Source organism: Sphingopyxis sp. QXT-31, assembly GCF_001984035.1.
Classification (GTDB): Bacteria; Pseudomonadota; Alphaproteobacteria; order Sphingomonadales; family Sphingomonadaceae; genus Sphingopyxis.
Window position 1 is genome coordinate 612723 of record NZ_CP019449.1, and the last position, 55712, is coordinate 668434.

Annotated in this window: 53 protein-coding genes and 3 tRNA genes (1 of these 56 only partly in view); 32 read left to right on the forward strand and 24 right to left on the reverse strand. The window is 63.1% G+C overall.

Annotated features, from left to right (window positions below; translation table 11 throughout):
* Positions 1-62: 62 nt before the first annotated feature.
* Both BWQ93_RS03085 and BWQ93_RS03090 read right to left on the reverse strand, forming a co-directional pair.
* Positions 63-485, reverse strand: a complete 423-nt coding sequence (locus BWQ93_RS03085) for a DUF4112 domain-containing protein (RefSeq protein WP_077029232.1) — start codon at positions 483-485, stop codon at positions 63-65.
* A gap of 44 nt (positions 486-529) precedes the next feature.
* Positions 530-2035: an ABC transporter substrate-binding protein gene (locus BWQ93_RS03090; RefSeq protein WP_077029233.1), complete on the reverse strand. Its 1506-nt coding sequence runs from the start codon at positions 2033-2035 to the stop codon at positions 530-532.
* Positions 2036-2123: 88 nt separating this feature from the next.
* On the opposite strand from BWQ93_RS03090, the gene BWQ93_RS03095 reads away from it, so the two are divergent.
* Positions 2124-3056: a GNAT family N-acetyltransferase gene (locus BWQ93_RS03095; RefSeq protein ID WP_077029234.1), complete on the forward strand. Its 933-nt coding sequence runs from the start codon at positions 2124-2126 to the stop codon at positions 3054-3056.
* An 18-nt stretch (positions 3057-3074) separates the two neighbouring features.
* Here the strand turns inward: BWQ93_RS03095 and BWQ93_RS03100 are convergent.
* Positions 3075-3160, reverse strand: a tRNA-Leu gene (locus BWQ93_RS03100).
* 89 nt (positions 3161-3249) lie between these two features.
* On the opposite strand from BWQ93_RS03100, the gene BWQ93_RS03105 reads away from it, so the two are divergent.
* Both BWQ93_RS03105 and BWQ93_RS03110 read left to right on the forward strand, forming a co-directional pair.
* On the forward strand, positions 3250-4197 hold the full coding sequence (locus BWQ93_RS03105; protein ID WP_077029235.1) for an ABC transporter ATP-binding protein: 948 nt from the start codon (positions 3250-3252) through the stop codon (positions 4195-4197).
* Positions 4194-4961 carry an ABC transporter permease gene (locus BWQ93_RS03110; RefSeq protein ID WP_077029236.1) on the forward strand — a complete coding sequence of 256 codons (768 nt, stop codon included), beginning with the start codon at positions 4194-4196 and terminating at the stop codon, positions 4959-4961. Before BWQ93_RS03105 ends, BWQ93_RS03110 begins: the two co-directional genes overlap by 4 nt.
* Before the next feature lie 22 nt (positions 4962-4983).
* Here the strand turns inward: BWQ93_RS03110 and BWQ93_RS03115 are convergent, their stop codons facing one another.
* Positions 4984-5265 carry an integration host factor subunit beta gene (locus tag BWQ93_RS03115; RefSeq protein WP_058806850.1) on the reverse strand — a complete coding sequence of 94 codons (282 nt, stop codon included), beginning with the start codon at positions 5263-5265 and terminating at the stop codon, positions 4984-4986.
* A 196-nt stretch (positions 5266-5461) separates the two neighbouring features.
* Positions 5462-7177, reverse strand: a complete 1716-nt coding sequence (gene rpsA, locus BWQ93_RS03120; RefSeq protein WP_077029237.1) for a 30S ribosomal protein S1 — start codon at positions 7175-7177, stop codon at positions 5462-5464.
* Between the two features lie 387 nt (positions 7178-7564).
* Between rpsA and BWQ93_RS03125 the strand changes: the two genes are divergently transcribed.
* Complete coding sequence (locus tag BWQ93_RS03125) at positions 7565-8854, forward strand: adenylate/guanylate cyclase domain-containing protein (protein WP_077029238.1); 1290 nt, start codon at positions 7565-7567, stop codon at positions 8852-8854.
* On the opposite strand, the gene BWQ93_RS03130 is transcribed toward BWQ93_RS03125, so the two are convergent.
* A complete protein-coding gene (locus tag BWQ93_RS03130) occupies positions 8838-9467 on the reverse strand; it encodes a (d)CMP kinase (protein WP_077029239.1) in 630 nt (209 codons plus the stop codon). The two genes, BWQ93_RS03125 and BWQ93_RS03130, sit on opposite strands and share 17 nt — an antisense overlap.
* Positions 9464-10792 carry a 3-phosphoshikimate 1-carboxyvinyltransferase gene (gene aroA / locus BWQ93_RS03135; RefSeq protein ID WP_077029240.1) on the reverse strand — a complete coding sequence of 443 codons (1329 nt, stop codon included), beginning with the start codon at positions 10790-10792 and terminating at the stop codon, positions 9464-9466. Before aroA ends, BWQ93_RS03130 begins: the two co-directional genes overlap by 4 nt.
* A 124-nt stretch (positions 10793-10916) precedes the next feature.
* On the opposite strand from aroA, the gene BWQ93_RS03140 reads away from it, so the two are divergent.
* Both BWQ93_RS03140 and BWQ93_RS03145 read left to right on the forward strand, forming a co-directional pair.
* Positions 10917-11243 (forward strand): TIGR02300 family protein, encoded by a 327-nt coding sequence (locus BWQ93_RS03140; protein WP_077029241.1) that lies wholly within the window; start codon positions 10917-10919, stop codon positions 11241-11243.
* A gap of 119 nt (positions 11244-11362) precedes the next feature.
* A tRNA-Ala gene (locus tag BWQ93_RS03145) sits at positions 11363-11438 on the forward strand.
* A gap of 54 nt (positions 11439-11492) precedes the next feature.
* Here the strand turns inward: BWQ93_RS03145 and BWQ93_RS03150 are convergent.
* Positions 11493-11936, reverse strand: coding sequence for an RrF2 family transcriptional regulator (locus BWQ93_RS03150; RefSeq protein ID WP_077029242.1), 444 nt, complete (start codon positions 11934-11936; stop codon positions 11493-11495).
* 150 nt (positions 11937-12086) lie between these two features.
* Between BWQ93_RS03150 and BWQ93_RS03155 the strand changes: the two genes are divergently transcribed.
* The 3 genes from BWQ93_RS03155 (at position 12087) to BWQ93_RS03165 (ending at position 14017) form a co-directional block, all read left to right on the forward strand.
* Entirely contained in the window at positions 12087-12650 is a 564-nt protein-coding gene (locus tag BWQ93_RS03155; protein WP_077032176.1) for a hypothetical protein, read from the forward strand.
* Between the two features lie 115 nt (positions 12651-12765).
* Positions 12766-13344 (forward strand): hypothetical protein, encoded by a 579-nt coding sequence (locus BWQ93_RS03160; RefSeq protein WP_232314722.1) that lies wholly within the window; start codon positions 12766-12768, stop codon positions 13342-13344.
* A gap of 70 nt (positions 13345-13414) precedes the next feature.
* Positions 13415-14017, forward strand: coding sequence for an HD domain-containing protein (locus tag BWQ93_RS03165; protein ID WP_077029244.1), 603 nt, complete (start codon positions 13415-13417; stop codon positions 14015-14017).
* Positions 14018-14436: 419 nt separating this feature from the next.
* On the opposite strand, the gene BWQ93_RS03175 is transcribed toward BWQ93_RS03165, so the two are convergent.
* Together BWQ93_RS03175 and BWQ93_RS03180 are read right to left on the reverse strand one after the other, a co-directional pair.
* The gene (locus tag BWQ93_RS03175; protein WP_077029246.1) at positions 14437-15237 is read right to left on the reverse strand and encodes an enoyl-CoA hydratase-related protein; all 801 of its coding nucleotides are present in this window, start codon (positions 15235-15237) and stop codon (positions 14437-14439) included.
* Positions 15238-15744: 507 nt separating this feature from the next.
* Positions 15745-16404 (reverse strand): hypothetical protein, encoded by a 660-nt coding sequence (locus BWQ93_RS03180; protein WP_077029247.1) that lies wholly within the window; start codon positions 16402-16404, stop codon positions 15745-15747.
* A 151-nt stretch (positions 16405-16555) separates the two neighbouring features.
* Here BWQ93_RS03180 and BWQ93_RS03185 point away from each other — a divergent pair, with 151 nt between their 5' ends.
* Positions 16556-17983: a transglutaminase-like domain-containing protein gene (locus BWQ93_RS03185; RefSeq protein WP_198040459.1), complete on the forward strand. Its 1428-nt coding sequence runs from the start codon at positions 16556-16558 to the stop codon at positions 17981-17983.
* Here BWQ93_RS03185 and BWQ93_RS03190 read toward each other — a convergent pair.
* Positions 17958-18461: a hypothetical protein gene (locus tag BWQ93_RS03190; protein ID WP_156878116.1), complete on the reverse strand. Its 504-nt coding sequence runs from the start codon at positions 18459-18461 to the stop codon at positions 17958-17960. The genes BWQ93_RS03185 and BWQ93_RS03190 overlap by 26 nt on opposite strands.
* Before the next feature lie 107 nt (positions 18462-18568).
* Here BWQ93_RS03190 and BWQ93_RS03195 point away from each other — a divergent pair, with 107 nt between their 5' ends.
* Together BWQ93_RS03195 and BWQ93_RS20650 are read left to right on the forward strand one after the other, a co-directional pair.
* Positions 18569-20167, forward strand: a complete 1599-nt coding sequence (locus tag BWQ93_RS03195) for a peptide chain release factor 3 (RefSeq protein WP_077029250.1) — start codon at positions 18569-18571, stop codon at positions 20165-20167.
* Between the two features lie 36 nt (positions 20168-20203).
* The gene (locus tag BWQ93_RS20650; protein ID WP_156878117.1) at positions 20204-20788 is read left to right on the forward strand and encodes a hypothetical protein; all 585 of its coding nucleotides are present in this window, start codon (positions 20204-20206) and stop codon (positions 20786-20788) included.
* Positions 20789-20801: 13 nt separating this feature from the next.
* Here BWQ93_RS20650 and dinB read toward each other — a convergent pair whose 3' ends face one another.
* Positions 20802-21941, reverse strand: coding sequence for a DNA polymerase IV (gene dinB / locus BWQ93_RS03205; protein WP_077029252.1), 1140 nt, complete (start codon positions 21939-21941; stop codon positions 20802-20804).
* 98 nt (positions 21942-22039) lie between these two features.
* Here dinB and BWQ93_RS03210 point away from each other — a divergent pair.
* The 15 genes from BWQ93_RS03210 to BWQ93_RS03280 all read left to right on the forward strand — a co-directional run bounded on the left by BWQ93_RS03210 (position 22040) and on the right by BWQ93_RS03280 (position 38642).
* Positions 22040-22113: transfer RNA gene (locus tag BWQ93_RS03210), tRNA-Gly, on the forward strand.
* 209 nt (positions 22114-22322) lie between these two features.
* A complete protein-coding gene (locus BWQ93_RS03215; RefSeq protein ID WP_077029253.1) occupies positions 22323-23549 on the forward strand; it encodes a tyrosine-type recombinase/integrase in 1227 nt (408 codons plus the stop codon).
* Positions 23546-24313, forward strand: coding sequence for a hypothetical protein (locus BWQ93_RS03220; protein WP_077029254.1), 768 nt, complete (start codon positions 23546-23548; stop codon positions 24311-24313). Before BWQ93_RS03215 ends, BWQ93_RS03220 begins: the two co-directional genes overlap by 4 nt.
* A 113-nt stretch (positions 24314-24426) precedes the next feature.
* Entirely contained in the window at positions 24427-24618 is a 192-nt protein-coding gene (locus BWQ93_RS03225; protein WP_077029255.1) for a helix-turn-helix transcriptional regulator, read from the forward strand.
* A gap of 44 nt (positions 24619-24662) precedes the next feature.
* Positions 24663-25280, forward strand: a complete 618-nt coding sequence (locus BWQ93_RS03230) for a hypothetical protein (RefSeq protein WP_077029256.1) — start codon at positions 24663-24665, stop codon at positions 25278-25280.
* A gap of 298 nt (positions 25281-25578) precedes the next feature.
* Entirely contained in the window at positions 25579-25926 is a 348-nt protein-coding gene (locus BWQ93_RS03235; protein ID WP_077029257.1) for a DUF2958 domain-containing protein, read from the forward strand.
* 68 nt (positions 25927-25994) lie between these two features.
* Positions 25995-26270, forward strand: coding sequence for a hypothetical protein (locus BWQ93_RS03240; protein WP_077029258.1), 276 nt, complete (start codon positions 25995-25997; stop codon positions 26268-26270).
* A 294-nt stretch (positions 26271-26564) separates the two neighbouring features.
* Positions 26565-29150 (forward strand): MBL fold metallo-hydrolase, encoded by a 2586-nt coding sequence (locus BWQ93_RS03245; RefSeq protein ID WP_077029259.1) that lies wholly within the window; start codon positions 26565-26567, stop codon positions 29148-29150.
* A 31-nt stretch (positions 29151-29181) separates the two neighbouring features.
* Positions 29182-29607, forward strand: coding sequence for a hypothetical protein (locus tag BWQ93_RS20655; RefSeq protein ID WP_156878118.1), 426 nt, complete (start codon positions 29182-29184; stop codon positions 29605-29607).
* Positions 29608-29896: 289 nt separating this feature from the next.
* On the forward strand, positions 29897-32770 hold the full coding sequence (locus BWQ93_RS03255; RefSeq protein WP_156878119.1) for a hypothetical protein: 2874 nt from the start codon (positions 29897-29899) through the stop codon (positions 32768-32770).
* A 93-nt stretch (positions 32771-32863) separates the two neighbouring features.
* Entirely contained in the window at positions 32864-33061 is a 198-nt protein-coding gene (locus BWQ93_RS03260; RefSeq protein ID WP_077029262.1) for a hypothetical protein, read from the forward strand.
* A complete protein-coding gene (locus tag BWQ93_RS03265; RefSeq protein ID WP_077029263.1) occupies positions 33058-35106 on the forward strand; it encodes an AAA family ATPase in 2049 nt (682 codons plus the stop codon). The genes BWQ93_RS03260 and BWQ93_RS03265 overlap by 4 nt, the downstream gene beginning before the upstream one ends.
* A complete protein-coding gene (locus BWQ93_RS03270; protein ID WP_077029264.1) occupies positions 35099-36631 on the forward strand; it encodes an FtsK/SpoIIIE domain-containing protein in 1533 nt (510 codons plus the stop codon). Before BWQ93_RS03265 ends, BWQ93_RS03270 begins: the two co-directional genes overlap by 8 nt.
* Positions 36628-37770 carry an AAA family ATPase gene (locus BWQ93_RS03275; protein WP_077029265.1) on the forward strand — a complete coding sequence of 381 codons (1143 nt, stop codon included), beginning with the start codon at positions 36628-36630 and terminating at the stop codon, positions 37768-37770. The genes BWQ93_RS03270 and BWQ93_RS03275 overlap by 4 nt, the downstream gene beginning before the upstream one ends.
* Positions 37767-38642 (forward strand): hypothetical protein, encoded by an 876-nt coding sequence (locus tag BWQ93_RS03280; RefSeq protein WP_077029266.1) that lies wholly within the window; start codon positions 37767-37769, stop codon positions 38640-38642. The genes BWQ93_RS03275 and BWQ93_RS03280 overlap by 4 nt, the downstream gene beginning before the upstream one ends.
* Here the strand turns inward: BWQ93_RS03280 and BWQ93_RS20660 are convergent.
* The 9 genes from BWQ93_RS20660 to BWQ93_RS03325 form a co-directional block, all read right to left on the reverse strand.
* Positions 38632-39657 (reverse strand): GIY-YIG nuclease family protein, encoded by a 1026-nt coding sequence (locus BWQ93_RS20660; protein ID WP_156878120.1) that lies wholly within the window; start codon positions 39655-39657, stop codon positions 38632-38634. The two genes, BWQ93_RS03280 and BWQ93_RS20660, sit on opposite strands and share 11 nt — an antisense overlap.
* 106 nt (positions 39658-39763) lie before the next feature.
* Positions 39764-41011: a DGQHR domain-containing protein gene (locus BWQ93_RS03290; RefSeq protein ID WP_077029268.1), complete on the reverse strand. Its 1248-nt coding sequence runs from the start codon at positions 41009-41011 to the stop codon at positions 39764-39766.
* The gene (locus BWQ93_RS20665) at positions 41008-41508 is read right to left on the reverse strand and encodes a hypothetical protein (protein WP_156878121.1); all 501 of its coding nucleotides are present in this window, start codon (positions 41506-41508) and stop codon (positions 41008-41010) included. Before BWQ93_RS20665 ends, BWQ93_RS03290 begins: the two co-directional genes overlap by 4 nt.
* Before the next feature lie 24 nt (positions 41509-41532).
* Entirely contained in the window at positions 41533-41982 is a 450-nt protein-coding gene (locus BWQ93_RS03300; RefSeq protein WP_077029270.1) for a hypothetical protein, read from the reverse strand.
* Positions 41979-43982, reverse strand: a complete 2004-nt coding sequence (locus BWQ93_RS03305; protein WP_077029271.1) for an AAA family ATPase — start codon at positions 43980-43982, stop codon at positions 41979-41981. Before BWQ93_RS03305 ends, BWQ93_RS03300 begins: the two co-directional genes overlap by 4 nt.
* Positions 43979-44188 (reverse strand): DNA modification system-associated small protein, encoded by a 210-nt coding sequence (locus tag BWQ93_RS03310; RefSeq protein ID WP_156878122.1) that lies wholly within the window; start codon positions 44186-44188, stop codon positions 43979-43981. The genes BWQ93_RS03305 and BWQ93_RS03310 overlap by 4 nt, the downstream gene beginning before the upstream one ends.
* Complete coding sequence (dndC, locus tag BWQ93_RS03315; protein ID WP_077029273.1) at positions 44185-45315, reverse strand: DNA phosphorothioation system sulfurtransferase DndC; 1131 nt, start codon at positions 45313-45315, stop codon at positions 44185-44187. Before dndC ends, BWQ93_RS03310 begins: the two co-directional genes overlap by 4 nt.
* Complete coding sequence (locus tag BWQ93_RS03320; protein ID WP_077029274.1) at positions 45296-46501, reverse strand: cysteine desulfurase family protein; 1206 nt, start codon at positions 46499-46501, stop codon at positions 45296-45298. The genes dndC and BWQ93_RS03320 overlap by 20 nt, the downstream gene beginning before the upstream one ends.
* A 115-nt stretch (positions 46502-46616) precedes the next feature.
* Positions 46617-48905, reverse strand: coding sequence for a hypothetical protein (locus tag BWQ93_RS03325; RefSeq protein WP_156878123.1), 2289 nt, complete (start codon positions 48903-48905; stop codon positions 46617-46619).
* Positions 48906-49011: 106 nt separating this feature from the next.
* Here BWQ93_RS03325 and BWQ93_RS03330 point away from each other — a divergent pair, with 106 nt between their 5' ends.
* Positions 49012-49329, forward strand: a complete 318-nt coding sequence (locus tag BWQ93_RS03330) for a hypothetical protein (RefSeq protein WP_156878124.1) — start codon at positions 49012-49014, stop codon at positions 49327-49329.
* A gap of 458 nt (positions 49330-49787) precedes the next feature.
* Here BWQ93_RS03330 and BWQ93_RS03335 read toward each other — a convergent pair whose 3' ends face one another.
* Entirely contained in the window at positions 49788-50159 is a 372-nt protein-coding gene (locus BWQ93_RS03335; RefSeq protein ID WP_077029277.1) for a winged helix-turn-helix transcriptional regulator, read from the reverse strand.
* A 156-nt stretch (positions 50160-50315) separates the two neighbouring features.
* On the opposite strand from BWQ93_RS03335, the gene BWQ93_RS03340 reads away from it, so the two are divergent.
* The 4 genes from BWQ93_RS03340 (at position 50316) to BWQ93_RS03355 (ending at position 53209) form a co-directional block, all read left to right on the forward strand.
* Positions 50316-50714 carry a DoxX family protein gene (locus BWQ93_RS03340; protein ID WP_077032178.1) on the forward strand — a complete coding sequence of 133 codons (399 nt, stop codon included), beginning with the start codon at positions 50316-50318 and terminating at the stop codon, positions 50712-50714.
* A gap of 23 nt (positions 50715-50737) precedes the next feature.
* Positions 50738-51475, forward strand: coding sequence for an SDR family NAD(P)-dependent oxidoreductase (locus BWQ93_RS03345; RefSeq protein WP_077032177.1), 738 nt, complete (start codon positions 50738-50740; stop codon positions 51473-51475).
* A 127-nt stretch (positions 51476-51602) separates the two neighbouring features.
* Positions 51603-51989 (forward strand): MAPEG family protein, encoded by a 387-nt coding sequence (locus tag BWQ93_RS03350; protein ID WP_077029278.1) that lies wholly within the window; start codon positions 51603-51605, stop codon positions 51987-51989.
* A 509-nt stretch (positions 51990-52498) separates the two neighbouring features.
* Positions 52499-53209 (forward strand): GntR family transcriptional regulator, encoded by a 711-nt coding sequence (locus BWQ93_RS03355; RefSeq protein ID WP_077029279.1) that lies wholly within the window; start codon positions 52499-52501, stop codon positions 53207-53209.
* Here BWQ93_RS03355 and BWQ93_RS03360 read toward each other — a convergent pair whose 3' ends face one another.
* Together BWQ93_RS03360 and BWQ93_RS03365 are read right to left on the reverse strand one after the other, a co-directional pair.
* On the reverse strand, positions 53210-55165 hold the full coding sequence (locus BWQ93_RS03360) for a glycoside hydrolase family 5 protein (RefSeq protein WP_077029280.1): 1956 nt from the start codon (positions 55163-55165) through the stop codon (positions 53210-53212).
* Positions 55162-55712: the 3' portion of a phytanoyl-CoA dioxygenase family protein gene (locus BWQ93_RS03365; RefSeq protein ID WP_077029281.1), read on the reverse strand. 322 nt of this gene lie beyond the right edge of the window; only the last 551 of its 873 coding nucleotides appear in the window; the start codon falls outside the window, past its right edge — the gene reads right to left on this strand; the stop codon is at positions 55162-55164. The genes BWQ93_RS03360 and BWQ93_RS03365 overlap by 4 nt, the downstream gene beginning before the upstream one ends.

The following is a 55712-nucleotide window of genomic DNA, read 5'->3' on the forward strand; positions in this document are numbered from 1 at the left end:
TTCTCCGAAAATCGTCCGATGCTGCTGTGTTAGCACCACCGGACGGCCGGAGGGAAGCGCCGCTATTGGTCGATGATCATCGTGCCCGGATGATGTTTGTCGAGGTGCTTCTTGATGATCTTGAGGTTGCGCGTGTTCGAACGGAAGAACAGGTCGAAGGCGTCGCCGACGAGCGGGATCGCGCCCAGCGTCGTATCGACGCCGAGGTTGCCGATCATCCGCCAGATCTTCCACTTCGGCATGCCGAGGTTGCGGGCCTCCCAGATCAGATACGCGCCCATCGCCGCGGCGATGACGTCGCCGACGACGGGCACGAGGCCGACGATCGCGTCGAGACCGACGGGGCGGTTGATGCCGGGGATCACGAAGCTGCGCTCGAGGATGATCTCGAGCGTCTCGACGCGCTTGCGCAGGGCGGCGGGATCGCGGCGATTCTGGATCAACGCGTCGAAGATCGCGTCGGTATCGGGGGTCGAAGGGGCCATCCTTGGGTCCTTTCAATCAGCGCCCGATCTTGAGCGCCACTGTATTAGTTGGGTAGGGCAATCATGTGATTCAAGGGGTGCTGCGCCCGGCCGTTGGCGCGCAGCCCGGTCAGCCGCTGCGACGCGACCGACCAGCGCAGCGGGGTGGCGATCGGGATGAAGGGCGAATAGCCCGCGAGCAGCTCCTCGGCCTCGCCGATCAGCCGCGCGCGTTCGGCGGCGCTGATCGCCGCTACTGCCTCGTCGATTTTCTCCTGCGCGTCGCGGTGGCACATGGTGTCGGCGCGGCACGACAGGCGGCGCAGACCCCAAAGGGCATCGTCATTGGGCATCAGCTCGTCGATCAGCCGCAAGTCCGCGGTTGCGGTCATGCCGACGCGGCGGCTGGGCATGCCGATGCGGGCGAAGTCGGCGGCGACATAGGCATAGAGGATGCGGCCGCCGGGCGAGTCGGGCACCGCAATGCGCAGCGGTTCGACGATGTGACCCCCCTCGCGCCAGGCATCGACGGCGCGCTTCGCCTGCGCAAGGCGCGATTGGTCGTCATAGTCGGCCCAGGCGGGGAGCAGGGGCGCCGGGCCGACGTCGCGTGTGTAGAGGTCGGGGCGCAGGGTCAGCTGCGGCTGCCATTCCTGAAGACCGAAGGCAGCGATCAGCCGGTCGCGGCGGATCGCGCGCGACAGCGCCTCGCGATTGGCCTGGATGCCGATAAAGCCGTCGGTGTTGACGAAGCTCAGCCCGAAGAGCCCGGGGACCGGATCGACCACAAGCCGCGAGCGCCCGATGTTCGACGCGGCGAAATAGGGCAGGGTGGAGAAGCGGCCGCCGATGACGCCGTCGGCATAGCCGTTCTTGAAGCGCGCGAGCGCTTTTGGGGCCGAGGTGCCGACGAGTTCGATCGATGCCGCGGGATCGGCCGCGGCCGCCTCGGCGGCTTCGGGATCCTCGGCCAGCGGGTCGGCGACCGGCGTGAGCAGCATCGCCTTGCCGACGCGTTTGGCGCGCATCGGTCCCCAGCCGTTGCCGCGGTTGACGATCGCCATCGACGGCTGCGCGAGCAATTCGAGCATGCCCGGCTGCGCGACCGATAGGCGGATTTCGATGACCGTGTCGGTCATCGCGCGGATCGCCTCGATCTCCGGAAAATCGCCGCGCAGCGGGTGGCGGCTGCCGGGGCCGAGATAAGAACGCAGGATCGCGGCGACGTCGCCCGCGGTGACCTTGCGCCCGTTCGCCCATTTGGCCTCGCGGATGCGGAAGATATAGCTGCGCCCATCGCCGGTCACCGTCCAGCGCTCGGCGAGCCCGACGTCGATCTGCGCCTCGCCGTCGTAGCTGACGAGGCCCTGCGAGCTGGCGTCGAGCAGCGCGGCATTGGCGGCGTTGAGCTCGCCGCCCACGGGGCTGACGCTGCCGTTGAGGGTGCCGATCGCGGCGATCGTCACCGGGCCGCGCGCACCGAACAGCCCGCAGCCCGACAGCGGCAACGCCAGGCTCGCCACCGCCGCGGTTGCCGCCGCGATGCGTCCATATCTGCCTGCTGCCGTCATTCCGCGCCTTTTTCGCTGCACCCACTAAGCCAATCATAACCAAGTGCTGCGAAACGGGAATAGGGCTCCGGGGGTATTTGGCGAGGATATGCACGGCGAGGGCGAGGAAAAGGACGGCGAGGTCGTCGCGCTGCGTATCGACATCGGCGGCCGGACGCTCGGCCATGTCCGGCGGCGGCTGCGCGTCGTGGCGCACGACCTCGACGCCGTGCTCGCCGGGGCGCCGGCCGCGATGCCGCCCGCGGGGCATGACGGCTGGCTGCTCCGCTCGCTCCCCGCCGCGCGGCTGCCCGAAGTGGCGGCGGAGCTGGACGGCTGGCTGGTGGCGGTGCGCCAGCACTATCCGCGCCACTATATCGCGATGGACGGGCGGAGCTTCGACGACTGGTGGCAGGGCTTTTCGTCGAAGACGCGCTCGACGCTGTCGCGCAAGGGGCGGAAGCTGGCCGCGCAGATCGAGGGCGGCTTTACGGTGCGCGGCTATCGCAGCCCCGCTGAAATCCGTACCTTCATGGCGCTGGCGGCCCCGCTGTCGGAACGCACCTATCAGGCGCGGCGGATGCAGGCGGGGCTGCCGAACGGCGAGGCCGATATCGCCGCGGCGGCCGCGGCAGCGGACGCGGGCGATGTTCGTGCCTTCCTGCTGTTCGTCGGCGACCGGGCGATCGCCTATCTCTACCTGCCGGTCGCGCGCGACATCCTGGTCTATGCGCATCTCGGCTACGATCCCGATTTCGCCGAGCTGTCGCCGGGCACGGTGCTCCATGTCGAAGCGATGCGCGCGCTCTTTGCCGAAGGGCGTTTCCGCGCCTTCGACTTCACGGAGGGCGATGGCGCCCACAAGGCGCAGGCCGGCCGCGAATCGATCGCCTGCGCCGATGTGCTGGTGCTGCGCCGGACGCTCCGCAATCGCGCGGCGCTGGCGGTGATGCGGGGCGTCGATGCGGCGGCAGCGCAGGGCAAGGCGTGGCTCGACCAGCTGGGGCTGCGCGCGCGGGTGAAGGCCTTGCTCCGGCGCTGAGGCGCATGGCATTGTTGCTGGTGCGGACGGCGGGACTTGAACCCGCATGACACGAGGCCGGCAGATTTTAAGTCTGCTGCGTCTACCGATTTCGCCACGTCCGCCCAGCCTCGCCGGTCAAGCCGAGGCGCGCGGAGAGGTCAAGCGATCTTTGCCGCTTCACCGCCTCGGGCGGACCGGCTAGAGGGGCCGGATGGAAGCTGTCCTCACCATCGCCGGACTCGGCAAGACGTACAAGGGCGGCCATACCGCGCTGTCGTCCGTCGACCTCACCATCAACAAGGGCGAGATTTTTGCGCTGCTCGGCCCCAATGGCGCGGGCAAGACGACATTGATCAGCATCGTCTGCGGCATCGTGACGCCCAGCATGGGAACCGTGACGGTCGCGGGGCACGATCACCAGCGCGACTATCGCGCGGCGCGCGCGATGATCGGGCTGGTACCGCAGGAATTGCACACCGACGCGTTCGAGACCGTGCTGACCACGGTCAGCTTCTCGCGCGGGCTGTTCGGCAAGCCGCGCGACCCCGCCTTCATCGAACAATTGCTGCGCGACCTGACGCTATGGGACAAGCGCGACGCCAAGATCATGGAGCTGTCGGGCGGGATGAAGCGCCGCGTGATGATCGCCAAGGCATTGAGCCACGAACCCGAGATCCTCTTCCTCGACGAGCCGACCGCCGGGGTCGACGTCGAGCTGCGCCGCGACATGTGGAACATGGTGCGCGGGCTTCGCGAGCGCGGGGTGACCATCATCCTCACCACCCACTATATCGAGGAGGCCGAGGAAATGGCCGACCGTGTCGGGGTGATCACCGGCGGCCGGCTGATCCTCGTCGAGCAGAAGGACGAGCTGATCAAGAAGCTGGGGCGCAAGACCCTGACGCTCAACCTCGCCGAGCCGCTGGCGGCGATCCCCGAGGAACTGGCGCAGTGGAAGCTCCAGCTGGCGGGCGACGGCAACGAGCTGGTCTATGAATTCGACAGCCGCGCCGAGGCGACGGGCGTTCCCTCGCTGCTGCGCCGGATGACCGACATCGGGGTCGCGTTCAAGGACCTGCACACGCGGCAGAGCTCGCTCGAGGATATTTTCGTGGGGCTCGTCCACGACAGCAACAACGCAAAGGGAGAAGCCGCATGACCGCGAACTGGCGCGGCGTGCGCGCGATCTACATGTTTGAACTGGCGCGCTTCGGGCGCACCTTCTGGACCAGCCTGGCGCTGCCGGTGATCACCACGGCGCTCTATTTCGTCGTCTTCGGATCGGCGATCGGCAGCCGCATGACCGAGGTCGGCAACGTCCCCTATGGCGCGTTCATCGTGCCGGGGCTGATGATGCTGACGATGTTCACCGAGAGTATCAGCAACGCCAGTTTCGGCATCTACATGCCCAAATGGACGGGCACGATCTACGAGATGCTGTCGGCGCCGCTGTCGCCGCTCGAGACCGTGATCGCCTATGTCGGCGCCGCGGCGACCAAGTCGGTGATCATCGGCGCGATCATCTTTGCGACCGCGCATCTGTTCGTCGACGTCCAGGTCGCGCACCCCCTGTGGATGGTCGCCTTCATGATCCTGATGGCGGTGACCTTCTGCCTGTTCGGCTTCATCATCGGCATCTGGGCGCAGAGCTTCGAGCAGTTGCAGGTGATCCCGCTGCTCGTCGTCTATCCGCTGACCTTCCTCGGCGGCGCCTTCTATTCGCTCGACATGCTGCCCGCGGCGTGGCGGACGGTGACGCTGTTCAACCCCGTCGTCTATTTGATCAGCGGGTTCCGCTGGACCTTCTTCGGGCGGGGCGATGTCGGCATCGAGGTCAGCATGGGCGCGGTCGCGTTGTTCCTGACGCTGTGCCTCGGCGTGATCTTCTGGATGTTCCGGACGGGCTACCGGCTCAAGAACTGAGCCGGGCCTCATACGGCCGGCGTCAGCTGCCGTTGAGCCGCTCGCGCATTTCCTTGCCGGGCTTGAAATAGGGCACGCTCTTCGCCTGCACGTCGACCGCTGCGCCGGTGCGCGGGTTGCGGCCGGTGCGCGAGTCGCGGCTGCGGGTCGAAAAGGCGCCGAAGCCGCGCAGTTCGACGCGGCCGCCCGACGCGAGCTGGTCCACGATGGAATCGAAGAAAACATCGACGATCTTTTCCACCTCTTCGAGGCGTAAATCGCTGTTTTCGCTAGCGATCTTTTGAACCAGTTCCGACCGGATCATCAGCTTCCCCTATCGTTGACGCGCATCTTTACGATGCAGGCTACCGGTCGTTGCCGGCCCCTTGCGTGAGACCCCTCCCAACGCAACGCGGAGACTAACATGAATCAGCAGGGGCGCAAAATATATCGCGGAATCAAAAGGCCCGCCGGACGCATCCGGCGGGCCTTCTGTCTCATTTCGGGTATGAGGGGCTGGATCAGCCCTTCTTGCCGGCCTTCAGCGCTTCGCCGAGGATGTCGCCGAGCGAGGCACCCGAATCCGACGAGCCGTACTGCGCGACGGCCTGCTTCTCTTCGGCGATCTGCATCGCCTTGACCGAGAAGCTGGGCTTCTTCGAACGGTCGAAGCCGGTAACCATCGCGTCGAACTTCTGACCGACCTGATAGCGCTCGGGGCGCTGCTCGTCGCGGTCGCGGCCGAGGTCGGCGCGCTTGATGAAGCCGGTGGCGCCATCGTCGCCGGCCTGGACTTCGAGGCCATTGTCGCGGACTTCGAGGACGGTGACCGTGACGACGTCGTTCTTCTTCACCGAGCCGGCGGCAGCGGTGCCGGTGCCGCCAACGGCGGGTGCACCCTTTTCAAGCTGCTTGATGCCGAGGCTGATGCGTTCCTTCTCGACGTCGACGTCGAGAACGACGACCTGCACGGCCTCGCCCTTGCGGTGGAGGTGCAGCGCTTCCTCGCCCGAGATGCCCCAGGCGATGTCCGACATGTGGACCATGCCGTCGACGTCGCCCGGCAGGCCGACGAACAGGCCGAATTCGGTAGCATTCTTGACTTCGCCTTCGACGACCGAGCCCACCGGGTGGGTTTCGGCGAACGCGCCCCAGGGGTTCGACTGGGCCTGCTTGAGGCCGAGCGAGATGCGGCGCTTGTCGCTGTCGACTTCGAGGACGATGACGTCGACTTCCTGGCTGGTCGAGACGATCTTGCCGGGGTGGACGTTCTTCTTGACCCACGACATTTCGCTGACGTGGACCAGGCCTTCGATGCCGGCTTCCAGTTCGACGAACGCACCATAGTCGGTGATGTTCGTGACGACGCCCGACAGCTTCGCACCAACGGGATATTTGGCGGCGACGCCTTCCCACGGATCGCTTTCGAGCTGCTTCATGCCCAGGCTGATGCGCTGCGTGTCGCGGTTGATGCGGATGATCTGGACGCGGACGGTGTCACCGATGTTGATGACTTCGCTCGGGTGGTTGACGCGCTTGTAGCTCATGTCGGTGACATGGAGCAGGCCGTCGATGCCGCCGAGGTCGACGAACGCACCATAGTCGGTGATGTTCTTGACGGCGCCTTCGATGATCTGACCTTCTTCCAGGTTCTGGATCAGGCCCGAGCGCTGTTCGGCGCGCGTTTCTTCCAGGATGGCGCGGCGCGACACGACAATGTTGCCGCGGCGGCGATCCATCTTGAGGATCTGGAAGGGCTGCGGCAGGTCCATGAGCGGGCCGACGTCGCGCACGGGGCGGATGTCGACCTGGCTGCCGGGCAGGAACGCCACGGCGCCGCCGAGATCGACGGTGAAGCCGCCCTTGACGCGGCCGAAGATGACGCCTTCGACGCGCGCTTCCTTGTTGAACTCTTCTTCCAGGCGGTCCCAGGCGGCTTCGCGGCGGGCGCGGTCGCGGGACAGCATGGTTTCGCCATTGGCGTTTTCGACGCGGTCGACATAGACTTCGACTTCGTCACCGACGTTGATGTCGGCCTTCTGGCCCGGCATGGCGAATTCGCGGAGCGGCACGCGGCCTTCGCTCTTCAAACCAATGTCGATCACTGCCAGGTCGTTTTCGATCGCGGTCACGGTGCCCTTGACGACGCGGCCTTCAAAGCCGCCGTCGGCACCACCCAGCGATTCGTCGAGCAGCGCGGCGAAATCGTCGCGCGTCGGAAAAGCCGTAGAGGCCATAGATGTTCTTCCTTACTTCATTTGTTCCGGCCAAGCGGTTGGTTCCGCTGGTCTTGTGGCCGATCCGCCACGCCCGCCGGATGCGGAGCGCAGCATCCTTCGCACATGCCATCGGCGAGCCATGGGCAAAGCAAAAAGGGCGCGACGAGTGCGCCCCGTCACGCCCGACGCTTGTTATAAGCGGCGGTCTGTCCATGCCTCGACCGGCTGGAAAGCCCGTCGGACGAGCGGGCCTATAGGCGCGAAGCGGCGGATTAGCAAGCTGGAAGCGTCCTTTCATCATCACCCCGGACTTGATCCGGGGCGGCCAGAAGGAGTGAACGGAAGCGGGTAAACCCCATCGTAAGACCTCACCCCTATGCTCGCGCCCTATCGAGAGGGGTCTCAATGCCACAGGCGGTGCATGGTCCGTTCGCCGATCCGGCGGTCGAAGCGCGTTTCCAGGAAACCGCGCGCACACTGCGCTTGCCCTTCGTGCGCATCTATGGCGTGCTCTTCATGCTCGTCGCGCTCGCCTATACGATCGCCAATCCGCTGTTCGTCAGCCCAGAGGATACGGCGACGCTCGCGGTCTATTTCGGTGCGATGCTGATCCTTGCGGGCGCCTATATCGGCGCGACCTTCTGGGACGGCTATGTCACGCGGCCGGGGATCGATTTCGCCGCGCTGCTCGGCATCGTCTTCCTGCTTGGCCATATCAACCTGATCCTGTTCGACGAGTTGATCGACATGCAGGAGGAAATGCACGCCGTCGGGGTGATGAACCGCCTGTCGGTCAGCGCCTTCGCTGCGGTCGCGCTGGCCAGCCGGCCGCGGCTGTTCCTGCTGTGGCTCGCGCTCGACGTCATCGTCTTCCTCTCGACCGTGCTCGCGGTGCAGAGCCACGGCGCCGGCCTGTGGTACGCGCTGCTCAGTTACATGAGCGGCGCGATGATCATGATCGCGATCAACTTTGCGATCGACCGGTCGAGCCGCGGCGCCTTCGCACTCGCCGAGGCGCTCGAGCTCGAGCGCAAGCGCAACGAGGAGCTCGTCTACAACATGCTCCCCGTCGCCGCGGTCGAACGCATCCGCGACGGGCGGCTGGTCGCCGACGCCTATGCCGACACCAGCGTGATCTTCATCGACATGGCGGGCTTTACCAAGCTCGCGCAGCGCGTTTCGCCGGGGCATCTGGTGGAGCTGCTCAACACCTTCTTCAACCATGCCGACCGCTGCGCGGCCGAGCATGGCGTCGAAAAGGTCAAGACGATCGGTGACGCCTATCTCGCGATCGCGGGCGCCAATGTCACGACGCGCAACAGCGCTGACACCGCGATCGCCTTTGCGCGCTCGGTGCTCGAGGTCGTCGGCGAGCTCCAGCAACTCGCCGGGGTCGAGGTCGGGTTGCGCGTCGGCATCCACAGCGGACCGGTGGTCGGCGGCGTCATCGGCGCGACGCGCATGGCCTATGATTATTGGGGCGAGACCGTGAACATGGCTGCCCGGCTCGAAGGCACGGCGCCGGTCAACGGCATCGCGATCTCCGAAAGCACCTGGCTGCGCGCCAAGGACCGCGCCGAATTCGGCCCGCCGCATGTCGAGATGCTGAAGGGCGTGGGCGAAACCGCGGTCTATCATGCCGCGCCGGCGAAACCGGCACCCAACGCGCTGCCCGATATCAGCTGGGTCGCCTGACCTTTTCCTCGACGAAGGCGATGGCGGCGGCGATGCCCTCGGCCACGCTCAGCCCGCTGTTGTCGAGCAGCATCGCATCGGGCGCGCGCCGTAGCGGCGCCTCGCTCCGTCCGGTGTCGCGCGCGTCGCGGGCGTGGATGTCGGCAAGCACCGCTTCGTAGCCGATCTCGACGCCGCGCGCGAGCATTTCGGCATGGCGGCGGCGCGCACGCGCCTCGGCGCCGGCGGTCACGAACAGTTTCGCGTCGGCGTGCGGCGCGATCACGGTGCCGATATCGCGCCCGTCGAGCACCGCGCCGCCGGGCTGGTTCGCAAAATCGACCTGCCGCTGGAACAGCGCCGCGCGCACGGCGGGATGGATCGACGCGCGGCTCGCGAGGCTGCCGGTACTTTCATAACGCAGTGCCGGATCATCGAGCAGGCTGTCCGGAAAATCGCACGCCGCGAGCGCGTCGGCGGAATTGTCGGGATCGCCATGATTGAGCTGCGTCTGATAGCCGACCGCGCGATAGAGCAGCCCGGTGTCGAGCACGGGAAGCCCGAAATGCTCGGCGATCGCGCGCGCGATCGTGCCCTTGCCCGACGCGGTGGGGCCATCGACGGCGACGATCATGGCTGCAGGCCCGCCAGCAACGCCTCGAAATTGGGAAAGCTCGTCGCGACGGGCGCGATGTCGTCGATCGTCACCGGCGCCTTGCTCACCAGCCCCGCGACGGCGAAGCTCATGCAGATGCGGTGGTCGAGATGGCCGGCGATGGTCGCGCCACCGGGCAGGGGCTCGCCGCCGGTGCCATCGATGACGAGGCCGTCCTCGCTCTCCTCGACGCGCGCGCCGATGGCTTGCAGGCCGGCGGCCATCACCGCGAGGCGGTCGCTTTCCTTCACGCGCAGTTCGTCGAGGCCGGTCGTCGTCGTGCGTCCTTCGGCGAGCGCCGCGGCGACGAAGAGGATCGGAAATTCGTCGACCATGCTCGGCACGACCGCGGGATCGACATCGATGCCCTTCAATGCGCTGTGACGGACGCGGAGGTCCGCGACGGGCTCGCCGCCCACTTCGCGCGCATCGAGCAGTTCGATATCGCCGCCCATTGCCTGTAGTACCGCGACCAGCCCGGCGCGGGTCGGGTTGAGCCCGACATTGGCGATCGTCACGTCGGAGCCTGGCACGACCAGCGCCGCGACGATGAAGAAGGCGGCCGACGAGGGATCGCCGGGGACGACGATGGTCTGCGGCTTGAGCTCGGCCTCGCCCATGATCGAAATCCAGCGCGTACCGTCTGGCTCGACTTCCACTTCCAGCGTGGCACCGAAGCCCTTCAGCATGCGCTCGCTATGGTCGCGCGTCGGCACGGGTTCGATCACCGTGGTGATGCCCAGCGCGTTCAGTCCGGCGAGCAGGATCGCCGACTTGACCTGCGCCGAGGCCATTGGAAGCCGGTACTCCATCGGTACGGCGGGGGCGAGCCCGCGCACCATCAGCGGCAAGCGGCCACCGGGCGATGCCGAAATATCGGCGCCCATCTGCGACAGCGGGTCGATGACGCGCCCCATCGGGCGCCCCGACAGGCTGGCGTCGCCCACGAAAGTCGCGGTGATCGGATGGCTCGCGACGAGCCCCATCAGTAGGCGCGTCGACGTACCGCTGTTGCCCATGTCGAGCGCTCGCTGCGGCTGGAGCAGCCCGCCGACGCCGACGCCGTGGATGCGCCACTCGCCGTCGTCCTGCCGCTCGATATCTGCGCCCATCGCGCGCATTGCGGCCGCGGTGGCAAGCACGTCATGCCCCTCGAGCAGCCCAGTGACACGGCTTTCTCCGACCGCGAGCGCCGACAGCATCAACGATCGGTGCGATATGCTCTTGTCACCCGGAATCGCGATCCTACCTTGGAGCGGAGCGGAAGCGGAAAAGCTGCGGGGCGTGGCGCTCTGATCGGTCATGACGTGCGGCTTTTGACAGCGGCCCTGCAATCTGGCAAGGCGCACGCCGATTTGACGGATAGCTATTCAGCTTCCTTCTCTTTTCCGATATTTTATCCTGTTTCCAGAAGGTTATGAGGCGTTTATGGTCAAGGCTGAGTGGGGCACGAAGCGTAGCTGCCCGAAATGCGCAACGCGATTCTATGATCTGACCAAGGACGATCCGGTCGCGTGCATCAATTGCGGCTATGCGTGGATTCCGGAATCGGTGCTGAAATCGAAGCAGCCGATGCCGTTCGAAGAAGCCGAAAAGCCGGGCAAGGTCGCCAAGGAACCCGAAGTGGTCGATGACGATCTGGACCTGGACGTCGACGTCGACGAGGACAGCGATTCGCCCGACAACGACGTCGATCTCGGCGGTGACGACGACCTGGGCGTGGCGACCGCGGACGATGACGACGTTGAAACCTGATCTTTTCGGCAGGCGGTCAAAAAAGCGTCACGCGATGCATTTGGCCCCTTGCATATGGGACGCGCGCTGGTAAAGGCGGCGTCCCGGTCGCACCGCTAGGTACGATCCTTGAATGGCACGGGGCCTTAGCTCAGCTGGGAGAGCGCCTGCATGGCATGCAGGAGGTCAGCGGTTCGATCCCGCTAGGCTCCACCATTCACCAAAAAGGGCCCGCGAAAGCGGGCCTTTTTGTCATGCGTTGCGGGAAGCCTATTCGGCCGCTTCGGTCTCGAACAGCGGCTGCATCTCGATCGGATCGGCCAGCGTGATGCGGTCGAGGATCGCCGCGGTGTCGTCGCGCACCTTCAACATCAAACTGCGCATCCGGCATTCGCTTTCGGGCAGGCAATTCTTGCAATGCTCGTGCGCGTTGCGCGCGGCGCAGGGCACCAGCGCGAGCGAGCCGCGCGTCAGCCGCACCAGGTCGCCATAGCTGATGTCGACCGGCGGCAGCGCCAGCTGATACCCCCCGTCGCGCCCGCGCTGTGAAATGAGGAGGCCCTCGCGCGCCATTTCGGACAGGATCACGGTCAGGAATTTGGGCGGGATATTCTGTGCGTCGGCGATGTCCGCCAACTGGACCTGCCCCTTGCCCCAATGGTCGGCAAGGTGCTGGAAGGCGCGGATCGTATAACGGGTCTTTTGCGACAGCATGACGATCTAGTGATGCATATTCACCCTTAATTCAACCTGTCTGGCTGACATACCGCGAAGAGTTGATGAAAATCACAGCGGGTGGCATGAACCCCCGCTACAGGGGTCGCCGAAAAGCCCATGGGGGCGGACATGGCTGGAGCGATGATTATGCGGAAATTGATGGCAGCGCCCGCGGTACTGGCCGCCTGCCTGCTCGCGGTGGCGCCCGCGCAGGCGCAGTTCGGCGGATTGCTCCGCAAGGTGACGTCGCCGACCCCGACGCCTAGCCCGAGCGAGAAGGACAATGGCGGCTGTCCCAAGGGGAAGAAGGGCGACGGCACCGGCCGCAAGATATTGGGCGGTATATTGAGCGACACGATCAGCAGCGCGGCGGGTCGCACGGGCTTCGGCAGCTATATTCCCAGCGCCGAGGTCGCGGGTACGCTGACCGACGCGATCGCCTGCCGTCTCGATCCCGGCGAACAATTGCAGGCGGCCGCCGCGACCGAGGAAGTGACGCGCGGCGAAGAAGTCGGCGCGACCGCAAGCTGGACCAGCGCGACGCGCGAGAATGTCAGCGGGACGTCGACCGTGGCGTCGATCAATACCGAACAGGGTGGCCGCAAGTGCATGAACGTCAACGACTTCATCATCGTCGACGGTGAAGAAACGCAGGTCACCAAGCGCATGTGCAAGGGCCCGGGCGATACGCGTTATGTCCTTGCGGCGTAAACTGCCCCGCCTTGCGTTGGCGGCTGTCGCGCTGGTCGGCCTGACCGGCGCGCAGAGCATGGACCCTGCCAACCCGACCTGTCCGGCTAGTCCGAACTGGTCGACCAATCCGACGATGACGCTGAAGGTCGAAAAGCGCGGCGACATGAAAGTGATGCTGGCCGAAGGCCGCATCGATCCAGGTCTTCCCGATCGCCTCGCCGCCGCCTTGAAGGCTAATCCGGAGGTCTCTGAAATCTGGCTGCGCTCGCCGGGAGGCGATGCACGCGCGGGCAACGCTGCCGGGCGTATCATTCGATCCAATTTTGGGCTCGGTACGCGGGTCCCCAGCGGTTGGGCCTGCTTCAGCGCCTGCAATTTCGTCTTCATGGGCGGGCAGCCGCGGATGATCGATCCCGGCGGCGTGTTCATGGTCCATATGTTCACCCGTACGGGTGACCGTTCGGCGATCGACATGAGTGTCGCGATGGGTACCGATGCGACCAAGGAGCTCATCGGCAGCATCGAACAAGACTCGGCGTTGCTTGCCAGCGAGGATAATGATTTCCTGATCCGCATGGGCGTGTCGCGCAAATTGCTGACCGACATCATGTACCGGCAACAGGCAGTCGCCACCGAAGAGGATAAATCGACCCGGCGCTGCCTGACGCAGGCCGAGGCGTTGAAATATGGTGTAACCTACGCCGTCGAGTGACGCGGGCCTACACCAGGTTGCATTCAGCAACGAATGACATAAGCTGCCCTCAACCATAGGAGAGGCTGCCATGACCGATATGACGCACGATCACGCGTCCTTCCGTTCGATGATCGACGGGACGCAACAGGATTGGGACATCATCGCGCGCGAGCAAAAGGCGTTCGCACCGCAGAACGGCAAACGCATTCTCGACCATCTGAAATTGCTCGGCGGCGACTATGGCGGCTTTCCGGTCGACCGGCTCGAACATTGCCTGCAGACCGCGACGCGCGCGCACCGCGACGGGCGCGACGAGGAGTATGTCGTGATGTCGCTGCTCCACGACATCGGCGACACGCTCGGCGCGTTCAACCATCCCGACGTCGCGGCGGCGATCCTGAAGCCCTTCCTATCGGAAGAGAATCTGTGGATCGTCCAGCACCACGGCATCTTCCAGGGCCATTATTTCTTCCACTACATCGGCCTCGACCGCGACATGCGCGACCAGTTCAAGGATAGCCCGTACTATGCGGCGTGCGCCGAATTCTGCGAAAAATATGACGCGCCGGCGTTCGACCCCGATTATGCGAGCGAGCCGCTGGAATTCTTCGAGCCGATGGTGATGCGGATTTGTTCGTATCCGAAGAAGAGCATCTACAAGAGGGTGATGGTCGAGGAAGCGGCGGAGTAATCAACAGGGCTCTCTACCGTAACAACGGACATCAAACGCCGCTCCAAAAACTCGAACAGGTCGCTGGCGAGCTAGAAGCGGACGAGGATCAGGACCATTGGAATGATGGGCAGAAAGTCGCGCTCTTGAAGCTCAAGCCGGATAAATCCGAGTGAGCGAGGGTGTTTGGCAAGCGGTCGTCACGCTTGCTTTCACGATCCTTTTCGGCTGGCTTCTGGTAGCCGGTTTTAAGAACGGCACAATGGAGTTCCCCCAACCAGCGTTCACTATGTCAGGGCGTCGACATGATCAGCCCGTGCGCTTCTGGCTTACCGCGAGCTTCATTGCTCTCTTAACCGCCGTATGCGCTGTAATGACCATAAGGCTGGCCTTCTTCCCGCGCGGCTTTTGAGTTTGCCAAGTATATAATCGCTTTAAGTTTACTTCCCCTTGAACGCGGTCTTCCGCTTCTCGACGAACGCCAGCACGCCCTCGACCGCATCCTCGCTGTTGCCCGCGACGAATTGCCCCATCGCTTCGGCGTCGAGCGTTTCGGCGAAGCTCTGCGACAGGCCGTTCCGCAGGATCTTGCGCATCGTGCCCAGCGACACCGTCGGGCCGCTCGCGAGGCGCACCGCCAGCGCGCGCGCCTCGGTCAGCAGCTCGGCATCGTCGACGCATTTATAGACGAGGCCCCATTCGGCCGCCTGCTCGCCGCCGATCTTCTCGCCAAGCATCATCATCTGCGCCGCGCGCGGCAGGCCGATCAGCCGCGGCAGCAGCCACGACGAGCCGCCGTCGGGGACGAGGCCGATGTTGACGAAGGCCTGGAGGAAATAGGCCGACTTGCCGACGAAGGTGAAATCGCCCGACAGGCCGAAGCTGCAGCCGACGCCCGCCGCGGGGCCGTTGACCGCGGTGACCACCGGGATGTCGAGGTTGGCGAGCGCGAGCAGCATCGGATTATAATGGTTGCGCAGCGCCTTGCGGCTGTTCGCGCCGCCGCCGACCGCCGAGGCCGCGCGGTCGCCGCCGAGATCGGCCCCCGAACAGAAGCCGCGCCCCTCGCCGGTGATGAGCAGTGCGCGCGCGCCGAGCACGGGCAGGTGATCGAGCGCATCGCGGATCTCGTCGGCCATCGCGGGCGGCATCGAGTTCAGCCGTTCGGGGCGGTTGAGCGTGATCGTCGCGACATTGTCGGCGATCTCGAGCTTGATCGTTTCGTAGCTGGGGGTGGTCATGGGGAAGAACTCCTCTCGCGGGACGGTTCAGGCTTTACCTTTACGTTCACGTAAAGTTGTGGCCGATTTGGCAGGAGAGCGCAAGAGGGAAGGAGAGCGACGGGTTTCGGGCGTTTGCTGCCGTTCGCAGGGTTATGCTCTCTCCCCTTGAGGGGAGAGATACGCAGGCTTGGCAGCTTGCTGCCTAGCCGGAGTTGAGAGGGGTTTCCGACCGCCAGAGGCGTCCAAGCACCCCTCTCCAAGCTTCGCTAGCTCCTGACGGAGCAAGCTGCGCTATCCTCTCCCCTCAAGGGGAGAGGGCTAAACTGCCGCTTACCACCCCAAAACCGCCGTCGTAAAAAAAGCCTTTCCTACATTATCGGGCTGTGCGAGCATCGATCTCGTCTCGTTCACCCCGTCGACAAAAGCAGCCGCTGACGTCCTGAGGGAAGGCGCACAGGGCTGAACTTTCCTGAACTTTGGAACCGGACGAATGCAGTTCGCCACCCCAAAGCCCACATCCCTCGATTATTCGGCGTCGTCGATCGCCTCATAGCGCACGAATCGCAACTCGCCTTCCTTGCGGCGCATCACCACGCCGTTCCCGCGCGCCTCGATGCAGGCGCCGGTGAGGTCGATCAGGCCGAGGTCGTTGGGAATCAGCCGCAGGTGCAGCCGGCCTTGGTCGACGTCGGCGAACTCATACCGCGGCGCGCGGATGTCGTAGATCGGCTCGACCACCTCGATCCAGCGCGGGACGCGTGTCTCGTCCTCGGGCAGCGTCCAGCCGTTATATTGCGTATAATCCTCGACCGGCTCGCCGCTGTTGAAGCCGATCTTGAAGGTCACCCCCGACACCGCCTCGCCGTTCGGCCAAGTGACGAGGATCGTCGGGACACTGCCTTCGACCGCGAGTGGCTCGGCCTTCTCGAAAACCGGCGGGACCGGCTTGGGATCGGTAACCAGGCAGATCGCCTCGCCCTGCTGTTCCCAGCGGCCGCGCGACAATTCGTCGAGCGCCCCCGCGGCGAGGCCATATTCATAGGTGCCGTCGGCCGCGATCAGCAGACCGCCGCCGACGTCGGGCCCCTCGGCGAGTGAATATTCGCCGATGAGGTCGGGCGCCTGCGCCGAAGCGGGCAGGGCGAGCGCGGCGGCGAGCAGCGCGGCGAGAAAGGGCGATCGCATGGGGGCAATTTGCGCGCCTTCGCGGTGCGAATCCAGCCCTTCATTTTCTTTGACAGCATGCGCGGCTGGCGCGACGGTGAGGCGTGGCTTGGGAGAGGGAAAACAGCGCGCGATGGCGATAGCAACGGCGTTCCGAAGCCGCCCAGGGCGCGTGGCCGCGCTCATTGCACTAATGCTCTGCACCACCGCTTCGGCGGCGGCGCAGGCCACGGCAACCGACGTCCGCTTCACGCTCCACGACGAAAGCGGCCAGTTGATCGGGCAGCAGAGCGAACGCACGGGCGCGACCGCCGGTGGGCAGGAAATCCTCCGCCAGGGCGAAAGCGCCTTCACCGTATCGGGGCACGATGCAACCGAGATCGACGAGCTGTGGCGCCTCGCGCTGGACGCCGACGGTGCGCCGCAGCGCTGGCAATGGCGGCGACGCGTGAACGGCAAGCTGCTGAGCGTCGAGCTCGATCGCGACGGCGCGCTGCTCAAGGGGCAGGTGACGAACGACGGCCGGCGCCACCCCGTCGCGGCGGCGATGCCCGCGCTGCCGATCGGCGATCCCGAGGCGCTGGAGCCGCTGCTCGATGAACCCGCGGGCCCGAAAAGCTGGTCGATCGCCGAATTCGACCCCATCAGGCTGCAATTCCGTGCCGTCGAAATGCGCGTCGCGCCGCGCGGCGGAACCGAGCATGGCTATGTGCTGACCAGCGCGCTCGGCGGGCGGCTGCAGTCGGTGCGCTGGCTGAGCTACGAGGACGGTAAACTCGTCGAGGCGAAGCAGCCGCTGCTCGGCAGTTCGCGCAGCTGGCGCCGCGACGACGGACCGCCGGAGTCGGAAAAATTGCTGTCGCGCGGCCGCATCGTCGCGCACGAACAGCACAAGCCCGGCGTCCATATCACCCAGCGCGCGGCGATGGCGCAGATCCGCTATGCCTTCGGCGGCTTCGCCGACATTCCTTTCGCCTTTCCCGAGACAGGCGAGCAGCGCGCCCGCCGCGAGGGCGACGGCTGGCAGGTCGATATCTGCAGCGACTGCGGGCCGAACGCTGCCCCTACGGCGGAGGAGGCCGCGCGCTGGACGCTGCCGACGTCCTGGGTCCAGAGCGACGACGCCGCGTTTCGCGACAAGGCAGCGCAGGCGCGGCGGATTGCCCAGACCGACGAGGCTGTGATGATCCGCCTCGGCGCGACCGCGCGTGCGCGGCTGCCGCGGATCGAGTTCGAGGGCTATCTCTCGGCGCGCACCGCGTGGCGGCGCCACGCCGGCGACTGTACCGAGGATGCGCTGGTGCTCGCCGCGCTCGGCCGCGCCGCAGGCATCCCGGCGCGCGTCGTCCATGGCCTCGTCTTCTCTCCCGGCCGCTATCACGGCGCGAGCAACGCCTATATGCCGCACAGCTGGGTGATCGCCTTCGTCGACGGGCGCTGGAAAAGCTTCGACATCTCGCTGAACGGCTTCGACGCGACGCATATCGCGCTCAGCCTCAGCGACGGCGAGCCCGAAGCGATGGTCGAAGCGCGGCAGGTCGCGGCGCTGCTCGAATGGCGTGCGATTTCCGAAGTCAGGAAGCGGCCGGACGATCCTTGATGAGCGGCTCGCGATCATCCTGCGGCGTGTCGTCCTTGTCATCGGTGGCATTGGCCGCGGGCACCGGCTCGTCGTCATAGACCACGGGCATTTCGGGCAGGTCGGTCTCGAGGTCGGCGGTCAGCCATTCGACCTCGCCGGGCTTCTTGAGCCCGCCAACGATGATCTCTTCATAGCAATATTCGCCGCTCTCGGGCTCGGCGAGGTTGGTCGCCAGCAGTTCGTCGACCTGCGCATGCGCGGGCGCCGCCATGCTGGCGCCCAGCGCCATCGCAGCGAGGGCCGATTTCACCGGCAGTCTGTAGCTCACGCAAATCTCGTCGCTGCATCCCGCGACCAGCGCCTGCCGCGCCGCGCTCGACAGCTCGGTGATGTCGTGCACCTCGCGGTGGCAGAGGCGGCAGATGTCGCCGTCCATGATGTCGCTGAGCTTGCCCTTATAGGGGCAGGGGCTTTGTATCCGCGGGAAAAGCGACATCGGGGCCTCCATCTCTTTACCCCGGAAGGATGCCAGAGATGGCGCGTGCGGGCAATCGCGGATTGCCGCCCCTTCCCAGGCCGCCGCGCCGCTGCTAGGCGCGCGCCATGATCGCTCCGCACCCCGAACGCCGCACCTTCGCCATCATCTCGCACCCCGACGCGGGCAAGACGACGCTGACCGAGAAATTGCTCGTCGCCGGCGGCGCGATCCATATCGCGGGCGAAGTGAAAGCGCGCGGCCAGGCGCGACGCGCGCGCTCCGACTGGATGAAGATCGAGCAGCAGCGCGGCATTTCGGTGACTTCGTCGGTGATGACCTTCGAGCACGCCGGCCTCATCTTCAACCTGCTCGACACCCCGGGGCACGAGGATTTCAGCGAGGATACCTATCGCACACTCACCGCGGTCGACAGCGCGGTGATGGTGATCGACGCCGCCAAGGGCATCGAGCCGCAGACGCTGAAACTGTTCGAGGTCTGCCGCCTGCGCTCGGTGCCGATCATCACCTTCGTCAACAAGGTCGATCGCGAGGGGCTGCCGCCGTTCGAGCTGCTCGACGAGGTCGCCGACCGGCTCGCGCTCGACGTGTGCCCGATGAACTGGCCCGTGGGCATGGGCGGGACGTTCGAGGGGATCTACGACCTCGCCGACCCCGCGATCATGAAGCCCGGCACCGATGCGTCGCGGATGTACGAGGGCGACTGGGTGAAGGTCGAGGGGCTCGACGATCCCGCGCTCGCGGCCCAGCTGTCGGCGGGGGCGCTCGCGCATCTCAAGGAAGAAACCGAACTCGCCTCGGCCTGCTACGCCCCCTTCGACGGCGCGGCGTACCGCAATGGCGACCTGACCCCGGTCTATTTCGGCTCGGCGCTCAAGGAATTCAGCGTCACCGACCTGCTCGCCGCGCTCGCCGCGCATGCGCCGGGGCCGCAGCCGCAGCCCGCCGACCCCGCGCCGGTCGAGCCGACCGACGACGCGGTCACCGGCTTCGTGTTCAAGGTGCAGGCGAATATGAACCCCGCGCACCGCGACCGTATCGCCTTCATGCGCCTCTGCTCGGGCAAGTTCGAGCGCGGCATGCGGCTGATGCAGGGCGGCACGGGCAAGGCGATCGCGATCAGCCGCCCGATGCTGTTCCTCGCGCAGGACCGCGAAATGGCCGAGGAAGCCTTCCCGGGCGACATCATCGGCATCCCGAACCACGGCACTTTGCGCGTCGGCGATACCTTGTCCGAACGCACCGACGTCACGATCACCGGCCTGCCGAACTTCGCCCCCGAACTGCTGCGCCGCGTCGCGCTCGTCGACCCGACGCAGACCAAGAAGCTCCGCAAGGCGCTCGACGACATGGCCGAGGAGGGGATCATCCAGGTCTTCTATCCCGAGATCGGCGCGAACATGATCGTCGGCGTGGTCGGCCAGCTTCAGCTCGAAGTGCTGATCAGCCGCCTCGACGCCGAGTATAAGGTCGCGGCCAAGCTCGAGCAGTCGCCATGGGAAACCGCGCGCTGGGTCGCGTCGGACGACCCGGCGAAGCTGAAGGCCTTCCAGTCCGAACACCGCGGTGCCAGCGCCACCGACCGCGACGGCGCGCCGGTGTTCATGGCCAAGGACGCGTGGGAAGTCGGCTATATCACCCAGCGCAATCCCGACATCCGCTTTACGGCGACCAAGGAACGGCGGCTGGGGGCTTTGGCGGACTAGTCTTCACGGGCCGCCATTGGCAATGAGGTATCCAATATGCCAGATGCAAAGCGATTTGGATTGGGCCAAACGGCGGACTGTTCCAAACGCGTTGAGTATCTGCTGGACAGCAATCCGCGCCGATATCATCTGATCAATCGCTGGTGGCCGGGATTTCCCGAACGTCCGCCGACGAGCTATTATCATAGCGAGCCGGGTGCTTACGACCCGTCTGGCCAGTTGATCGATCAACATCGATATAAGGATGGTGTGATCGAACTGGTCATCGACGACGATCAATTCGACTTCGACTTTTGCGGACAGGGTGGAACGATCTGTTCGCGGCGGTTCCGGGAGGTGCTCGAAATCGACGGATCAATTGTCGAATATATTCCAGTAGATGCCTCGCGATGTTCACCGAAAGTCAGAGCGATGGACTATCGGGGTATTCATCCGCTCAGGCTAACGGACGTATCGCTCGAAACGAGACCTGCGCTGTTTTTCGAGCCGGGAGACCGTCGAATGATGTGCAATGAAGAAATGCGACAAGCGATCACACTACATCGATTGTCCTGTACAACTTTCGACCCTGACGTGCGCGGGTGGAGACCTCCTGAGCATCCGCTCCACCCCAGCTTGTGATCCAGTTCGTTCTTTAGATCAGGCTCAACAGGTCGGCGGGCCCTGTCGCCTCGGCGCCATCCTCCTCATCCTCTTCGCCCTCGAACTTGCTCAGCGTCAGGCCCAGCAACCGGATCCCCTGCTCGGTCGGCAGCAACGGCGCCAGTATCGCCTCGCCCGCCGCGAGCAGCGCCGCGCCGTCAAGGATAGGGGAGGGCACCGACTTCGCGCGCGTGATCGTGCGGAAATCGGCGTAGCGCAGCTTCAGCGTCACCGTCCGCCCGCGCGCGCCCTTTTTGGCGGCGCGATCCCACACGACGTTGCAGACATGCGCCAGCGCCTCGCGGATCTCGGTATCGCCGATCAAATCGTTGAAGAAGGTGCGCTCGCCGCCGAGCGACTTCAGCGGCCGGTTCGACTTGCCCCGCCGATGGTCGATCCCGCGCGCCAGATTGTACAGCCATTCGGCGCTATTCCCGAAATTCTCCGCGAGCCACAGCGGGTCCTTGCCCGCCAGGTCGGCGCCCGAAAACACGCCCAGCCCCTCCATCTTCGCCGCGGTCACCGGCCCGATGCCGTGGAAGCGGCGGATCGACAGCGTCTGGACGAAGGCCGCGCCCTTGCCCGGCGGGATCACCGTCAGCCCGTCGGGCTTGTTCTGGTCCGACGCCAGCTTGGCGATGAACTTGTTGTACGAAACCCCCGCCGACGCCGTCAGCCCCGTCTCCTCGCGGATCCGGCCGCGGATCGCCTTCGCCGCCGCAGTCGCGCTGCCGAGCCCGGCCTTGTCGGCGGAAACGTCCAGATAGGCCTCGTCGAGCGACAGCGGCTCGACCTCGTCGGCATAGTCGCGAAAGATCGCGCGGATCTGGTGCGAGATATCGCGATACACCTCGAAGCGTGGCGGCACGAAGATCAGCTCGGGGCATTGCCGCTTCGCGGTGACGCTGGGCATCGCTGAGCGCACCCCGAACTTGCGCGCCTCATAGCTCGCCGCCGCGACCACCCCGCGCCGCGACGAGCCGCCGACCGCGACGGGTAGTCCGCGCAGCCGTGGCGCATCGCGCTGCTCGACCGACGCGTAAAAGGCATCCATGTCGACATGGATGATCTTGCGGACGGGGGCGTCGGCGGTCGGCAGGTCCCGGTCTTCGGCTTCTTCAGCATCTTCCACGCTGCGAGCCTAGCATGTTGCCACGATGTTCTCAACGCCACCAATGCGCGCGCTTGACGCGGCCCAGCCAAACTGGCAATCGCCGCGGCCTTGGCGAAGCGGGTATAGCATAGTGGTAATGCTCTAGCCTTCCAAGCTAGCTAGGCGGGTTCGATTCCCGCTACCCGCTCCAATTTCCCATCCCATGATGTTCGTATTCGTCTGGACATGGTCCGGAAACTCCTCATATTCTGCCATAATCAGACCATAGGCGTTCCATTGCGTCCATCTAAAGCCGCCAATCATTGGGGGCATTTTTCGGGGGCGTCTCGCTGACGGTCAATTCGATGCCCCCACCGGTGGGGGCATTTCGGGGCACGATGAACCCGGAGGGAACTGATTATGGCACTTACTGACGTGGCAATCAGGAATACGAAGCCGGGCAGCAAGCCGGTCAAACTCGCTGACGGAGGCGGTTTGCATCTTCTTGTAACGCCGGCGGGCGGTAAGCTCTGGCGACTCAAATATCGGCTCAACGGGCGCGAGAAGCAGCTCGCGATCGGGGCCTACCCGGAAATCAGCTTGAGCGAGGCGCGCAAGCGGCGCGAGGCCGCCCGTACGCTCATTGCGAATGGCAAGGACCCCTCGCAGGAAAAGCGCCGCGAGAAGGTGCGCTCGCGCGTGGCGGCCGAAAACTCGTTCAACGTCATATCGGAGGAATATTGCGCCAAGCGCAGGCGCGACGGCGACAAGCGGTGGGCGCCGGCAACGGCGACGCGGAGCGAGTATCTGCTCAGCCTGCTCAAGGCGTCGATCGGACCGATGGCGATCTCGGAGATCGAGCCGGCCGACGTTCTCGATGCCGTCAGGCGGATCGAGCGGAAAGGAAATCTCGAGAGCGCGCGGCGGACGCTGCAGCTGGCGAGTATGGTCTTTCGTTACGCGGTCGCAACGGCACGCCTTCGCTCCGATCCGACGCGCGATCTCAGGGGCGCGCTCACCGCTCCGAAGGTGACGCACTATGGCGCGATTCTGAATGCCGAACGGGTCGGGGAGTTGCTCCGTGCCATCGGCGGATACGAGGGCATGGGCGTTGCGAAGCTGGCAATGCAGATTGCGCCCCATGTCTTCGTCCGACCCGGCGAACTGCGTCATGCGCTGTGGGAGGAAGTCGACTTGGACTCGGACGTCTGGACGATACCTGCCGAGAAGACCAAGATGCGCAAGCCTCATCATGTCCCGCTTTCCCGACAGGTCGTCGCGTTGTTCCGAGAGGTCCCTCCCTTGTCCGGCCCTGTGGGATATGTATTCCCGTCAATCCGCACGCGCGCTCGCCCGATGAGCGAGAATACCATCAACGCCGGTTTGCGGCGCCTCGGCTATTCCAGCGACGAGATGACCGCGCACGGGTTCCGGGCGATGGCATCGACGCTTCTCAACGAAAGCGGAAAATGGTCCCCGGATGCGATCGAGCGCGCTCTCGCACATGGCGATGCCGACAAGGTCCGCGCGGCCTATCACCGCGGCGCGCATTGGCAGGAGAGGGTCGAGATGGCGCAATGGTGGAGCGACTATCTGGACGAGTTGCGGCGCGGTGACGAAACCGCCTTTATTGGGGCACGCCAATGACCCGCGTGTCAGCGAAAGGGCGGTATTTAGCTGAGCACCCCTTTGTCTCATTGGTCGAAGCATTGACGTGGATCGCGTTCGCGGACGCGATGTCTCACGACCAGTTGCTCGAGCAGATTGCGGGCCATAGCTCCACCGAGCCCCTTAGTGCCAAGGACAGGCTTCGGTCGTTTTTCGGAAGTCACGATGTGAATCCAGCGGACGGTCCGGGAACCGGTTATTTTGAGAATCGCGAGCGCGGGTTACAGCGGCTAGCCGATGCCTGGCGGCACCTTCGCGAAGAAGCGGAGCGAGGCAACCTTACCGTGCGTGGCCGCTACACCCATCATTTTACGCGCCACGAGGCGGCCGTGGCGGACACGACGGACCTCTCTCGCAATGTGCTCGCTACCTTCTCGCAATTCGATGTTTCGACAGGCGGTATTCGACGCCAACCTGATGGGTCCCCGGACATGCTTTGGCCCGACCATCCCGACGGCTTCGACCGTGAGTTCGACGCGCTTGGTACCGACCCGTGCATGGCCGACGGCTACCTGTTGGTCGAGGCTGAGCGCGCGGGGGTCGTTCGCTGTTGGCCAAACCCGCGCGGCGCGCCCCGCATGCGCGAGGAAGACGTCATGCTGTGGTGCAAGAACTGGATAAAATCCGGAAAGGGCAACGGCATGGACAAGGCGTGGCGAGATTTCCACGCGGATCCTTCGCACGCGCGCCTTTCACGCGAAGATGTGTTTCGTCCCGCGTGGCGCAAGGTAAAAGGAATTTAATTCAAGAGTTTACCTTACGCGGTGTTTCACGCGGCGCACGCGAAAAGTGTCTTTGCCGCGTGATCTCGATATGGCGTTTTTGGACCTCGTTCAACGAGATACGAGGTGATTCCATGTCGTCCATAAGCCGCCAGCCCGACAAGATCGGGTACAGCATCAAGGAAGCGATCGCGGCCACCGGCCTCGGCCGCAGCACCCTGTATCGATATATCGGCGAGGGGACGCTCCGCGTGGTTCGCATCGGCGGCCGCACGATCATTCCTGCCGATGCCCTGCACGCGTTGATTGCGGGGGCAGACGCGTGACCGCGACAAGCATGAGGTGACCCGCCACCCCTAGTCGCTGTTTATTGCCGCGGGCCGGCAATATCATCCATGCTTTCTACGACCATCTGAGCCGCCTGCTCTATAGCGAAGCCCAGCATTGGCACGCAAAAGACATAGCGCAGCTCCAAACCTATCTCGACGAGGAGCGTCAGGGCCACGAGCTGGAAGGAATGATCGGCGAATATATCGTTCCCAATTCGAAGCGCTACCGCCGCGAGGCGGCGCTTTATGCCGATATCGAAGCCTATGAGGACGGCACCCCGCGATGGTGCGCGCCGCGCGGAATGACGATCCTCGGACTCTTCGGCGGTCCTCCGCATGCGCTCGCGCTTGTCGAGGCGATGGACGCCGCCGGAATGTTCAGCGCCGACGGGCTGAAGCTCGTGCACGCGATCTGGAACGAAATCGATTTCGTCGGCGACCGCCATCCAGGCGAAGCCCGCGCGTTGACGCAGGGCATGCTGGACGCACTCGACGCGAAAGGGTTCATCGGCACCGCGCTGACCGACGAGCATGTCCGTATTCTCTACAATCATTGGCAGATGCCGATGTATGCTCTGGAATTCCGGGAAATCCCCGCGTCGCTCGATTGGCTCAAAGCGCAGCAGGATGCCAATCTCGCCCACGAGGTCGGCTGCTGACCTCTAGGGCGCTAAGCCAGCCGCGTCGGGGCGGGCTGGCCTTTTTCAATTCCTTTGCGGGACGGAGCAGCGGCCCGGGAGCGGGTTGATGGGGCGGGGCGCTTCGCTCTTCCGGACAGCTGCAACACCGCCTCTCGGCCATTTTCCGCCGGCGCTTCGCGCCTTTGCATCGCGAGGCAAAATGCCCGCGCCGCGATGTCCTGCGCTGCGCTGCGGCCCTGTGGGTGCAGCTGTCCGGCAGCCGCCCCTTGCCCTCTCCATCGGGCCCGCCTTCCGTGGTCCCGCCAGGAGACCTTCAATGCAGACCCTCATTCCCGACACGCTTCGCGCATTGCTTTTGGCCAATGGTGCAATGACCCGGGCGGGCCGCGATCATGACCCTTTTCCGCTGGTCAAACTCTTCACGCCCGATGGCGCCGCGACATGGCTGCTCACCGAACTCGATCCCGACGACCCGGACATCGCTTTCGGACTGTGCGATCTGGGGCTCGGGTTTCCCGAACTCGGCACCGTGTCGCTCGACGAGTTGGCGGCCCTGCGCGGCCCGCTGGGACTACGCGTTGAGCGCGACGCAGGCTTTCGGGCGGACCGCGTGCTCGGAGCCTATGCCGATGCCGCGATCGCGGCGGGGGCGATCGTGACCTGATCTCTTTTGCGCCGATCTCGCAGGATGGACGATTGCCCTGAACGAGGGGCCATGGAAAGGACAGGGACATGATGCACATAGCGAGCGACCGGAAACTTCGCGATCTGCACGAACTTGAGGATGGGATTTGGTTATGCGCCGCCGAGACTCTTGGTTGGAGCTATTCGGAAAGCCACCGTGGATATGTCCACCCGGAGCATTTCGATCTCGGAACCACGGGATCCGAACCGACCGATTTTCCGTCCCATATCGACGCCGAGGAGGCTTGCATCATCAGCGGGATCGTCACGTCCCGCCAGGCGCTAACGATGATGACCCAAACTGGCGGTCTTCTGCATGGATGATCGATCGAGGATCACCGCGCAAACTGCTGTAATCCTGACAATCTCGAAACCGCCCGGGTGCTTGGCGGGTCGAACGTTCGGGACAGACGATGATATCGTCCCGTCGCTTGCTCGTGGTGGCGCTACAACTCGGACCGAGAGCGTCCGCGGAACCGTTCTTTTTGGATGCATCTCGGATTGAAACATGGCTTTCCGCGCGCCATTCTGCGGCCGGCGACAGGCGGCGCGTGGCGAGTCCGCGAGCTTTGGCGAGACTGGAGACCGGACCGCGGCGCCGAGGGGAGGGGATAGCATATGGCTGATGCGGTGACCGCTGACGGCTCCGTCGATACGACCGAAGCAGACGCTGCGCAGGGCGTCTACCATTTCCTTGATGTCGGCGGGACCAAATATGGCGAATGCACCCTCGTCGTTTTTGGCAAGCTTCGCATTCTGATAGACGGTAGCCACCGGGAGGATTTCCGGGGGCAGCGCGGCTATTCGTCGATCCCGGCGCAACTGGAGAAAATCCTGGGAGCGCCGGCGCCGCATGCCATCGATCTCGTCGTCGTCACCCATTGCCATGCCGATCATGTCGGCTGCCTTCCCGAACTGGTCGCCAACGACGTGATCAAGCCCGCGTTCGCCCTTCTGACGGATCCGAAGGCAGGATTTGGACGCGAGGCCGGGACGGACGCGCCGAGCATGGACGCCATGAGTTCGGCCGACCGGCTCGCGGCCTTGCTGCGCGAGGAAGACGCCAGCGATCTGGACGATGGGGAACTGGCGGCGTTCATCGACGCGGTGGCGACTGTGGAGGCTCGCTACAACCAGTTCGTCGAGGATCTCGAACAGAAGGGCGTAAAGATCGTCTTCCATCGAGGCGGGGCATTGGACGATGAGATTGCCGAGCGGCTGAAACCCACTGGCATTAGATTGCTGGGCCCGTCGCCAAGCCAGATTTTACGCTGCGCCGAGCAGATCGCGACCACGAACGACGAGGCGGACGGTCTTGCCGCTCGGCTGCGCAGCAGCGACACGATGGGCATCATCGATCTCTATCGTTCGATCGTCGGCAGCCCGGCCGACCCGGTCGGTCGCAATCCGCGCGGCAACGGCATGAACTGCCAGAGCATCTGTCTGGCGTTCGGTCCGCCCGGCGCCCGGGCCTTGCTCGCCGGCGATATGCAGTTCACCGACCCTGGCGTTCGCCAGATCGAGGAGGAGATGGAGGCGCTTCGGCGGGCGGTTGTGGACGCCGGACCCTATGTCCTGTTCAAAACGACCCATCACACCAGTCATAACGGTCAGGATGATCTGTTTCTGGACGATATCGGCAACCCTCGATTCCTGGTCCATTCGGGAGGGCTGCATGACGAAAAGCATCCTTATCCGGGCCTGTTGACCCGGCTTAAGCGCCGCGAGGGGATCGTCTTCGCGCGAACCGATCGAAACGGCCATATCGAGGTCCGTCCGAAAACGGCGTCCAACCCGGTTCGCGTGTCGCGCGGTGCCCTGAACGACTTTTCGCCGAATCTGGAAAGGGATGTACCCGCCCGCGAGAACGAGCCCGCGCCATGGGCTGCGAGGAAAGCCGCTCCGTCGCCGTCGCAACCTGTTGCGGCAATAGCGGAAGGTCAAGGCCCCCAGATCATCATCGTAAACCTGCCTCCAGGTCCGATCGACATGAGCGTGGCGGGTGTCGACATTGTCGTTCGCCCCGCCGGGGCATCGGCGAGCGCGCCATTCGCATATCAGCCTGTCGGTACCCATGGTGTCGGAGGAGCGTCGCGACCGCTCGCCGATGGGCAGATGGTCGCTCCGGGGCGCTCGATCACAGGACTTCTGTTCGTGACGGATCCCGTTCGTCTCGCCGCGAATATCGGACGCGGCGAAGCCGATCGCGTGCTCGCCGAGGTGGAGCAGCGTGGCGGCATGCTCGTCTTGGGGACAGGAGATCGTCTAATCGACCTCGCGCGGGCTCAATTGCGAAAAGCCCCGCAGGCCCAAGGCGTGGTTTTGTTGGGAGGATATGATGTCGTGCCGTCGGTGCGGCGCGATGTGCTTTCCAACGACCTTCGGCGGAAGCTTGGCGGGCAGGCGATCGAGGATGCGGATAACTTTTGGGTGTGGAGCGACAGCAGCTACGCCGATGTCGATGGAGATGCGATCGCCGAGTTTCCGGTTTCTCGAGTACCCGACGCACGCGACGCCGGCCTTTTTCTCAATGCGCTGGCCGCTTCTCCGCTCCGACGGCTGGAGAAGTTCGGAATACGAAATCTGGCGCGGCCATTTGCAGCCGAAATATGGAGCGAGGTGATCGGTACGCGCGAAATCGAGGTGTGCGAGACATTCGGTCCCGAGAGGCTCGAGGCCGGCATGCTGCAGTCCGCGTGCCATTATTATATGCTGCACGGCGCAGACGACGATGGAAGCTTGTTCACGGGCGAGGATGCCAATGGAACGGGGTATCCGGAGGCATTCCTCGCGGCCAGCGTGCCGCCGCGCTTCGACGGAATCGTGTTTTCGGGATGCTGCTGGGGCGCGTTGATCGTTGACGAAAAAGCCTATGGCGCGGTCACATTCCCGGCACCGCGCCTGGCTGAACGGTCCATCGCACTCTCTTATCTGAAGGCGGGTGCGCTTGCGTTCGTCGGGTGTACCGGCGCGCATTATTCCGGACCCTCGATCGATCCCGATCGCAACTATGCCATGCGGCTCCATCAGGCCTTTTGGAGCCACCTGAAGGCCGATAACATTTCACCCGCGCTGGCACTTTTCAGGGCAAGGGGGGATTTCGCTCAGACCATCGTCGGATCGGGACACGACCTCGATCCCCTGGGTACGGCCCGGCGCCTCAAGAATCTCGAGCAATTCACCTGCTTGGGATTGGGCTGGTAATGTATTATATAGGGTTGGGAAGGAAACGAAGATGGGTATGCCGATCGGAAAGAAGCCAGCTGCTAAGCGAACGGCATCGAGGAAAGCCGCGCCCAAAAAATCCACTCTCGAGAAAACCGCGAGCAAGAAGACGGTCGCCGGTAAAATGCTTACGGCAGTCGCCTACGTGGCCAAAAGCATGCCCGCGTGGAAAGTCGTGACCCACTCCGTGAGCAAGGCGGCATCCCCGTTGGAGACTGATTCGATGAAAACCGAGCATGGTCCTTCGATTGCGCAGTTGAGCGCGAAATTCTTCGGAACAGAAGAGGTTGCCGACAGCGGCAGAAAGGCCGGGAATGTTTTCGCGCCGGTCGACAAGACCATCAAGACGGTTCAGATCGCGCCCAAGAAAGGCGGTCCGGCAAAGACTGCGGACATCGATACAAAGAGCGGTAAGATCTCGATCGTTCAGGGCTGAAACCGGCCGGTGAGGGCTTCTTATTGTCCCGTGTCGATTTAGCAGCCGGGGTGAATTGTCGTCCGACGACGGCTTATTTGCGCTCGAAGTCGGTCGTCGGGACTTGAACTTACTTGGCATCGAAAGCAGCCGTTCGGCTGACACTAGAAGCGCGGTTGCTTCGTGTGCAGCTAACGTTAGCCGGATCGGACTTGTCGCCGGGGAAGCGCCTGCTCCTCCGTTTATTTGAAATCTGGCTCCTCAACAAATGCCGGGGGGCGTGTTTGAGGAAATAGTATATTCGAGCACTATGAACGAGGACAAGGATAACAGCGATTTGCTCGATGCGGTTCGTGCTTCGATACGAATCGGCGCCTCGCCGGAGCTCCTGTTCCATTATGCCCGGCGCGACACGGTCACGGTCAATGGGCCGATACGCCTTGCGAGCCGGACGGTGAATGGAAAAACGGTCTTTTCCTTGCACGATCTTGATGAATTTGATCGGCTTCTGGATGCGGCGCGGAACACGCCCAACGAACCACGTTCACGGATCGATCTTGCCGTCACCTCGCATCTCAAGGCGGAGGCAGGAGGCGCCTGCGCCCGATGCAGTTCCGGCATCACCGTCGAGAATGCGCACATTATTCCCTATCGCGAGACGCAATCGAACCATCACCGCAATCTCGTGCGCCTCTGCTCGGCCTGTCACGGAGAATATGATACCGGTGTGGTCTCGCGAATGGAAATCGAGGCGCTGAAACTGCGTCTGGTCGAGGCCGCCCGAGACCGGTTGCTGGCCGCGCAGGGGGTCAATCTAGCTCCCGTCCCGGTCCGGCACGAGCTTTTGGGGCGCGCCGCTGAGCTTGAACAGCTTGTAGCTGCACTCCAATCGCCCGGTTCGGTAATGGTGCGCGGGGTAGGCGGGATCGGCAAGACCCAGTTGGTTCTTGCGGCCGCCGACGCGGCGCAGACTGGCCGCCCGCTCATTTGGATATCGCTGCAAGATTGTCCGAGCGCGGCCGTGCTGGCGGCCTATCTGGAGACCGCAGCTGGGCGGATCGGCGACGGCGACTTTATCTCGACCTTATCGTCCGTTCGGGCGTGCGTCATTCTCGACGGCGTCGAACGCGCTGCGTGCGGACTGGATATCGTGTCGGATATGATCGCGCGGCTGAGCGCCGAGCGGCCCGAGATTCAGCTGGTGGTGACATCGCAGGCGCGGCTTCCCGAAGTCGGCTTCGATTTCGAACTGGAACTTGGTCCGCTCGACCATGACTCCGCTGTTCATCTTTTCCCCGAGGCAGCCCGGAGCGAACCGGCCGCGTCGCAGCTTCTTCAATTCGCCGCAGGTCATCCGCTGACATTGCGCATCATAGCCGGCCTTGTTCGGCATTTTGAGGGTGCCGAAGCAGTCTGGCGCAGGCTGACAGGCCCCGGTCAGCCGCTGGAAATGCCTGCGCGATCCGTCCAAACATCCGCCTCATCGCTCGATCTGTGTCTCGAAGCTGCGTTTACGGCGCTCACATCCGAACAGCAAAAAGCGATGTGGGTAATCGCACAATTCCCCGCCGGTCTGTCGACGCTCTTCTTCGATCTAGAATCATTGGGGTTTGAGGATCCCCCGGGTCTCATCGCGGCGCTGCGCCAATGGCATCTCGTCGAGGTCGGTACTGTCTGGGATGAGCCGCTGCTGTCGACCCTGTCGCCCGTAAGGCATTTTGTCCGCCATGCCGGCCGCGAGGCGGCGGTGCCGGACCAAGAGGTTATCCGGCGCCGCACCGCCTATGTTTTTGCAATGCGCGTTGCGGAGGCCAATTCCATGATTCACAGCGGCAAGATCGCGCACGGAATGGCGCTGCTCCACCGTGAATTCCCGAACGCGCTGGCCATCATGGACCATGCAACCGGCCATGCCGCCAGCGATCCCAGATATCGCATGGTCGCCAATGCACTGGCATCGAATCTGCAGACCTTCCTCTTCAGCGCCGGATATTTCGAAGTGGGGGCCGAGGTCATGCGCAAGGCTGCCGATCTGGCGCTCGCTGCCGGCGCCCAGAAAGAGGCGCTGGAGATGCTGTCCCAGCTGATATCGCTTGCAAATCGGGGCAAATGTTTCGACCTCGCCAGCGCGGCCCTTGCCGATGCCCGATCGATCGACTGCCGCGACGACGAAGGCCTCCGCGGGCTTCTGCTCGGCATAGAGGCCGGTGCCGAAACTCGGCCTCGAAATTCGCGGCAGGGAGGCGGCCACGACACTCTGCTCGAGCAAGCGGCCGCGGCGAGCCGATCCTATGATCTGCTGACGGCCGCTGCTGGCGGAACGCTAACCCATCGCGGGGCCTTGGCCTTGCTTCAGCAGGCCTGCCTGCTGGAGGATGCCGGCAACCCCGCAGAAGCGCTCGCGCTCCTTGACCGGATTTGCCCTTTCTTCATTGGCGCCAGCAACCCGATCAATGCCGGAGCAGCGTTACAGCGGCGAGGCAATTGTCTTGCCTATGTGGGCCGCGTCGACGAGGCGATGGAAAATTACGCCGATAGCGCCGTGCGGTTTCATCCGCTGGGAGCTGTGGATTACCGAAGCAATACGCTCGGTGAGGCCGGTTTGCTTATGGCAGAATATCATGCGGTGAGCTGCTCGCAGAAGATCACGTGCGACATCGTGGTGGGCGGAGTCGACGATATCGTCGATCGGATTGTCACCGAACTGCCGGGAATCCGCGTGCCGGGGAATGACTGGCCTTATGTTTTGACCCGGAAGACTTGCGGGTTGATCGCGATCGCATCGCTCGGTCGCTTCCCCGAAGCGCTCAATCGATTGGGGGACCGGCTTCGCTCGGAGGTTGCGGACATGATGTTCGCGCAGGAATCGGAAGAGGCGAGGGAATTGGATTACGGAAGTCCGGTTGCGGGCCATTTTGCTGCGCTTGCATGGCTTTGCGAACATGTCTCTGCTGTCGAGCCCGCCGACCGATATCCTGATCTTGCCGAGGTCGAGGGGCTAGCAATCGTCGTCGAGGATATGTTTCGCGGCGGGGTTCGCGAGCTTATGTTCGGCTGGCTGGCGCGTTATTTGTCGCAGCAGCGCGGAATGACTGGGTTGAGGCCCGGCATTTTGCGCGCCGCCGTCGATGGTCTGAGTTATGGCGAGCCGTTCGAGCTCGACGGTTTCAGTCTGGCGCTTTGATCTATTCGCCGCTGCCGGCGCAAAGGTGCGATAAGGTCCACTTCTGCCAGTTTAATACTGGCAATTGCCGGGCGATCTCCTATTGGAATTTCAATGGCGGAGGGCGATGCAGTCGATGAGCTTCTTCAACGCGCGGCCGCGCGGCACGGTCTGCCGCTCGCCATCCTGCAGGATCTGCTCGCTCTCGAGGGCGACTTTCCAGACTTCACGGTTCATGGCGCAAAGAGCGAGTTCACGCGCAGGGTGACGGCGCTTCTCGATGCCGCTGCCGGTGAGGGTGGCGATCCATGAAGTTTCTCAAGCTCGAAGTTGAAGATATTTTCGCCTATCGCGGCCCCAGCACGATCGACCTTTCCGAATGCACCGAGACGCGCAATATCGTCGTCGTTCAGGGTCGGAACGGCCATGGCAAAACGAGCCTGCTCAACGCGATCAAGCTCCTGTTTCTTGGGCTTGGAGATGTCCGCCTCCGCCGCGTCGGCGTCAATTCGACCGAGCTTGGCCCCAAAGCCTATGTCGTGGGGCAGCAAGGCCGTTGGTACGGCGTCTTCAACATGCTCGCGCGCGCGGAAGACGCCCCGGCCCGCGTCGCCTTGTCGTGGCAGGATGGCGAGCGCATCTGCCGTGCCGAGCGCATTTTCTGGCCCTTGCGCGGAGCGACCGACTATCGCGAACAGCTCAATGTGACGATCGACCGCGAGCAGCTTTCGGGTCCGGCGGCCGAGGCGTTCATCCAGGGGCTGCTGCCGAAAGAGGTCGTACCGTTCTTCTTCTTCGACGGCGAACAGATTCAATCGCTCGCCGACGCCGAGGTCGGGCGCGAGCAGGGCGAGATCGAACGGCTGCTCCGCCTGTCCTTCGTCACGCAGGTGCTGCGCGAGGTCGACAGCTATGGCCGCGTGAAGCGCAAGGCGGGGCTGCCTGAAGCGGTAAGGGCGGAAATTGCCGCGGCCGAAGGTGCGCAGCGGGCCGCCGAGGCTCGTGGTGAAGCCGCGGCGCGTGCTCGCGTCCTGCTCGAGGAGGAGATCGCCGATCTGGATCGCGAAAAGCGTCAACTCGATATGGAACGGGCGCGTCTGCGAGGCGGACTTTCAGAAGAGGACCGCCGGCGCATGGAGGGGCGGATCGCGACCATCGCCTTGCAGCGCGAAGCCCTTGGAAACCGGATCGCTCAGGACATACCCGTCGAAATCCCTGCAATCGCCAATCTCGGTCTCGTGCGCCAGGCGTTCGCCATGCTTGAGGAGCAGCTGGGCGGCACCGCCGATGCGCCGCTCGCGACGCGGCTCCATCGCGCATTGCCCGGAGCGGTCGTCGATGCGGTCGGTGCGCTGACGCCTCCCGTGACCCTGGCCGACAATCAGAAGGATCAGCTGCGCGGCCGTGTCACCGATATGCTCGTCGATGTCGGGGTCGCCCCGACCGGTCAGGAAAATCCGCTTCTCGCGTCGCTCAGCCCGCGAAAGGTTCGCGCGCTGCGGGACCGCTTCCTGCTCTGGACCCAATCGGGTGAAAATATGGCGGCGACCCAATCGGAGCAGCTTCGCCAAGCAAGGCAACTCGCGAGGGAAGAGCAGCAACTTCGCCAGGAGCTCGACGAGGCCGAAATTACCAGCGACGAAGCCCGGGCGCGGTACAAGGCGTTGTCGGCTCAGATAGAGGGCATTGAAATCCTCGCCCGTGAGAAAGTCGCCGATAAGGCGATCCAGGCCGGGAATGAGGCGACGGCGCAGCGCGAGGCGGCGGAGCAGGCCGACACGGTCCAGCGCCTCTATGCAGCGCACGCCCATGTGGTTCGCGAAAATGCCGGATATCAGATCAGCCGCAAGGTTCGCGCCGCGCTTGACAGCTTCCGCGATGAACGCCGCCAGCTTATTCGCGCTTCGGTCGAAAGGCATCTCAACGACAAGGCGTCGATCCTGCTCGGTCCGAGCCAGTTGGTGAAGCATGTCGAGCTCGACGAGAATTTCGGCCTTTCCTATGTGGACGAACGCGGAGAACCGGTCGGCAGGCACAGCCTGTCCGCCGGCATGCGCCAACTCGCGGCGATGGCGATGCTCTGGGCGCTCAAGGAAGAAGCAAGGCGTCCGCTGCCCGTGGTTATCGATACGCCGCTTGGGCGTATCGATAATGAAAACCGGTCTTTGCTCCTCTCGGATTATTTCCCCGAGGCCGGCAATCCGCTGATCATTCTGCCCACCAATTCCGAACTCGGCGAAGATGATCTTGCGCTCCTCTCCGACAATATCGCCAAGCGGTATGAAATCAGGAATGTCGGCGGCACGAGTGCGCGGATCGACGAGGTGAGCCGTTCAGGAGGCCGGCGGCATGGATAGCCTCTACTTCAGCAAGGATGAGAAAACGCTGTTCGAACGCGTCATCGCCGATGGGTTCGAGCAGCAGAGCGGATACAATTGGTGGGTCGTCCGTATCGCAATTGCCCAGTCGCTCAAGATCGATGGCGAGCCCGACGCGCGGTTTCGCGCGCCTCCCACGCGGGACCGCGGAAGCGAGCTTCACTTGGCCCAGGTCACAGGGCAGGGGCAGCGCGCCGGTCAGGCAACCCTCGATCTTGGCTTGCCCGGCCGCGACCCGGACTATGACGATGCAATCCGCCTCCTCCTCAGCGTCAAGCACGACCGCGACATGTTCGCCAATGATCGCGACTATCTCGACCTGCTCCAGCGCCACGCAAGGCGCGGGCTTGAAATCATCCAGGCCAGCTGGCTGCCGGGACGTAGCTTTCACGACTATCTTCTGAACGAGATATTCTTCGGCATCGGCGGCGATACCGAAGACGGCCGGCCTGCCGATGTCGAACTCGACTGGCCCGCACTCTCGCGCGGATTCGCCCAGATCGGGGTGTCCGCATCGCAAAGCGCCGATGAAATCCAAGGTCCAAGGCTCACCCGCTATCCGCTGACGTTGGCGGCCGTCGATGACTATGACCGCCTGCGCCGGGGGCTCGACGATCTCGCCTTTGCAATTGGCCTCGCTTCCGGCGGACTGGCGCTGAGCAGAGAAGCTGGCGAGCGGCGCGTCATACTCGACATTCCGCGCCCGAGCGCCACTTGGCAAGCCGTTGGCTGGCGCGCGCTGCGTGCAGCACTTGCGGAGCGTGACGAAGCCTTGCCGGTGAGTCCGGGCGTCGATGTCGTTGGACGCCCTTTCGTGTTCGACCTTGCCGAGGCGCCGCATCTTTTCGTGGCCGGCGCCACGGGGAGCGGCAAGAGCGTCTGCCTCAATGCCCTCATCTTGTCGCTATTGCTCGCGCGCGAGGCTCCCGAACTCGTGATCATCGATCCGAAGGGCGTCGATTTTGCCGATTATGACGGCTGCGTGCGCCTGCGCGATCAGCATGTCATTACCGATATGGCTGCCGGTGTGGCTGTGCTGCGCGAGCTTGTCGAAGAGGTGGAGCGGCGACAGGTCCAGATGCGCGAGCTGGGCGTGCGCAATATCGGAGAAGCGCGGCGGGCCGGCAGCAACATGCGCCGCATCGTCGTGATCGTCGATGAACTCGCCGATTTTCTGATGAGCCGCAGCGGCGCCGAGGAGCCTCTCATTCGTCTTGCCCAGAAAGCCCGTGCGAGCGGCATCCATTTGGTGCTTGCTACGCAGCGCCCCGACGCGGCGACCTTTCCAGGTCTGCTCCGCGCCAATATCCCGAGCCGCATCGCGCTCACCGTTCAAAAGGCGACCGAGTCGCGTATCATCCTCGACGAGAATGGAGCCGAGAATCTGCTTATGCGAGGCGACATGCTGATCAAGCTGGCAGGCCGCGATCCGACGCGCGTTCATGGCGCTGCGATCGATAACGCGGACATCGCAGCAGCCGTCGCGACGGCGAACAGCCAATGACCGATACGTTGCTGCGACCGACCGCCTTCGCACTCGCGCACCTCACGCTCGTCGATATGGGGCCGCTTCGCGGTACCACCTCGCTTCCGCTGACCGATGAGGAGGGGAAGCCCACCAATTTATTCCTGATGATGGGGCCTAATGGATCGGGTAAAACTACGATTCTCGATGCCATCTATCGGGCAATGGCGTTGCTCTCCAGCCGTGCTCACAACGAATATGGGAACGACGCGCTCGATAGCGGTGACGGTGGTCTTCAGCTTGATGCGCGCGTGGTGCTTGACGACGGTGCACGATCGCGTGCGTTCATGCTTTCGATCGTCGCCGGCGGGCCGGGATTGTTGAAGGACTGGACCGCGGATGAGCTGGAAACGGCTGAAGTGGACGAGCAGATTGTGCTGGCCTTCCAGCGTCGCAGCGCAACCGAGGCCGTCCTGCGCGCGCAGACGTCGCATCCGTCTGCCGTTTCGTTTCATGATGCGGTGATTGCCCAGCTGGGTGACCAGCCCAGGGATCTTTTCGAGACCGCGGCCGGCTATCCGACCGTCCTCTACTTCCCCTCGAACCGGGGCATCAGGCGGCCACCGCGCGAGAATGCCATCACGCGCCCCGCCGGATATGGCTACGCGCCCGCGCATCTGTTCGATACCGATGGTGCGAGCTGGGCGTCGTCGCTCGACAATCTGTTCGTCTGGTTCGCCTGGCTCGATGATGGGCGCGACGAGCGTTGCCGGGATATCGTGAACTCTTTGGTTTTTCGAGGTACGAAGCGTCTCGGAGCGGTCGATCGCCAGAATCTGTTCGTCCCCGTCGAAGTGCAGGAAACGGGCGCAAGTCACCGGCTCGACCAGCTTTCGAGCGGTGAGCGCCAACTTGTCCAGCTGGTCGTGCGGATCGCGAGCCACATGGCGGGGTCGACGATAGTCCTGATCGATGAAACCGAGCAGCATCTTCACGTCGTGATGCGGCGGCGCCTGATGGCGATCATGAAGGACTGGGCGAAATCCTATCCGCAGCTCGCCTTCCTGTTCACGAGCCACCAGCCGGACACGTTCCGGCTGCTCGCTCCGTCGCGCGCGGAGCCGGGGCTGCGCAAGAGCGCGTCGTTGGTCAAGCCGAGGTATAGGCCTGGTCAATGAATGTCGTGCCGCTGACCGAATTCAGCTCGGACCGCCAGTTCGAGGCGCATTTTCGTTCGTTGCCGAGGGTCGTCCTCGAGGGTGACAGCGATGTGGCCTTCTTCCTTGCCTGGTTCGAACATCTTCTTTCGGAGCTTGATTTCGTGTCGGCGAAATCCATTAGCGGGGCCGCCGGATGCACGGCGGTCGGCCAGGCGGTTCAGCAGAGTATCGACGACGACGGCATTCCGGCGATCGGGATCGTCGATCGCGACTGGTTGAGCCGCGAACAGCGCTGGGACCTGCTCTATTCGCTCGATGACAATGCGGCAACCAATGCCAAGGGGGGCGACGTGGTGACGGCCTCGCTCTGGGAGATTGAGGCGTATCTTCTCCTTCCCGAGCTGATGGGGCGCTGGGTCGGACTCCAGCGCAACCCGCCGCCGGCGTCGCAGGGTGAGAAGGGCTCTGCGCTGGCTCGGGTCGTGGAGGAATGCGACGCGCTGCTGTTCGCTATGCCCTTTTTTGCCTCTGCCCATGCGGCTGGTGAGCATTGCGATATCCGCTATTTCAGGGATGTGGCGCATCACAACATGCCGGAGAAATGCGGGGAAATATGCGACGCGCTGGAGGGCGAACGGCGCGTCGCCCTCGAGCAAGTGGACAGTCTGATCGCGGCAATTCGCACTGCTGCGCCCGCTGACCCTGAGCGTCGCTTGTCTTTCTTGCTGCGCTATCTCGATACGAAGCGGCTACTTGAGCGTGTCGGCAGGCGGTTGAAGCTTCATGCCGATGCGCACCACGCGCTTTCCGAGCTCATGTCCCTGCTCGATCTGCGCCCTGCCGAACTGGAAGAAATTCTGAACAACGCCGTAGCGCGCTTCAACAGCTGACAGACCCCGCTTCCAAGACCGGGAGAAGGATGAGGGCATCCGCGAAATCGAGTTCGAGAAACTCTCCGCCGGCGCTGAGCCCCTCCGCGGCGATACGCGACAGCAATTGCTGCTCGGCTCTGTGGGCCAGCCAGCCGTCAGCAAAGCGCTGCGCGGCGATCAGTCGCCACCGCATCCCCATCTTGGGAGGAAATCCTTCGTTCAGCTCGCATATCCGCCGCGGTACGTCGCGTGAAATGCCAAGCTTGAACCATTTTGGCTTGGTCCCGGCGACGCAAAGCATGAGAAGGTAGAGGTGATGCGCGTCATCTGCCACGCGGGTCGAGACAAGCGTGCCCTCGAATGGCACTGGCCCCCGGCTCACCATGCTGTCCGATACCGCCGAGCCGCCGCTGCCCAGCCCCTCTCTTGCTATTACATCGGCGCGTTGAAGGAGAGAGCCCGGATCATCCAAAAAGGCCCGCCAGGCGTCGTGATGCGGGCGAGGTATTCCGTCCTGCCGCAGACCTGCCGCAATGGCGTGAAACATGTTTACCGCATCCGCAGCTTCGCAAGGATCGAGCAAAGCTCCGTTCCCTCGGCGGCCGAGCACGATGGCACATAGATGTTCAACCGGCTGATCTTCGGCATTTGCGCGTTGCGGCCGGATAGCGAGAAAGGCTGCGAGCGCCGCTATCGTCTCCTCGTTGCTCCATTCCAGCCGTTGCGGTGCAAGGGAGGTCGACTGTTCGGACCGTCCGTGATCTTCGGCTGTGGATGATGGGCGGCCCTCGGGAGCGATTTGACGCCGATGCCATGCCGCGATGGCCTCGCGGGGAGCCTTGGCAATATCGCCGCGCTCGATCGCGCGCAGTTCCGTCAGCCGCCGCTTCAAGCCGGACACCGAGCGCAGCGTGGTACCGGGCCGAGGCGATCCGCGCTTCGCGGCAGCTTCGCTCAGATATCTCGAGGCGGCCGCGAGTTCCCTCGGAAGGTTGCTGCCCGGATAGGCGCCGCAGCGAAAATATATGTCCACAAGGACGTCCCACTCGGCCGCGTCCAGCCGCGGGCCTCCCCCACGCTTTGGCGCCGAACCATGCGGTGACGTCGGATTGATAGCCACAATCGCCGGACGCCGCTCGTCAATCGGCCTTGATGGGGGCAGGCAATACCGTCTTTGCGGGATCCTGTCCGAGAAGTTCCGCATAGCGCAAGGTAAGGCGCGGGAGCATGGCAGGTTTCAGTTTCCCGAGCATATAGAGCAGGATGTTGCGCGAGGTTGCTTTGTTTGCGGGCTCCATCGTCCGCGTGCTCGGATTCCAGATGATGCCCTTATGGGGGGGCTGCGATAGGTCCATTGGCAGCTTGGCGATCAGCTTGAGCGCCCCCTCGATGCCCTCCGTCGGCACGAGCGCCGCGAGCAGTTCGGCGAGGATCATCAAGCCCACGGGCCGGAACAGGAGATGGCCGCCCGCATCGGTGCGCTGTGCGGCGATCTCCTTCTTGTCTCCCGACTTCAGATAGGTCCCGAAGGGCGGAAAAGTTGCCCCGATCTTTCTGAACAGGTCTCCGGTCCAATCATAATACAGGTCGAGAATGTCGTCCGGCGGCCTGTAGAACCTCAGGCGTTCGAGCGACTCTTTCGATCGCACCTTCCAGAACAAGACCGTCAGGACGTCGTAGAGATTCTCGATCGTGGTGAGATGTTCGAGATCGTTTCCGGGAAGGTTGGCGCGGCCGGAAAAGAGAATTTGATCGCCACAGAATGACGGATGCTCTTCGACGAGGCGGCGTGTGATTATTGCCATCACATCAGACTCGTCGAGTGCGATGATCTCGCTCTTCTTTACGGCCTTGGCAGTCTTGTTCAGCGTCGTGAAAAGCTTGCGCGTCCGCTTCAACCCCTGCGCTGTCCCGTGGTGCGCGACGAAAAGAACCGACACCTCGTCTTCGCCCAGGCTGGCGTCTTCCTCCAAGGCTGCCTTGATGCCAGCGAGGCGATGCTGCCCATCCAGCGCGAACAGATCCTCGTCGCCGCTGAGCCGCAAAAAGCCGAGGCTATAGGCCGCGGTATCGCTGAGCTTTGCCGGGTCCAAGCCCGTGTCGCGCGGTTTGACATCGCCGAGCGCGAGCCATTCGGGATCGCCCTTGTAGACTGCGATAACGAGGGAATTGAAAAAGCGGTCATCATTGTCCTTCAAATAATCGGCGATCTGTGTGCCGCGCCCTTTCTTGAGTTCGCGCTGGATCATTTCCGAAAGCCGTTCGCTGCTGTGAATTTCGTCGGCGAAATTTACCTTTCCGGCAATCTGCGCGAGCGTCATCAGCACGGAGTAGAAAGCCCAGTCGCCGAAACGACCACGCAGCGCGGGAAAATACTCGGCGCTCATGAGCGGAACGCTTTCACCACGGCACGTACCTCCGCCGAGAAATCCTTTTCAACGACCGGGGGAATGATAGCATCGTTCAGGTCGGCCTCTAACTGGCCGAGATCGAACGTATCGTCAGCTATGGGGACATAGTTGAAGAACAGGTCGTCGCTATATTTGGCGAGCATATAATGGACCTTCGGTCTTTTGTTACGGCGCTGCTCTTTCAGATATTCGTAAAAGCGATCGTTCAGCGTCCGGTGCAGCGCCTCTTCGCCGGTAATGCCAATATACATGATATAGCCATGCGGCGGAAAATGATCGTTCGCGTGCATCACGGTAAAGGCATAGATCCCTCGCTGAAGAGGGATCTGTGACTGGTTTCCGGCCTCAAACTTGACCGTGCACCAGGAGAGCGGTCCTTGAACCCGCGAGGTGCGCCAGCGGTTGGGGCTTATCAGGAAATCGCGAATGTCTGCTTTCAACCCGTCGACTGTCTGCACGAAATCATTAACCATCGCTGCCCCTTTATTCCCCGCCCCTTATTCGCGGTTCCGCCTTTGTCGCGGGGACCCGCGGCCTTCGACCATCCCGGCCAATCGGCCCACGAAATGATCGAAATCGCTGAGACTTGTCTTCCAGTCATCCCAAAGTGTGTAGATACCGCGGTTCCAGTGCGTGGCTACGAGAAACTGTATCCGTTGCCGCTCAATATCATGTTCACCGCTATGCTCGACGATCAGGCTGATCCATGTTGCGAGATCGGGCCCGGATCCGAAGAGATTTTCTCCTTTTATGGGCTTGCCGAAGCCGGTGAAGCTTGTCTCGAGCTTTGGCGTGCCTGGAATGCCGAGTGACCGTCCTATTGCGAGCCGCGCCGGGCCATAGCGGTGCGGCAACCCCAAGAGACGCTGGAAGCGGCCGTTGAGATCGTCTGCGGGCCGCGCAGTTCGAAAGTCCGTCCGGATCATGTCGATGAGGCTAAGGGTCATCGATCGGCATCCTGAAAAAGGGTGCGATGCGGCGTCGTATCACTAGTGGCCGGAGGTTCGAGAACCAATATCCCGGCGACCCGCTCCCTGATCGGCTCGAGATATTCGGCCGACAGTTCGGCAGGCTGCGATAACAGAATGATTTGAGTATCGAGACCCGTGAGGAAGGCCAGCACATTGTGGCGATGTGCGGGGTCGAGACGTGCGAGCGGCGTGTCCATGACGATGGGAAAGCGCGGCGAGACCATGCCGATCGCAGCCATCAGTGCAAGGGTGAAAATCTGCGTTTCGCCGGCGCTGAGATCCTTGGTGCGCAAATCCCGACCCTTGCTGTCGAACAGACCGACCGAACCATCGGCAGCGATCCGTATGTCCTCCACCTCTTTCTTGTGCGCCATGGCGCGATAGGCGACGGTGACAGCCTTGGAAATCGTATCGAGGTTGAGCGGAAACAGCCGGTGGACCAGCGTCTCTACGACCTTGCCGAGCTGTTCGGCAAGGTCGGCCTTCGCAAGGACTGGCGCAGCGCTTGCTGCCTCGGAGCGGATGCGCGCCGCTTCCCGCCGCTTTGCCGCTAATTCACCGCGCAGCCCGTCAAGCTTCCGCGTAATCTCACGCGAACTCTCCTCGAGCTGTCCGATTTCTTCCTGGGTATGTCGCAATTCTTCGGCGAGGGATTGCGACTGGCCATCAACGCCCCGCTGTTCTGCAATTTTGAGGTCGATCGCCTCGACGGCGGCGTCCGCCGCTTCCACCGCAATTGAAAGCGATCCGATCGTGTCGGTGGCGAGGCCTTCGATATCGCGTAGCCGCGCATCGACAGCATGCCGCTCGGTTTCCCCTAGGTGCCCAAGCCGCAAGTCTTCGGTCACTACAGCAGTGTCCGTCTCGTCCCAGAGCCGGCGGATTTGTTCCACAAGGCCCTCGCTCAGCAATTCATCCGGAAAACCTGCGGTAAATCGTTCGAATCGTTCGTTGCTGAACGTCCGGCTGGCAGCACGGTGCTGCGACTCTGCCTCTACAGCGATTCGGCTCCGAACTGCGCTCCGCAGCTTTTTGCCCGAAAGACCGAGGGCAAGATCGGATGAGAGGCGCTCGCGCAACTGCTCCACAAGACGTTCGCGCGACCGATCGAGGCGTTCGCGTTCTTCGAACAATTGCTTGAAATTAGCATAGCTCTCGCCGTGAAGGCTGCCGATGCGCTGAATGATTGTGTCGCGGGCGAGGCGCAATGGTTCGACGCGCGCGCCGATCTCATCCAGCCGCGCAAGACAGTCGGCTTCATCCGAAGCAAGCTGGCGAACGACGTCGGCGACATCGTCATAGGCTTCGCCAATGGCCCCCTTAAGCGACCGGCGACGGTCGCGTGCGTAGGTGACCAGATCGTCGGACAATGTGCGGAGCAGCGGCACGCCGAGTGCGTTCTCGATGCCCTGACGAACCTGGACGTCGAGATCGGCAAGGGCAAGCCGCTCGAGTTGCTCGCCATCGAAGATGAAGAATGGGGCGAGGCGCGCTGGCACCAGTTCGTCGGCGATGATCGCTCGTGTTACGGCAAAACGTTCGTCCCCTTCCGGGACCGGAACGATGTCCTCGTCTGGGCCTGTCCAGATGCGCACTTCCTCGTCGCTGCGGTGGTGCTTGCCGCCCGCGCCGAAATACCAGTTCCGCTGAAGGATCAGTCTTTCGTCTGCCTCGCCGTCGAATATCAGTTCGACCAGCATCGTTGCCTCGCCCCGACGCGCTTTGTCATTCAGCGCACGCTCAAGAAATGCGTCATAGCCGAGGTCGCCGCGTCCGCCCGGGGTAGCACGGGCGACAAGCGGCAGGCCTTCACGGCCATAGAGACAGAGGATCAATGCCTCCAGCAGGCTGGTTTTGCCGAAGCCGTTGCGTCCTTCGATTACGATAGTGTTCCCGGCGCCTGCGAAGGCGTTCAGGTTCAAAGTGAATTCGTCGAATGCTTTCCAGTTCTTGAGCCGGATCGTGGACAGCTTCATGCAGCGCCTTCCCCGAGCGCCGAAGAAATGACCCTGTCGATATCGTCGAAGAGGCCGCGCCGCCGGCGCATACCAGAATAGTCCTGCTCGAGCCGGAGGAGTTCGCGGAATAGGCGCGGATCAATGCCTTCCTTGGAGCAGACGTCATCAAGGACCTGGTCGGCCTCGGGTGCAAGCAGCAGGCCGATTTTGTCGTCCACCGTCATACTTTGGGTTCCTCGGCGGCGCGCGCCAGCCGCGTTGCGTCGTCCGCCCAGATCGAATGGATCTGCTGAATTTCCGACTCGCTGATAAGGGGTTCGCCGACTTCCGCCTGCACCTTGATCAGCCGGTCGAGAATCATTCGCCGTGCCTCGAAGGTGAACGGGCCTGGGATGAGGGAGCCGTCGGCGAGATGCGACCGCGCCCCGGTGCGCCGGCGCGCCATGCGCATCTCGGCATCCTGGCGAATCTCGGCAAGCCAGTCACGAAAGTCCATCAAGGGTTCGAGATGTTCGTTCCCGGTACCGATGAAGCCTTCCATACTATGGTCCTTGACGATAACGGTGCAGGTCCAACAGCCGAAGCGTGACGACGATGTTCCGCAGGACGGAGCGTCATCTTTATCCAGAACGAGCGGGCATTCACCGCCGGCCGCATTTCGATAGAGCGTGACAAGCTGCCTGTGCGATCCACCCCATGGCGGACGACGCTGCAGCAAGACCTGCCATACCTCGTCAGTTGAAAATTCCACGATCGGCCGAAATACTAGGCAGCCCGCCAGGGAATTGTGCGGGTTAAGCCGTTCGCCGTTCGAATAGCGATTCACGCTCATGGCGCGCGTCGCCGATTCCTGCCGCCGCACACCGAGCAGCAAAATGGCTTGCCCAGTCTCGTCGATAGTCGAGCGGATATAATGCGAGGTTGGCTGAATCTTCATCCTGTCGGTGCACCAGCGGAATGAGCGGCTGGGCGACGGATAGCCTCTGCCGATCAAATTCACCCAGAAGGTCTGGTCAATCTTCGGGCTGGTCTTCACCACGGTCACCGGAAGACGAAGCGCCGGTACCACGCTCCGCATCCGTTCGAGCATGGCGTCGAGGTGACGTGCGATCAGCGGCGCTTCGACAAGCGTATCATTGGCAACGATATGGACGGGCCGCGTGCGTGCGCTCGGCGGCAGATCGAGAAGCATTTCGAAGACTAGTTGGGCGACGAGCGTGCTGTCCTTCCCGCCTGAAAAGCCGATGATCCAAGGAAAATCATGTGCGGCGCGATATTCGGCAAGAAGTTCCGCGCGTGCGAACTCAAGTTTGCTGCCTAAGTCCTCCACCTCATTCAGCAGCGTTGCCATATACCCCTTCATCCTTCCATTCTGCTGACCGGCTGATCTGTGCGAGACCCGTCGCCGAATCGGCAAGTACGCGCGCCGCTCTATTGACCTCGTCCAACGTCGTCGAGCGGCCAAATCCAATTCTGACCGCGCCTTCGGTTCGTTCTGCTCCAAAGCCGAGCGCGCGCAGGACGTGGCTCGGTTCAAGCGCCTCTGCCGTGCACGCGGATCCCGATGAGATAGCGATCCGATCGCTCACCGCCATCACCAAAGCCTCTGCGTCAACCCCTTCGAAGCTGAGGTTGAGATTGCCTGGCCAGCGCCGATCGAGCGTGCCGTTCACCGCGAATTTCGCGCCGCGGGCGGAAAGTTCTTCGAGAAAGGCTTCCTGGAGGCACAGAAGATGCGTTCGCTCGCCGGCCATCGTCGCCGCGGCCAACGCACTGGCTGCGCCTATCCCGACGCAGAGCGGGGTGGGGAGGGTGCCTGCACGCAGCCCAGCCTCCTGACCGCCGCCATCGATTTGCGGAGCGAGATCGCGCTGGAGCGAACGGCGGATGTAGGCTGCGCCGATACCCTTTGGGCCATAGAATTTATGCGCGGACAGGCTCATAAGGTCTATCGCGGCATGTCCGACATCCAAGGGAATCTTACCTGCTGCCTGCGCCGCATCGCTGTGAAAGATCGCGCCGCGCTCCCGGCAGATATGCCCGATGGTGGCAAGGTCCTGAATAACCCCGATCTCGTTGTTCACGGCCATAATGGTGACGAGCGCGGTCGCCTCGTCGACGAGTTTGTCGAGATTTGCGATCGAAACCAGTCCATCCGAGCCGACGTCAGCCCACACGACCTCGAAGCCCTGCTTGCCGAGCCTTGCAAGCACTTCGATCACCGCCTTATGTTCGGTTGCCGCGCTCACAATCCTTCGTCGGCCCCGGTCCGCCATCATATGCGCCGCGGACTTCAGCAGTAGATTATTGGCCTCGGTCGCGCCCGAGGTGAAGATTATCTCGCTCGACCGCGCGCCGATCAGCTTCGCCACATCCGCGCGCGCCTTGGCAATGGCCTGCGCCGCGCTTTGCCCATATTGATGCTCGCTCGCGTGGGGGTTTCCGAAATCGTCGGAAAAATAGGGCAGCATGGCCGCCAGCACGCCCTGATCGACGGGAGTTGTCGCCTGAAAGTCGAGATAGAGAGGGCGCGTCATGCACAGTCTCTAGCACAGAGCAGGCGCATTGGGAGATCGGAGAAACCGGGGTCAGCCGATTTCCTCTGCCGGCCCTGGCCGTATGGGGTGCGAACATCCTCGAAAACGCTTGGAATCATGGACGTCCGAGCATCCTTCCGCCGACCGCTTCGACGCTCGATGTCACCGTTTCGATGATCTCGCCGAGCAACTGCCTGGCGCCGCTGGTCATCGCGGCTTCCGGGACCGGGGCAGCCGTTCTGTAAATCTCGGCAATCCTAGTAGCGCGGACCCAGGTCGAACCCGAACCGCGAGGAGCGTGCGCCTCGGTCCAGTCGACCATTCTGTCTTCGATCAGCCGCCGTCTGGTAAGCGCCAGCAGGCCGCTAGCGACCAGCCGCCGGATGCGCGACACGGCCTTGGTCCGGTCATCATCCTCGAGCTGATTGGCTTCCGGACTGTCCAGATAGAGCGAGATTGCTTCCTGAAGATGCCGGTGAAAGTCGGCGAGCGGTTGCAGCGTGTCATATTCGACGTCGGCACCAGTACTGATGCGTTTTGTCAGAGCCTTTATGCGCGTCCAATGTTCGCGGCGGTAGTTCGCGAAGGTGGAGATGCCAAGCCGCGCGAGCCACGGACCATGGAATTTTTCAACGGCGTCCTGCACGGCCAATATCATGCCTGTCGGGTCATAATGCAAATTGCCTTCGGGTTCGTCGGCTTGCGCCTCGGCGGCAGCTTCGAATTGCGATAGCATGCGTTCCAGCTGGCCTCGCATATATCGGGCCGCCTTGGCCGGTAGATCGCGCAGCACGCGGTCGGTACCGCCGAGCATGAAGCATCGGTCGTCCAAGCCATGTTCGATCGAATTGACGACATCGGAGCCTACGAATTCCCGAAGCCGGGCGAGGGCGCTCAATACCGACGACATGACGTGTGCGCGTCGGTCAGCAGGACTTGAGAGGCTTGGACCTTTGATCAGGTCGAAATGGGTGAAAGCAACGACCAGCTTGTCCGAATGGCCCTGCGAAGCGACAGCGCGAAGGACCGACAAAGGTGCCGCCTGCATCGGCTGCTGAGCATTGTCGACGAGAAGGATGACGTCAGCGTCGTCGAAGCGCCCGGTGATGTTCGTTGAAATGCTGGCGCCATAGTCGGGTGTGTGGCCAAGACCTTGCCCGTCGATGAGGACAAGCTGCGTCCCGTCTTCGCGCATCTCCGGATAAAGTGGCCCCTTGACTCTTATCCCGTCGACCACCGGCGTCAGAAGCCGTCCGAAATGTGGCCAGAAATTGCTTGAAAACCAACGAATGGTGCTGATGAACTCGGTGCGGTCTCCTGTCGAGAAAGTCCAGTATTCTGGCCATTTTCCCGAAGGTCCCGAAAGCGTGCCCTTCGCCACCATCGCGAAGCGCGCGGCGATGGCATCGAGGATGTCGTGGACCAAGTTCCCGAAATCATCCTGCTCGTGCAGAACAGCCTCGAACGCCTCCTCGATCAGATCGTCAAGCGCTTCGCGATCCTTTGCCTCGAACGACTCCTTGCCGATCGTGACGATACTTTCGACCTCCGAGGAAATTTGCTCGGCCAGAGCCTCGATGCGAGCGACGAAAGCTTCGACATCGCGTACATTTCGAGCACGCTCATCTTCCGGAAGGTCGCCTTCGTCGAAATTCCCGGCGAAGCTTTCTGAGGCGTCATCGCCGTCATCGTCGAAGGAAAAGTCATCGTCTGCATCGCTGCTGCCCGGTGCCCGGTGCGGGCCAAGGATATAGCTGAGCCGAAATCGTTGATCTCGGTGGTTGAGCAGTCGTTCGGCAACTTTCGAATGCAGGCCGTTATGGGCTGCCATCGCAGCATCGAGAACGCATTCCTCGATTAGCGACTGGATTTGAAGCTCGGGAAAAAATGTGACGACGGCTTCATAATCTCCTTCGGCGAGAATGACCTCAATGTCGGCGATCGTCGTCTTGGCGGGAGCGGTCGATGGGAACCGGTCGGTCTCGGGGGCTGAGCCGATCAGCTGCCGCAGCAACGTGGTCTTTCCCGCGCCCGTCGTGCCGACAAACAGGACCCGCGAATAGCCGTCCGCTTTCCCGGGTAGCGGCAGAAGGCTGTCGCGCAGTTGAAGCGAAGACCGGTCCGGCGGGGTCAGGTCATCGTAAAAGGCCGCGACCACCTCCGCGTAGAATCGCGCTTCCGCTTCGGGACGACGCACGGGATTCCACCAGTTCCGATCCCCCAGGATTTCGTTCATTTCCTCCACCATCTCGTCGGCGAGGTCGTCATCCTTCGTATTGAGCCCGCGACGGACCTTACGGCCAAGCTTGCCCGAAGCATCCTGCTTCAAGGGGTGGCGAAAGGTGATCGTCCAGCCCGGCCGGCTCGAACGCGTCTTTGAAGCTGTAAAAGGGGCCTTGGCCATAGCGTTGTTCCATGTTGTTCCGACATGCCTTGACACAGATCGTCCCAGGGCGCAAGTGAAGGTCGTTAGGAACAACGCGGAACAACGTAAAGTGAGGATTTTCAATATGTCTGATAGTTCGAATCGACTTTCCATGCTCATGGTGAGCTTTGACCTCCCCCATCCGGTGCCGGGCGACCGGCGCTACAAGGCTATCGACCGGTACCTCAGCGCGATCGGCACTGTGATGCGGCCGCTCAAGCAGGTCCGCTTTGTCATGACGCGTGCGCATCCCGACGTCGTGCTTCAGGAAGTTCGGTCGCGCATCGGGGCCCGCGGTGCAGTGGCTGTGGTTCGCGTGAGCCGGCGCTCAGCCGTCTTTGTAAACGATGCCGCCATTCGGGCGTCAGTGCGCAAGGCGATCAGGCAAGCAGGCTCACGATGAACTATGCGCCATGAATCCGCGCCTTCAAAAGGCCGGTCCGTGGGTGTGTGTGCACCGGACCAAGCGCGTGCCGCGATAGAATGCGGACGGCGTCCAAAGTCGGCGTCCGGGTCGGAGCCGATTGGATAGCGTGTGTTGAATTAGGCTAGTTTGGTGATACCCGCGTCAGGTTCGACTAGGTGCCGGTCCTATTTTCCGACCCCGGCTTCCGGTCACCGCGCAAATCGCCGGACTGCGCGTTCTCGCTATTTGTTGAGGCAATTTGCGGGTCGTCGAGCGTACGCTCTATCGTCATTTTCGGGATCGGCTGAGGGTCTGCTTTTTCGCGATTGGTCCCCGAAAGTTGTCCGTCCGCTACCGGCCAACACCAGAAGCAACTTCTGGATCGGACAGTTAGGTTGAAACGGCAGCGAATTTGACTGCGATCAGGGTAATCCATCTCGAAACTCGCGCGGCCGTTATTCTCTATCGCTCGCATTGCGGCCGCTCGATTTCGACGGCTTCTGCGGGACGCTGCTTCCGTGTTCGCTCCACCAAGCGGTCAGCGCTTCCATCATCGGCCCGAGCGCGCGAGCTTTTGACGTCATTTCATATTCGACGCGCGGAGGCACCTCCGCGAACACCGTGCGCGATATCAAGCCATCGGCTTCGAGTTCGCGTAGCTGTGCGGTCAGCATGTGCTGCGTGATCCCCGGAATTCCCTTTCGCAGTTCTCCGAAGCGATAGATCCGCTGGTGGAGCAGCCACATGATCTCGAGCTTCCATTTACCCGAGAGCATCGCGAATGCTCGACGCATCTCGTTCTGCATCGTGAATTCATATTCCGGCATTAGTCAGTATTTCCATACTTAGTGTCAAAAATTCATCCTACTTGCCTAGATTCATCATAGGCCTCAAATTCTATACATGCACACGGCCGAGGGAGCAATCGGTCGCGGCGCAGAGGCTGTTTTTTGTCGAGCAATCTCGACCATGAGGAAGAATTTGTGGCCGCCATTTATACCTATTGGATCAGCACCGCTCTCTTGTCGGCGCTCTATCTGTCATCCGCATTTCTGTACCTGATGAAGCGGGACTTCGTCCGAAAGGCCCAGGCCGATCTGGGCTATCATGCCGCGCATCTGGCGCCGCTGATGATCGTCGTGAAGATCCTCGGGCCGGCCGCGATCCTCTCGCGCGTCAACGTGCCGCTCAGCGATCTCGCCTATGCCGGCATCTTCTATCACCTGATCCTGTCCGGAATGGCCCATCTCGGAGTGCGCAGTTTCAAGGGCGCGCTGCCCGCCGCCATCGGCCTGGTTCTCCTCGCCGCGTCGTTCGCAACGCAAAACTTCGCTCGCGACGTGCCTTCACCCTATGCGCCCGCTGCTGTGGCGCCTTGCTAAAACCTGAAGAATTGGAGATGAACATGGGCCGACTTGACGGCAAGATTGCCATTGTAGCTGGCGCAGGCCGCGGCATCGGCCGCGCCACCGCAAAGCTTTTCGCGGCGGAAGGGGCGAAGGTCGCCGTCCTGTCGCTGACGCCTACGAATATCGACGCTGTCGTCGCCGATATCGAAGCGAAGGGCGGTACAGCCATCGGGGTTCAGTGTGACCTCAGTGACGGCGAGCAGATCAAGGCTGCGGTGGCCAAGGTCGTCGCGGCTTGGGGCGGCATCGACATTCTCGTCAACAATGCGTTCGATCCCTCGGCGGCCCTGTCCTCGGTCCTCGACCTGTCGGTCGAGACGTTACAGCGCAACTTCGACATGGGACCGATAGCCTATCTGCGCATGATGCAGGCAGCCTATCCGCACCTCAAAGTCAGCCCGGCCGGCCGCATCATTAACCTGGGCTCCGCCGGCGGCCTCCTCGGCATGGTGGGCTACGCGCCCTATGGCATGGCCAAGGAAGCTGTCCGCGCGCTCACACGGGTGGCCGCCCGCGAATGGGGCGCCGACGGAATCACCGTTAACAATGTCATGCCGATCGCCGATACCTTCGGCAGCGACAGGCCGCCCTTGCCCAATGTGTTCAATCGCAATGGATCGCCCGAACAGGACATCGCGCCGGTCATCCTGTTTCTCGCCACCAAGGATGCGCAGTTCATCACTGGCTACAGCCTGACGCCCGATGGCGGGATGATCATCGACGGCGCACGCTGATCGGGCGCAACGGCGAAGGCCGAATATCGAAAAGCTTTGCGCACCCAGCGAAAGGACGTTGCTTCCTGGGTCTGGAAGACCCGGCCTCGCTTCGTCCAATCCATCTCTTTGATCCTTGAGGAACCCCATGGCCGTACTTCCCGTCACATCGCTGCTCGCGGCCGCATTCGCGGTCGCGCTCGTCACTCTTTCATTTCCGATTTCGCTGCGCCGCCTGAAGGTTGGCGATATGGTCGGCGACAGCGCCGATGACGCTCTGCGCCGACGTATCCGTGCGCAGGGCAATTTCATCGAATATGTTCCACTTGGACTTATGACCCTCGCGCTGGCCGAGGCTCAAGCTGCACCCTTATGGCTCGTCTTGACGATTGCGACGATGCTGGTCCTCGGCCGAGCGTTGCACGTGGTTGGCATGCTGACTGCTTCGGGGCCGGTGCGCGGCTTCGGCATGATCTTCACCTATCTGGCGTTGCTTTGCGCTGCGGGAGGCTTGATCGTCAACGTCGCGTTATGACTGCTCCCTAGGATGCCGCGCCGATGGTAGAAATCGTAGAACTCGCGTTCGATCGGTGTCGTTTCCGCCGACAGCGCGTGGACCGTGCCGACGGTATAGTCTGTTGCGCCGCCTCCGAACTTGCTCCACCCCTGGTCGGCCGCCTTCGCGATTTAGCGCTAGCGCGGTTGAGGGCGTTGCGGCTGGCGCTTGCACGCTGACTGATGCGATCGCGCAAATGCGCGGATCGATCTTGGCAGCACTGATGATGAATCTGTCCCTGGCGCAGATGCCGATCTAGGCGATAAGGTGGCAGTGGATGCTTTCCCACAGGAACATCTGCATCGGGCAGCTTTCCCGTCGGCACCTCCTAAAACCGGAAGGACCGCTACCGGCCAATAGCCCCATCTTGATTGGCCTTTCAAAGCTGGACAAGAATTGGATTGCTCTTATGGAATGTTGCTGTGACTAGCAACATTCCATCGATTTCGACCTTTTCGGATAAAGATGTATCGGGTCCATTTGATCCGGTGCAGAATCCTTCGAAGGCAGCGGCATTCTGGTTGCGGCGTGATATCGTGCGCGGTGTATTTGAACCGCATGAGCGGTTGAAGGTTGAACATCTCGTCCAATTTTATGGCGTCGGGCACAGCCCGATCCGCGAAGCCATCCTTCTGATGTCCGAAAGCGGGCTGGTCGTGCACGAACATCAGAAAGGTTATCGCGTCGCGCCGGTCTCGCTCGCCGACTATGATGATGTGCTGGCGGTCTATCAGCGACTCTACAAGCTGGCGATCGAGATGGCGATCGACCTTGCCGACGACGAATGGGAAGAGCGCGTCGTTGTCCAACTCCACCGCGCATCGAAGGCAAAGGTCGTCGAGCCTGATGGCGAGCCCGAAGCGCGCGAGCATTGGCAGCGGGCCTATTGGGAGTTTCACGGCGCGCTCGTCTCGGGCTGCCGCTCGCCGTTGCTGATGCAGTTGCTCGGCGACATCGGGTTCCGGCTGGAGCGATATGTGAATCTTTTCGCCGAGCCTAGCGAGGGACGTCGCAGCGCCGACGGCGAGGTGCTGGGCATGCATCGCGCGATCGTCGATGCTCTGGTCGCGCGCGACAAGAGCGGGGCAGTCGCGCTGATCGACGATTATTTCGCGGCCAGCCAACCTGTACGCAACGCCATCAAGGAGCGGCTGCGCAGCAGCTTGAAGGCAAAGCGCGGACGCAAGCGCGCCGACTAATCACACCGCGGGGAGGATTTCCACCGACATGGCGCCGCTGACTGTCGCGCGAATATGCGCGCGCTGGCCGATTTGGTCGAGATGGAGGTCGACCGGTACGCCCTCGCAGCGCAGAACGAATCCATCCGGATAGTGGACAAGCGGCACATAGATTTCGGTCGCGCCGCCGATGCCTTGGTCGACGTCGATATTTGTGGCGAAGCGGCGCGCCGTCCGGTCGAAGCTGACGTGGCGGATGCGTCCCTGCGCACGGTGGACATAGGGGCGGCTGAAGCCCGAGAGGGCGCGTCCACCATCGCCAATCCCGCCGATGCCGAGGCGCTGGTCGGCGGACCAGATCGACAAATCTTCCTGGTTCCAGCCGTCCCCGATGCGCAAATCGTTGCGGTTCGACGCGGTGTAGTTCCACTGGGTCGAGTGTAGTCCGAGCGCGTCCATCGCGTCGTACATCAGCGTCAGTGCGGCTTCGTGCTGCTGCCACACGTCGCGTTCGCCTGCGGCCCAGCGCTTATAGGCGGTGCCTTCGTCGAGATCGTAGGGAATCCCGAATTCACCGATGAGCGTCGGCGCGCCGCCCCCCGGAAAGGTCGCGCTTTCCTGTGCGAAGCTACCGAGTTGGTGCTGGTAGCGGGCGCTGATGGCATCCAGTGACGTTTCTGCTTGCCCGGTCGCGGCGTCGCGGTGGTTCGTCGGGTCGAAGCGTTTCAGATAAAGCATGCCCATATCGTACCAGTGGCTGGCATTGACCGTGCGTTCGGGCAGGTCGGTGGGGAAGTGGCGGCCAGCGAGATGCGCGAACACGTCCATCTCGGCAAAGATCGACCAGCGGGGTTGGTGCGCGCGGATCGTCTCGGCGACTTTGTGAAAAAAGGATCGATAAACGTCATGGGTCGGATCGATCGCGGCGAGGACATCATCGCCGGTCGGGATCGCAGCGCCGTTTTCGATGCGGTAGTGGCCGGCGGCTTCGAAAGGGCATGCTGCGCCCTCGCGCCAGATCGATACGCCGTCGGGATTGAAGATGCGTGTTGTCGTCGGCACCGCCGCGCCCGCCTCGTCGCGGGTTAGAACCGGCACCTCGACGGCTAGCCCGCGCGCCATGGCGATGGCATCGAGCGGCGCGAGCGCGGGTCCGATCCGCGGTCTTTCGGGATTGGCGTCGGACGGCGCGAGGTGGCGATAGGCGATCGGCTGGCCCACCCAGCCGAGGCTCGGTTCATTTAACGTGTCGAAGCCGATGACGTGCGGCATGTCGGCGAGCCGCCGCGCGACCTGGCTCATCGCTCCTAGATAATGGCTCTGCAGATATTCCTGTACATTGATGCCATCGATCAGGAAGTCGGGCGTGATCGTCCGACCGGCCCAGAAGAGCGTCCACATGATGCCGTTCGCGGGCAGGCGATAGTTGGAGCCCCAGCTCATTTGCGGATAGACGTCCTGCCGCCGGTCGGGCGAGGCATAATCGTAACGCGCCTGCATGACATGTGCCGCTTCGGCGGCGTCGAACGTCGTGAAATCCAGTCCGACCGTTTCGAACGTCCAACCGGGCGCACCGTCGCCGCCCGACATCCGGCTCCACACATCCTGATGGAAATCGACAAAGAGGGTGAGGCCATGTTCGCCCGCCTTGCGCGCGATCTCGGCAAAATAGTCGAGATAGGCCGCGTCATACTGGCCCGGTCCGGCGTGCTCGACCGCTTCCCAGGTCGTCAGCAGCCGCAGCGTATTGAATCCCCAATGCGCGATGCGGTTCAAGTGCGCGTCGGCTTCGACAAGCGGGAAGGGCCGCCCGACAAACGACACGCTGCGATGATCGGCGAAGTCGCTGTAGACGTCGGTGCCTTGTCCCGGCGGCACCTTGCAGTCGCCGCCAAGATTGACCCCGCGCAGTATCACCTGCCCGCCATCGGCGTCGATGAAGTGCGCGCCGTGCTGGCGGATCGGCAGCTTCGTCACGCGCGCTTGGGAATGATGCCGAGTCGCTCGGCGCGCTCGCGCCATTCGAGACCGGTCGCTTCGGGCCAGGGTTCGGGTTCGGGGATACGGCCTCCCTCCAGTGGCCAGGTGATAGGGGTCGCGCCGCCGTCGATCACCGCGCCATCGGCAATCGCATCACGGTCGACCGACGGGTGGGGGCGCGGACCACCGCGATGCGACCCGTCGGCGAAATAGATCGCGGTATAGACGCGCCGCGTCTGACCGGATCGGTTCGCCTTCGCCATATGGGTCGTATAGCCATTGTGAAAGATCACGTCGCCGGGTTCGCATTCGATGAACACCGGCGGTGTGTCGGGATATTTGTCGACCAGCCGTTTGCCGTCGCCCGGCGTCCCAAAGATGTCGACATATTCGGCGTCGCCGCGGTGCGAGCCGGGGAAATAGCCCATGCAGCCCATGTCAGAATCGACTTTCATCAATGGGACCCACGCGGTCGCGGTGTCGCGCTCGACGATCGGCCAATAGGGCTGGTCCTGATGCGCTTCGGTCTCGCGCCCGCCGGCTT

What these genes read in the sequence shown, in the direction of transcription:
- BWQ93_RS03085 (WP_077029232.1), bottom strand. Translation starts at nt 485, where the DNA reads ATGGCCCCTTCGACCCCCGATACCGACGCGATCTTCGACGCGTTGATC.
- BWQ93_RS03090 (WP_077029233.1), bottom strand. Translation starts at nt 2,035, where the DNA reads ATGACGGCAGCAGGCAGATATGGACGCATCGCGGCGGCAACCGCGGCG.
- BWQ93_RS03095 (WP_077029234.1), top strand. Translation starts at nt 2,124, where the DNA reads ATGCACGGCGAGGGCGAGGAAAAGGACGGCGAGGTCGTCGCGCTGCGT.
- BWQ93_RS03105 (WP_077029235.1), top strand. Translation starts at nt 3,250, where the DNA reads ATGGAAGCTGTCCTCACCATCGCCGGACTCGGCAAGACGTACAAGGGC.
- BWQ93_RS03110 (WP_077029236.1), top strand. Translation starts at nt 4,194, where the DNA reads ATGACCGCGAACTGGCGCGGCGTGCGCGCGATCTACATGTTTGAACTG.
- BWQ93_RS03115 (WP_058806850.1), bottom strand. Translation starts at nt 5,265, where the DNA reads ATGATCCGGTCGGAACTGGTTCAAAAGATCGCTAGCGAAAACAGCGAT.
- rpsA (WP_077029237.1), bottom strand. Translation starts at nt 7,177, where the DNA reads ATGGCCTCTACGGCTTTTCCGACGCGCGACGATTTCGCCGCGCTGCTC.
- BWQ93_RS03125 (WP_077029238.1), top strand. Translation starts at nt 7,565, where the DNA reads ATGCCACAGGCGGTGCATGGTCCGTTCGCCGATCCGGCGGTCGAAGCG.
- BWQ93_RS03130 (WP_077029239.1), bottom strand. Translation starts at nt 9,467, where the DNA reads ATGATCGTCGCCGTCGATGGCCCCACCGCGTCGGGCAAGGGCACGATC.
- aroA (WP_077029240.1), bottom strand. Translation starts at nt 10,792, where the DNA reads ATGACCGATCAGAGCGCCACGCCCCGCAGCTTTTCCGCTTCCGCTCCG.
- BWQ93_RS03140 (WP_077029241.1), top strand. Translation starts at nt 10,917, where the DNA reads ATGGTCAAGGCTGAGTGGGGCACGAAGCGTAGCTGCCCGAAATGCGCA.
- BWQ93_RS03150 (WP_077029242.1), bottom strand. Translation starts at nt 11,936, where the DNA reads ATGCTGTCGCAAAAGACCCGTTATACGATCCGCGCCTTCCAGCACCTT.
- BWQ93_RS03155 (WP_077032176.1), top strand. Translation starts at nt 12,087, where the DNA reads ATGCGGAAATTGATGGCAGCGCCCGCGGTACTGGCCGCCTGCCTGCTC.
- BWQ93_RS03160 (WP_232314722.1), top strand. Translation starts at nt 12,766, where the DNA reads ATGACGCTGAAGGTCGAAAAGCGCGGCGACATGAAAGTGATGCTGGCC.
- BWQ93_RS03165 (WP_077029244.1), top strand. Translation starts at nt 13,415, where the DNA reads ATGACCGATATGACGCACGATCACGCGTCCTTCCGTTCGATGATCGAC.
- BWQ93_RS03175 (WP_077029246.1), bottom strand. Translation starts at nt 15,237, where the DNA reads ATGACCACCCCCAGCTACGAAACGATCAAGCTCGAGATCGCCGACAAT.
- BWQ93_RS03180 (WP_077029247.1), bottom strand. Translation starts at nt 16,404, where the DNA reads ATGCGATCGCCCTTTCTCGCCGCGCTGCTCGCCGCCGCGCTCGCCCTG.
- BWQ93_RS03190 (WP_156878116.1), bottom strand. Translation starts at nt 18,461, where the DNA reads ATGTCGCTTTTCCCGCGGATACAAAGCCCCTGCCCCTATAAGGGCAAG.
- BWQ93_RS03195 (WP_077029250.1), top strand. Translation starts at nt 18,569, where the DNA reads ATGATCGCTCCGCACCCCGAACGCCGCACCTTCGCCATCATCTCGCAC.
- BWQ93_RS20650 (WP_156878117.1), top strand. Translation starts at nt 20,204, where the DNA reads ATGCCAGATGCAAAGCGATTTGGATTGGGCCAAACGGCGGACTGTTCC.
- BWQ93_RS03215 (WP_077029253.1), top strand. Translation starts at nt 22,323, where the DNA reads ATGGCACTTACTGACGTGGCAATCAGGAATACGAAGCCGGGCAGCAAG.
- BWQ93_RS03220 (WP_077029254.1), top strand. Translation starts at nt 23,546, where the DNA reads ATGACCCGCGTGTCAGCGAAAGGGCGGTATTTAGCTGAGCACCCCTTT.
- BWQ93_RS03225 (WP_077029255.1), top strand. Translation starts at nt 24,427, where the DNA reads ATGTCGTCCATAAGCCGCCAGCCCGACAAGATCGGGTACAGCATCAAG.
- BWQ93_RS03235 (WP_077029257.1), top strand. Translation starts at nt 25,579, where the DNA reads ATGCAGACCCTCATTCCCGACACGCTTCGCGCATTGCTTTTGGCCAAT.
- BWQ93_RS03240 (WP_077029258.1), top strand. Translation starts at nt 25,995, where the DNA reads ATGATGCACATAGCGAGCGACCGGAAACTTCGCGATCTGCACGAACTT.
- BWQ93_RS03245 (WP_077029259.1), top strand. Translation starts at nt 26,565, where the DNA reads ATGGCTGATGCGGTGACCGCTGACGGCTCCGTCGATACGACCGAAGCA.
- BWQ93_RS20655 (WP_156878118.1), top strand. Translation starts at nt 29,182, where the DNA reads ATGGGTATGCCGATCGGAAAGAAGCCAGCTGCTAAGCGAACGGCATCG.
- BWQ93_RS03255 (WP_156878119.1), top strand. Translation starts at nt 29,897, where the DNA reads ATGAACGAGGACAAGGATAACAGCGATTTGCTCGATGCGGTTCGTGCT.
- BWQ93_RS03260 (WP_077029262.1), top strand. Translation starts at nt 32,864, where the DNA reads ATGGCGGAGGGCGATGCAGTCGATGAGCTTCTTCAACGCGCGGCCGCG.
- BWQ93_RS03265 (WP_077029263.1), top strand. Translation starts at nt 33,058, where the DNA reads ATGAAGTTTCTCAAGCTCGAAGTTGAAGATATTTTCGCCTATCGCGGC.
- BWQ93_RS03270 (WP_077029264.1), top strand. Translation starts at nt 35,099, where the DNA reads ATGGATAGCCTCTACTTCAGCAAGGATGAGAAAACGCTGTTCGAACGC.
- BWQ93_RS03275 (WP_077029265.1), top strand. Translation starts at nt 36,628, where the DNA reads ATGACCGATACGTTGCTGCGACCGACCGCCTTCGCACTCGCGCACCTC.
- BWQ93_RS03280 (WP_077029266.1), top strand. Translation starts at nt 37,767, where the DNA reads ATGAATGTCGTGCCGCTGACCGAATTCAGCTCGGACCGCCAGTTCGAG.
- BWQ93_RS03290 (WP_077029268.1), bottom strand. Translation starts at nt 41,011, where the DNA reads ATGAGCGCCGAGTATTTTCCCGCGCTGCGTGGTCGTTTCGGCGACTGG.
- BWQ93_RS20665 (WP_156878121.1), bottom strand. Translation starts at nt 41,508, where the DNA reads ATGGTTAATGATTTCGTGCAGACAGTCGACGGGTTGAAAGCAGACATT.
- BWQ93_RS03300 (WP_077029270.1), bottom strand. Translation starts at nt 41,982, where the DNA reads ATGACCCTTAGCCTCATCGACATGATCCGGACGGACTTTCGAACTGCG.
- BWQ93_RS03305 (WP_077029271.1), bottom strand. Translation starts at nt 43,982, where the DNA reads ATGAAGCTGTCCACGATCCGGCTCAAGAACTGGAAAGCATTCGACGAA.
- BWQ93_RS03310 (WP_156878122.1), bottom strand. Translation starts at nt 44,188, where the DNA reads ATGACGGTGGACGACAAAATCGGCCTGCTGCTTGCACCCGAGGCCGAC.
- dndC (WP_077029273.1), bottom strand. Translation starts at nt 45,315, where the DNA reads ATGGCAACGCTGCTGAATGAGGTGGAGGACTTAGGCAGCAAACTTGAG.
- BWQ93_RS03320 (WP_077029274.1), bottom strand. Translation starts at nt 46,501, where the DNA reads ATGACGCGCCCTCTCTATCTCGACTTTCAGGCGACAACTCCCGTCGAT.
- BWQ93_RS03325 (WP_156878123.1), bottom strand. Translation starts at nt 48,905, where the DNA reads ATGGCCAAGGCCCCTTTTACAGCTTCAAAGACGCGTTCGAGCCGGCCG.
- BWQ93_RS03330 (WP_156878124.1), top strand. Translation starts at nt 49,012, where the DNA reads ATGTCTGATAGTTCGAATCGACTTTCCATGCTCATGGTGAGCTTTGAC.
- BWQ93_RS03335 (WP_077029277.1), bottom strand. Translation starts at nt 50,159, where the DNA reads ATGCCGGAATATGAATTCACGATGCAGAACGAGATGCGTCGAGCATTC.
- BWQ93_RS03345 (WP_077032177.1), top strand. Translation starts at nt 50,738, where the DNA reads ATGGGCCGACTTGACGGCAAGATTGCCATTGTAGCTGGCGCAGGCCGC.
- BWQ93_RS03350 (WP_077029278.1), top strand. Translation starts at nt 51,603, where the DNA reads ATGGCCGTACTTCCCGTCACATCGCTGCTCGCGGCCGCATTCGCGGTC.